This is a genomic window from Cohnella lubricantis (assembly GCF_014212015.1).
Lineage (GTDB): Bacteria > Bacillota > Bacilli > Paenibacillales > Paenibacillaceae > Cohnella > Cohnella lubricantis.
Genome location: NZ_JACJVN010000055.1, coordinates 1 through 57,671, shown reverse-complemented (window position 1 = coordinate 57,671; position 57,671 = coordinate 1). Strand labels below are relative to the sequence as shown.

The following is a 57,671-nucleotide window of genomic DNA, read 5'->3' as shown; positions in this document are numbered from 1 at the left end:
TCATTCGAGGCTGGTGCGCTACAAGGCGAAATGCTACTATATGAGATAGATAGGTTCGTTATGCTGAAGAAGGAAGAGATGCTCATGAATTCGCGAGGACTTGACCCGAAGTCGCCTATACCGCTTTATCACCAGCTCAAAGAGATTCTCCTTCAGAAGATTAACGATGGCGAGTGGGAGACAGGGGACATTATTCCAACGGAGAATGATCTGATCCGTCAGTATAACGTCAGCCGCACGACCGTAAGGGAAGCCGTTAACACTCTTGTCGGCGAAGGCCGTTTGGAGAAGAAGCAGGGCAGAGGAACGACCGTCAGCAAGCCGAAGATCGAGCAGGTGCTCGGTCGATTAACCGGCTTCTCCGAGCGAATCTCAGGACTGGGCTTCCAGCCGGGCGCGGGACTTCTGGAAGCCGCCTTCGTGCCAACGCCGGAGCCTATCCGCGAGAAGATGAATGGGACGGATCAGCTGTTCTTCGTCAAGCGGATTCGGCTTGCCGACGGGGAGCCGATCGCGATCGAGGAGACTTATTGGCCGCTGGACGTAGCCCGACTGTTCCAGGACAACGATCTGAATACGATCTCGTTCTATCCGGTTCTGGAGAGCAACGGCATTCGACTAAGCCATGCGGAAGAGTCCATTACCGCTGTCGTGGCCGGCAAGGATCAGGCCAAGCATCTTCAGATCAAGGCCGGCGCGCCTCTTCTCAGCATTCACCGGGTCGCTTATGACGCTGGAGGAACGCCGGTTCAATATTGCTCCAACTATTACCGCTCGGACCGCTATTCCTACAAGGTGCGACTAGAGAGATAACTCGCCAGAACTGCTCGATGTTCAATCTATCGCCGGAGAGATGCAGCGCTTTGATGTTCGCTCTCGAGCAAGATCCCTGCAATCGATTGCAGGGAGAAGGGTTGTTCGGACGGACAAATGCTATATTGCTAAGTTTGAGCGGAGGAACCGATGGACAAGCACACGATCTACCATATAGCCGAGCGTGTAGGGGTCTCTCCTTCCACCGTATCGCGGGCACTGTCGGGAAGAGGCTACTGCGGCGAAGCGACCAAAGCCAAGATCTTGAGAGCGGCGCAGGAGATGAACTACGCGCCGGACAACGCTGCCAAAATGCTGAAAATGCGGCAGACCCGAAAAATCATTTTCGCCGTCCCCGATATTTGCAATCCGTTCTACTTCGATATGATCAACGGCATCAATCAGGTGCTGGAAGAGCACGGCTACCTCATGATCCTGTTCTATACGAAGCACAGCCTCGCGGAAGAATTGAAAGCGATTCAAAATCTCCGGGAGAATGTGGCCGACGGCATGATCATGGTCAGCTTCAACTTCTGCGAAGAGAACATCCGGGCCATCAACGCGCTTCAGGCGCCGGTCGTGCTGACCAACCAGTACGTCTCTCCGGACGGCCAAGACAAGTTCGATTACGTGTACGTGGATACGTATGAAGGCATAAGGCTCGGGACTGAGCATCTGATCGGCCAAGGCATCCGCCATCTTGCGTACGTCGGCGGAAGCTTGAACGAGCAGACGGGCTATCAGCGCTTCTGCGGGTACAAGGAAGCGATGCAGGACGCTGGGCTGCCGCTGGACGACCGCTTCGTCGCCGAGTCCGATTACACGGAGAACGGCGGTTATTTGGCGGCCCTCAACTGGCTGAATCAGCCGGACCGTCCCGAAGGGATCGTAGCGGCCAACGACCTGATGGCGATCGGCGTCATGAAGGCTTGCGAGGAAGCGGGACTGCGCGTTCCGGAAGACGTTGCCATCGTCGGCATGGATAATCTGGACCTCGCTTCGCGCGTCTATCCGAAGCTGACCTCCGTCGCCCTCTTGCAAGAAGAGATCGGCAGGCAGGCCGCGCTTATGCTGATGAAGCGTTTGGAGGGCCGGCATTCGGCAGGGAAGGGCGCGCTGAAGCTGCGGCCGCGGCTCGTGGTGAGGAATTCGAGCGTGCGGGATCGGCAAGCATGAACGGCTTCAAGCTCGGCAAGTGGACGCTGCAGCGGAAGATGACGCTGCTGCTCGTACTGTTTATTTTCATCCCGCTCGCCTTATTCGGTTATTCGTTCAACGAGAGCTCCAATCGGTTCGTGGCCAAACGGACCGATCAGCAGACGAGTCAGGTGCTCAGCCTGGTCCGCCAGAACGTGGATCAGATGCTGAAGGAGTACGAGGCGCAACTGAAGACCATATACGACAATGAAGACGTCATCGCCGAGCTAAGCCGCTCCGAAGAGGAAGGCTTGCAGCAGAATGCAGGCAATTCGGAGACGATTAACCGCTTCCTGCGGAACTTTCTGCGGGGGAAGGAAGATTTGGATTCCATCTATCTCTATACGACGGACGAACAGATGCATTTCGCCGACTTCAAGGGATCGAACTTCTTCCTCTCCCAATTCGTGCAGCATCCAGAGTGGCAGCAACTGGCGGAGAAGGCCGACGGCAGGGCGGTGTGGCTTCCGACGTATGAATTGCCCGAGAACCGATATTTGCCCCAGGCGACGCATTATTTTCTCATTGGCATGCAGGTGAAGAATGTAGCGGATGAGATGCAGACGCTCGGCACGATCTATATGAATGTGAAGATATCGGCGCTGGATCGGTTGATTAAGGAAGTGGACGTCAGTCCGCATGGGACGCTGCTGATCGCGGACGGAGACGGCCACCTGCAGTGGAGCCGCAATCCCGAAGCTTATGGCGTTCAACTAGCGGACATTCCGTTCTTCAAGGACGCGCTCGTGCATCCGGAGACGTTCTCGAAGCAGGAGCTGAATGGCGAGCTCTACCGGGTCGGCTTCGTCCGGTCGGATTACAATGATTGGTACTATCTGGCGCTTATTCCTCAATTGGATCTGACCGAGCAGTCCCGCGAATTGCAGCAATTTCTGCTCGTGACGCTGATCGCCTTCGGAGGCTCCTTCCTGCTGCTGGCCTGGCTGATGTCGCGCTACATTACGAGGCCGATTCGGCAGATGGCGCTGGCGATGAAGCAGGTACACAGGGACAATCTTCAGTTCCGCCTGCCGATGACGTCGGCCGACGAGATCGGGCTGCTGCAGTCGGCTTACAATAGCATGAGCGGACGCATCACGGATCTCATCCAGGAGGTTCGCGTCATCTCGGCCAAGGAGAAGGAAGCGGAGATTCGGGCGCTGCAGGCGCAGATCAATCCTCACTTCGTCTACAATTCGCTCGACACGATTAATTGGATGGCGATCGATCGGGAGCAGCAGGACATCAGCGCGATGATTACCGCTCTGAGCGATATTATGAGATACGCGATCCAATCCGGCGAACCGTGGGTTGCGATGGAGGAGGAGCTGAAGTGGGCTTCCAATTATGCGTATCTTCAGAAAATGAGATTTGAAGACCGCTTTGAAATTACGTTTGAAGCTGACCCGGCTCTGCTAAGCTGCCAAGTTCCGCGGCTGTTCCTGCAGCCGTATTTGGAGAACGCCATCCTGCACGGCATGGAGAATGTCGAAGAGGGCGGCCGGATTGCCGTTGCCATCTTCGAGGACGAAGCAACCGGAGGCATAGGCGTGAGGATCGAGGACAACGGAAGCGGCATCTCGAATGAAGAACTGCAGGAGATTGTGCTTCGCAGGGGCAAAGGCATCGGGATCTACAATTTGGATGACCGTCTGAAGCTGGAATTCGGGAGCGAATACGGCGTCGAGATCCGCTCCTCGCGTGAAGAAGGAACGCAAGTCAAGATCGTGCTGCCCCGGGTATCCACGAAGATCGGCAACTAGACAGGAGGTAGACATATGTATCGTGCGATCGTCGTCGATGACGAGCCCATCGTCCGCAGAGGCCTCATCTCCCTGATCCCTAAGCTGGATCCCGAATGGATCGTCGCCGGCGAAGCCAAGAACGGTCTGGAGGCTCTCGAGCTCGTCAAACGGGAGACGCCGGACCTGGTTATTACCGATATCCGCATGCCTCGCATGAACGGTCTTGATCTGCTTAGCGCGCTGAAGGAGTATCCGGTTCACGTCGTCATCCTCTCCGGTTACGGATTCTTTGAATACGCGCAGACCGCGATCAAATTCGGCGCGTTCGACTATCTGCTCAAGCCGGTGAAGCCGCCGGAGATCTTGAACCTGCTGCAGAGGCTGAAGGAGCGGCGGCAGCATCATGCCGCGGCCGCGGAGACCGCGCGATATCCGCTTAATTTCTCCAAGTGGTGGAAGGATTGGCTGATGGAGGCCGAAGAGGCTCAGGGCTACACGCATAAGCTCAAAGAACTGCTGCCGACCGAAGCGGGGGAGCTGCAGATCGTAGCCGTCGAGATCGACCGCTTCGATGAGCTGATCGGAGAGGATCAATGGGGAGACAAGCAGTTGGTCGCCTTCGCGGTTCGGAATGTGATCCAAGACATTATGGCCGACAGGCCGGAGACGCACCTGATCCCGCTGTTCGCGAACGGCTCGCGGATTCTATATCTGTTCGCCGGGCAGTCATGCGGTCCGGATGCCGCAGAACGGTTGATTCGCGAAGTCGGCAGATGGGTCAAGATCTCCATCTCGATCGGATTGAGCGACAAGACAAGCGAGTTCGAGCAGCTGCCGGCCTTGTACCGGCAAGCCGCCGAAGCGCTGCGGGACAAGTGGATTCGCGGAGACGGCATCGTCTGTCGGTATGCAGAAGCTGCCGCCTTCGCCGGAGAAGCGGCAGGCTACCCAGTGGAACTGGACGAAGCGATCTGCCGTGACGTTCGTGCCGGGGATCGGGGGCGGGCGCTGAGCGGACTGGAGGCGTTCTTGCATCAAGTGAAGCAGGAGACTCTGTCGTATGCGCTGTTCCAACGATTCGCGCTTCAACTGCTCTCCTCCGTCTACCGGATCGTCTATGAGAACCGGATCGACGATTGGGTGCAGAAGGAGATGGGCGAGCCTCAAGAGTTGTTCCGGCGGGAGTTCACGTGGGAAGAGTACCGGCGGTTCATGACGGAATGGATCGGCGCGATCGTCGATTCGCTGGAATGGAGACGCAAGCAGAAGAACAACCGGACGATCGAGAAGGCAATCGAATATATCCGCAGCCATTATGCCGAAGATATCTCGCTGGAGGATCTTGCCCGGCACGTCGGCATGAGCGGAAGCTACTTCAGTTCTTTCTTCAAGCAGGAGACCGGCGACAACTTCGTGGAGTATTTGACCCGGCTGCGCATCGACAAGGCGAAGACGCTGATGATGGATGCGGATCTGCGGCTGTACGAGATCAGCCAACTGGTCGGGTATCAAGACGTCAAATATTTCTCCCGGCTGTTCAAACGGCATGTCGGGGCGACGCCGGCGGAATACCGGCAGTTCTTCTACCGCAAGGAGGATTGAAGCCCAGTGAGATTCGCTAGACGGACGATTGGAATCCTCCTCGCCGGGATGCTGCTGCTAACGGCGGGCTGCTCGAATTCTGCAACCAAGTCCGCGGGCCCGGACGTCGCCAAGCTGCTGAAGGCGCCGAACTTAAGCTCCAGCGACGGCAAGGTCGTCCTGCGGCTCTGGTCGTTCCATCAATCGATGGAGTACAACTTCTGGACCTGGCTGGCGCAAGAATATGAGAAGGAGCACCCGAATATCGAGATTCGGGTCGAATATGTGTCCAGCGACGATTATTTCTCGAGCACGCGCTTGTTATCTTCGTTCGCATCCGGACAAGGGCCGGATCTCTTCTTCGTGTCCCAGGCCACGTTTAAACGGTTCTCGGAAGCGAACTTCCTGTATCCGCTAACGCGCTTATTCACGCCGGACATCCGCGAGGACTTCTTGCCGTCCGCGTTAGATTCGGTGACGGCAGGCGACGATATCTATGCCGTTCCGTTCGAGATGGAGCTGTTGGGCCTCTTCTACAACAAGCAGATGTTCAGCGAGCATCATTTGGAGCCGCCGACGACTTGGGAAGAGATGATGCGCGACGCGCAGCAGTTGAAGACCGCGGATGTCAGCGGACTGACGATCGAGACCTACGACGGAGCTTATAAAAATTTCTCCTGGCTCCCCTTCCTATGGCAGACAGGCGCCAATCTATTGACGGACGACGGCATGCAGCCGGCGTTGTCCAATTCGAATGTGGTCCAGATGTATCAATACTTCCGCGATATGGTCGATCAAGGGTTGCTTAACCTTCGTCCGTCGCGGCCGGCGACCGATATCGGCATCCTGGCGAACGGCGAGACGGCGATGCAGGTGAGCGGGACGTGGAACATCCGCATGCTCGAGACGGAATTCGCCGATCAGCCGATTGGCGTCGTGCCGCTTCCCGTACCCGAAGGCGGGACGCCGATGACGATTGCCGGCGGTTGGAAGATGGCGGTCAACCGACAGAGCGCCCAGGCCGAGGAGGCCGCGAAGTTCGTCATGTGGGCGTTCGCCGGCGATCCGGCCATTCCGCTCAAGTGGGTGAATGACGTCAAGTTCGCCTATTCGCCGCGCAAGTCGGTCATGGAGGCAGGGATGCAATCTTATCGCAAAGGTCTGCGGGCTGTATTCACCGATCGGATCTTCGGAACGGAGCGGGAAGAGCCGCAGCTTCCGGAGGAGATGAATCGCATCTTCTCCGATTCGCTTCAAGATATGCTGTTCGGCGAGGACTCGCCGGAGGCCATTGTCGGCAAGGCCGAACAAGAGATTGCGGCAGCGCTTGCCCATTCTTAAAATACTCCACCTATCGTAAATATTTCCCGTTATGGAGATCGGCCCGAGTGGATTACACTTGGGTCGATCTCATTTGAAAGGGGATACAAACGATGAAGAAAGCATGGAGGGGTCTTGGTTTTGCGGCAATTGCGTTAACGCTTGTGCTCCAGATGGCGTGCGGCAGCTCGAACTCGAATGGCGGGGGCAACGCAGCCGGCGAATCTGCACAGGCAAGCTCAGAGAACGGCGGCAAGAAAGTGAAGCTGAAGTTCTGGGACTTCCATACGGAGAAGGAAGAGCAATTCTTCAGAGATCTCGTCGACGAGTACAACAAGAGCCAGAACGAAGTCGAGATCGAATATTCGACTTATGACCAAACGAACTATACGTCGACGAAGCTGCCGACCGGATTTGCCTCCGGCGACGGTCCGGACATTTACATGATCAGCCCGGGCGACTTTATGAAGTTCGCCAACTCCGGCTTGATGGCGGATTTGACGCCATACTTCCCGGAAGGCGCCAAGGAGGACTTCCTCCCGGCTTCACTGGACGCCGTAACGGTTGACGGCAAGATCCTGGCGCTGCCTTACGAACTGGAGCTGCTGGGCCTGTATTACAACGAGGATATGCTGAAGAATGCAGGCGTTGAAGTGCCGAAGACGTGGGACGAACTTTATGACGCAGCCAAGAAGCTGACGACCAATAAAGTTGCCGGATTGGTGCTCCCTCCCGACAAGGGCGCTTACTTCAACTTCGTCTGGTATCCGTTCTTGTGGCAGCAAGGCGGCAATGTGCTGAGCGAGGACGGGACGAAGTCGACCTTCAACACGCCGGAAGCCGCCAAGGCGCTTGACTTCTGGGGCAGCTTCTTCCGGGACGGCTTGTCTCCGACGAAGCTGCAGCAAGGCCCCACGGAGATCGACAACCTGGGCAGCCAAGGCGCTGCGATGCAGGTTGCCGGCACATGGGCGATCACCCGCGCTGAAGAAGTGTTCGGCGACGTGCCGATCAACGTCGCTCCGCTGCCGATTCCCGAAGGCGGCAAGGCGGCGACGGACGCAGGCGGCTGGAAGTTCGCGGTGAACGGCAAGAGCGAGCACGTAGAAGAAGCAGCCAAGTTCGTCATGTGGGCGTTCGCGGATGACCCGGCCCGCGCGTTGAAGTGGTGCACCGAGATCAAATTCGCTTATTCTCCGCGCCAATCCGTTGTCGAGCAAGGCGAGGCCATCTACAACAAGGGCATGCGCAAAGTGTTCACGGAAGAGATCTACGACTCGGCGATTCCGGAACCTCGTTACCCGTCCGAAGTGCTTGACGTCGTAGGCGAAGCGATCCAGAACGTTATGTTCGGCAAGTATGACGGAGCTCAGGCGGTCCAAGAAGCGGACGGCAAGATCAACGAAGCCCTTCAAGCGGCAAGCAACTAAAGAGAGAACGATCGGGAGAATGGGGGATGGCGATCCGTCCATCCCCTTCCCGTTTAGAGGGAGGGAGTACTGTGGCTCCGAGACGCATCAGCGCCAGAACCAGGAATGAATGGTTTACGGCTTATGGCTTTTTGCTGCCTAATATCATTGGGTTATTCGTGTTTGTCTTCCTGCCGATCTTATATGCGTTCTATGCCAGCCTTCATGATTGGAATGCGCTGAGTCCGAAAGTATTCGCAGGACTGGATAATTACCGGAAGCTTCTGCATGACGACGAGTGGTGGAGCTCGCTCAAGATTACCCTGCTGTTCAGTGTAGTCTACGTTCCGTTATTGTACTTCTTGTCCTTATTGTCGGCTTTGTTAATGAATGCGCTGAGAGGGTGGACGACAGGGCTGACGCGCACCTTATTCCTGCTTCCGTTCGCCATCACCTCGGTTATCTCCGCGATCATCGGCATGTTCATGCTCGATCCGCGCAACGGCATCATCAACTCTTTGCTCGGTTTGGCGGGGATCGGCCCGCAGCAATTTCTAGGGTCGACGTCGCAAGCGATGTACAGCGTCATCGGGGTCATCCTCTGGATTAATGTCGGCTATAACATGATCATCTTCCTGTCCGCAATCAAGGAGATTCCGCGCGATTATTACGAAGCGGCGTCGATGGACGGAGCGACGGGATGGAAGTCGTTCAGGTATCTGACGCTGCCGCTCCTCAGCGAGACGAGCACCTTCATCTTGATCGTAACGACAATCGGCTCTTTCCAAGCGCTGGATCAGATTCTCGTAATGACGCAGGGCGGACCCGCGAATTCGACGGAAGTGAGCGTTCTGTATATATACAAACAAGGCTTTCAATTCTTGAATATGGGCTACGCGTCATCGCTGGCCATCGCTTTGTTCGTGATTATCTTCTGCCTGTCGCTGTTCCAATTGAAGCTGTTCTCCAGGAAGCAGGGGTGAGACCAACCGTGAGAACTTCCAATCGCATCGTGTTGCCAACTGTCGGTCTTATTCTCGGCGTCTGCATGGTTTTTCCGATTTATATGATGATTATTAGCTCCCTAAGGTCGGAGACGACTGTATTCGATTTCCAGCTGCTGCCCATCGAATTCCATTTCTCCAATTTCCAAGAGGCGTGGTCGGGATCGGGACTGCCTCGCTCCATCGTGAACTCGCTGTTCATCTCCGTAACGGTTACCGTTGTCGCGATGATCTTCCACGCCATGTCCGGTTACGCGCTTGCAAGACTTCATTTTCCGGGCCGGAAGCTGATCTTCGCTTGGATGCTCAGCACGCTGATGGTCCCATTCTCGATTATCATGCTTCCGCTGTATCTCATTACGAAGGATCTCGGCATGGCGAATTCGTATTGGGGATTGATCGTGCCTTCGATCTTCAACGCGTACGGCATCTTCCTGTTCCGCCAATTCTACCGGGACTTCCCGAAGGAGCTGGAGGAGGCCGCCTACATGGAAGGATTAAGCCTTGCGGGCACGTTCTTCCGCATCGCGTTCCCGCTGTCCGTTCCGATCATCGTGCCGCTGACGATCGGCTTCTTCTTGGCCAACTGGAACTCGTACTTGTGGCCGCTGATTATAACCCAAGACGAGAAGCTGTGGGTCATTCAGCTGGCGCTCGCGCACTTGGTCGGCGGAGGCTATTATACTCCTTGGAATGTCGTTCTGGCCGCCGCGGTCATCGCCGCGATTCCGACGTTCATTCTCTTCTTCCTCGCGCAGCGGTATTTGGTTGAGGGCATCAAGATGAGCGGCATCAAATAAATAAGCGATAGCAAATAAGAACACGATAAACGTCAGGGATTCTCGAATCCTTGGCGTTTCTTGTCATGATATCCGATTAGAAGATGCTGTACGTTTGGAAGATTTGTGTTAAAGTTACGTTGGTTAAATATCTGCGGATCGGTGGGCGAATGGGAGATGGCCAAGCTGCGCGAGATCAATACGCTGCGTAATCAAATATTCGCCGGTTTCACGATTACGATGATTGTTGTTCTTGCTTTTGCAGGCGTTTTCATATACGACAGAGTATCGGATTTGCTAAGGAACAGCGCGGAGAAGCACATTCAGCAAACTGCGGTACAGGCGAACGGACGGCTCGACGCCTTGCTCGATCAGATCGATTCGCTGACCACACAGGTCGCGACGGACGCGAATGTGCAGAAGCTGCTGCTTAAGGAAGCCAGCGGCGAACCGTCTAATTTCAACGAGCGCCAATCGCTGCTCCAGATTGTCAACAGCTATATGGCCTACACATCCGGCATTCAATCGATCGAGCTCTATACGATGGAAGACCGTTTGTTCCCCCTTGACGACATCAGCTTGCAGAGCCGCGTGCCGGAGAGTTGGATCCGAGAGGCGGACCGGCTGAAAGGGCGGCTAATCTGGGTCGGTCTGGACCCGCGGCAATCGGATAACGTGCTGGCGATTCGCCAGATACGGCTGATCGACCGCTCCTATTCTGCAGGCGGTTATTTGACGGTGCATATGAACCGCGATTACTTCTATATGAATGAGCAAGCTTCAGGCGGAGGAGAAAGGTCGAGCAGCGAGTTCATGCTGCTCGCTGACAGCGAGAATCACGCGATTGCGTCGGACATGCCGGCGGAGGAGGCGCGCGCAGTGCTGGAGCAGACGGGAAGCACCGTATCGATCAGAGGCGAGCAGTTTCTCACCGTAAGGCTGCAATCCGAGAAGACGGGCTGGTCGCTCGTGCTTCTCACGCCGATTCAGGCCGCGACGGAGGGCATCTCTGTGCTGCGAACGGCGATTCTGGTCTCCATCGGCATCAGTGCGATTGCCTTCTTAATGCTGACGCTGCTCTTGTCCACGATGATCACGAGGCCGATTCTCAAGCTGATGAAGACGATGCGTGACGCCCGGTTCGGAGGACTGAAGCCGATTCCGGCGGCTGAGCGAAGCTTGGCTTCGATCGAGATTCGAGAGCTCAATCATACGTACAACAAGATGGTGTCGCACCTGAACGAGTTGATCCAGGTAGTCTACGAGAAGGAGATTACGCAGAGCCGCACCGAGCTGAAGGCGTTGCAGGCGCAGATCAATCCGCATTTTCTCTTCAATACCTTGGAAGCATTCTATTGGTCTCTGGACGACAAAGGCGAAGAAGAGCTCGCTCGAATCGTCGTGGCGATGTCAGGCTTATTCCGTTATGTCATCGGCAATGCCGGCGGCACTGACGAATGGGTGACCGTGAATGACGAGCTGGAGCATGCGAAGCGGTACTTGCAGATTATGAAGATGCGGCTGGGCGATCGGCTCGCTTGGCGCATCGAGGCGGATCCGGAATTGACGAAGAAGCCGATTCCGAAGCTGCTGATCCAGCCGCTTGTTGAGAATGCGATTCTTCACGGCGTGGAGGGCAAGCTAGGCACAGGAACCGTCATCATTCGCGTCGCGCCTTCGGCTAGTCCAGGCATTGCGACCATTACGATTCAAGACGATGGTCCGGGCATGGATGAAGAGACGCTGGCTAAGCTGAAGCGAAGCATTGAAGGGACGCAAGCCGCAGCTTCATCCAAAGGCGCAGGAATCGCATTATCTAATGTGCAGCGCAGGTTGAAACTATATTATCCCGACGCGGCGAACAGCGCCGAACGCTTGGAAGGGCTTCGCTTCGCCAGCATTCCAGGCGAAGGTACATCGGTCAGCTTTGACATTACGATTCCTCATGGGGGGGGACGGTACAATGACGACGATCTTAATCGTTGATGATGAGCATCGCACTAGGCAAGGGATTCAACGAACGCTGGAGGCATGGTCGGCCGGCCGTTATCGCATCGAGACGGCGGCGAGCGGCATTGAAGCTCTGGAGTGGCTCAAGACCGACTCGGCACAGCTAATTATTAGCGATGTTCGGATGCCGGAGCTCGGCGGCCTGCAGCTGTTGGAGCAGCTTGCAGCTCGTACGCCGAAGCCGGTCTTCATTCTGATCTCCGGCTATGCTGAATTCGAATATGCGCAGCAGGCGATTCGCCTTGGCGTTGTCGAATACTTGCTTAAACCGTTGGACAAGATAGACCTGATTCGCGCGGTAGAGAAGGCCTTGGAGCATGAGCAGGAACGCCAGCGGCAAGAGGTGATGGAGAAGCTGGTCGATCCGAAGCTGCTGGATTCCGGCCGGGAGGAAGCGAAGTACGGCAGAACTGTGAAGGACGCCATCGCTTATGTCGACAGCTGTTTGCACGAGCCGATCGGGATGAAGCAGGTAGCCGATCACCTGCATTTGAATGCGAGTTATTTCAGCGTCCTGTTCAAGGAGCAGACCGGCATGACATTCAGCGATTATCTAACCCGCAGGCGCTTGCAGCGAGCGAAGGAGCTTCTCGCGACGACGGGAATGCCGATATGGGAGGTTGCCGAGAAGGTAGGCTATCAGTCGGCTAAATACTTTATTAAAGTGTTCAAAGGCAGCGAATCCATCAGTCCGAGCCACTATCGGCAGCTTGTTGCGGACAGTTCGAACACAATCCAATAAAAGTGGAATTTCTCCCAATGTCCATTACTTATGCGCTTACATCAGGAGAACTATAATGATGACAGCGGTTACAACATAACTGCGACATAAAAGGGGAGGAATAGACATGAAACGTACTTTTGCCGGTATTACCGCAGTACTCATGATGTCTTCCGTTCTTGCTGCTTGCGGCGGCGGAAACTCGGACAATGCTTCCAATAGCAGCGCTACGCCTGCGACGGGCAGCAGCAATTCGGGAGAGAAAGTCACAATTAATCTCTGGAGCTTCACCGACGAGATTCCCAACATGACGACTAAGTATCTGGAGACGCACCCCGACGCGAATGTCGAGTTCAAGACGACGGTTATCGCGACGACGGACGGCGCTTACCAGCCGGCTCTTGACCAAGCGCTCGCTGCCGGCGGCAAAGACGCTCCGGACATCTACGCTGCAGAAGCTGCGTTCGTCCTCAAGTACTCGCAAGGCGACGCATCTACTTATGCTGCGAATTATGCTGATCTCGGCCTTACCGATCAGATGGTGAAGGACGCAGGCATCGCGCAATACTCCGTCGATATCGGCAGCAAAGACGGTCAATTGAAAGCGCTCGGCTACCAAGCAACTGGCGGCGCCTTCATCTATCGCCGCTCGATTGCCCAAGACGTATTCGGTACGGATGATCCGGCTACGATCAAGAACGAGATCGGACCGGGCTGGGATAAGTTCTTCGCCGCAGCTGCGAAGCTGAAGGAGAAGGGCTACGGCATCGTATCCGGCGACGGCGATATCTGGCACGCGATCGAGAACAGCTCCGACACGGGCTGGATCGTCGACGGCAAGCTGCACATCGATCCGAAGCGCGAAGCGTTCCTCGACTACTCCAAGCAACTGAAGGACAATGGCTATCATAACGATACGCAAGACTGGCAAGAAGGCTGGTTCGCGGATATGTCCGGCACTGGGCCTCAACCGATCTTCGGCTTCTTCGGTCCTGCATGGCTTATCAACTACACGATGAAAGACAACGTCAAAGATACGGCCGGCGACTGGGCAGTTACAGAGCCGACGACGGGCTTCTTCTGGGGCGGCACTTGGCTTCTCGCCAACAAAGACGTTACCAAGGACGAAGCGAAGAAGAAGGCAGTCGCCGACTTCATCAACTGGGTAACGCTTGACACTTCCGAGACGGGCCTGCAGTACTACTGGGCTAACGGCACGATGAAGGAAGGCGAAGCAGGCACGAAGGACAGCGTTGCATCCTCCGTTGTCATGGCGAAGTCCAACGGCGAAGTCGATCTGCTCGGCGGACAGAATATGTTCGACGTATTCGTTCCTGCCAACGCTAACGCTACGGGCAAGAACCTGACTCAATATGATGAGACGATCAACAGCCTCTGGCGCGGTCAAGTACGCGAGTACACCGCAGGTAACAAGAACCGCGACCAGGCGATCGCCGACTTCAAGCAACAAGTGAAAGACCAGCTCGACATCGATAGCGAGTAATAAGGCGCCATAGGGGCGGGTGAAAGTTCCCGCCCCTTATATGAATTAATGGGGTGAGAACATGCGCCGAAAAACAGTTAACTACTCAAAATACGGCTATATCTTTAGTCTTCCGTTTATTCTTGCGTTCTTGATCTTCTCGCTGTATCCCATTCTTTATACCGCAGTGATTGGGTTTACAGATATGAAGGGGATCATACCGAAGCCGGTTCACATTTTGGATAACCCGTTCGAGAATTTCAGGGAACTGATCGTGAACAACGTATCGTTCCGCCAATCGCTAAGCAATACGTTCTTGATCTGGATTCTTAACTTTATCCCCCAGATCGCACTAGCGCTTCTGCTTACCGCTTGGTTCACCAACCAGCGGCTGAAGGTTCGGGGACAAGGCGCATTCAAGGTTCTGCTCTATATGCCGAACATCATCACGGCTAGTACGATCGCCGTGCTCTTCAACGCTTTATTCTCTTACCCGGTAGGGCCAATGAACAGCATTCTGCATGAACTGGGCTTTATTGACAATCCGGTTAATTTCCTTCAGGACAAGACGACTGCGAGAGGAATCGTGGCGTTCATTCAGTTCTGGATGTGGTACGGCAACACGATGATCGTTCTTATTGCCGGCGTTCTAGGCATCAATCCGGCGCTCTTTGAAGCTGCGTCCATTGACGGAGCGAACGGATACCAGACTTTCTTCCGAATTACACTGCCGAGTCTCAGACCTATCTTGCTATTCTCTCTGACGACTTCTTTGATCGGCGGTCTCCAAATGTTCGACATTCCGCAGTTGTTCCTTGGCGGCGGGCCTGACAACGGCACGCTAACGACTTCCGTATTTATTTACGGTCAAGCCTTCAAGGGCAGCTATCTGTATAATCGTGCTGCAGCCGCAAGCATGATCTTGTTCGTAATCGCGGCAGTGCTGTCCGCTGTGCTGTTCTACATTATGCGCGATCGCGACGCGGCCAAGCTCAAGAAGGAAGAGAAAAGAATCAAAAAAGCTGCGAAATTGGCATCAAAGGGGGCTTAATCGATGGAACATATACAGAAAAGCCAAAGAGCTTCCATTCGAATTAACAAGACGATTATCTACATCGTCTGTATCCTCCTGACACTGCTGAGCATACTGCCGTTCTGGATCATGTTCGTGAACGCGACGCGTTCGACGCCGGAAATCCAAAGCGGCCTGTCGCTACTCCCGTCGGTGCACCTGGGTTCTAACTGGGAGGTATTGAATAGCAAAAGCTTCGATGCCTTTCAAGGGTTTCTGAACTCGCTTATTATCTCGGGATGCGCAACGATCTGTACGGTCTATTTCTCGTCTCTGACTGCTTACGGACTTGTAGCATACAACTGGAAATTGCGCCAGCCGTTCTTCACGTTCATCATGTGCGTGATGATGGTTCCGTCGCAGGCTAGCGCCATTGGCTTCTACCAGTTCATGTATAAGCTGCATTGGACCAATAGCTTCCTGCCCCTTATTCTGCCTGCTATTGCAGCGCCAGCCGTTGTCTTCTTCATGCGGCAGTACTTGCTCGGTACGCTGTCGCTCGAGATTGTGGAGTCTTCGCGTATTGACGGAGCGGGCGAGTTTAAGACCTTCAACCGAATCATCATGCCGATCATGATGCCGGCGATGGCGACACAAGCGATCTTTGCCTTCGTAGGCAACTGGAACAACTTGTTCATGCCATTGATTCTGTTGACGGATAAGACGAAGTACACGCTGCCAATCATGGTAAGCTTGCTGAAGGGCGATATTTACAAGACAGAGTATGGCTCCATCTACTTGGGGCTTGCGCTAACTGTTCTTCCGCTATTTGTGATATACTTCCTGCTGTCCCGGTATATTATTGCAGGTGTGGCGCTCGGCGGCGTGAAAGAGTAATTCCGCTGATCGGCCTGCCTCGCTATAAGCAGAGATGGTTGTAGGGGGGAAGTAGACGTGTACAGAAAGATCGGAGCACCGACGGCACTTGCCGTCTTCCTTGTTCTCATCGTATCCGGTTGCGGCTACCTCTTAAACGACGATCATCCTGTTCCGGGCGAGGAGTCCGTTGAGAAGGTGACGATCAATATGATGCACTTGTGGCCGGAAGGCAGTTCCGCCCAACAGTACAAGATCGTTAACCAAATCATTCGGGAATATCAGAACGATCATCCGAACGTCACGATCAAGCAGGAAGTGCTTGAGAACGAACAATATAAGAGCAAGATGAAGGTGCTGTCCGCGTCCAACCAGCTGCCTGACGTCGGCATGACGTGGGCGGCCGGATACTTGGAGCCGTTCGTTGAAGGCGATCTGTTCACGCCGCTGGACGATCTGCTCGCAGGCGATCTGAAGGATCAATTCGTTGCCGGGACGACGGAGGCATACGCTATCGGCGGCAAGACGTACGCGTTGCCGCTGGAGTTCAATATTGCGCCTATCTACTACAATAAGAAGATTTTTGAGAAATACGATCTGCAGGTGCCGGTAACGTACGACGACTTCCTGAATGTGATACAGACGTTGAACGAGGCTGGCATTGAACCGATCGCGCTCGGCAACAAAGACCGGTGGACGGGATCCCTCTGGTATATGTACTTGGCGGATCGCATCGCGGGCACTCGGCTGGCGGACGCCATCGGCGGGAACGCTTCGTTCACCGATCCGGGCCTCGTGCTCGCGGCGAAGGACATTCAGGATCTCGTCGATATGAACGCCTTCACGAGAGGGTTTAACGGCATGTCCAATGACGAGAGCAAGGCCAAGTTCGTCAGCGGCCAAGCGGCGATGTTCCTGGCTGGAACCTGGGAGCTGCCGAATTACACGACCAATCCCGACGTTCCGCAGGAATTCCGCGACAGCATAGGCTTCTTCAAATTCCCGCAGGTAACCGGCGGCAAGGGCAGCAGCGACAGCTGGGTTGGCGGTCCCGGCGTTGGGCTGTTCGTGGCTCAGGATTCGACGGTCAAAGCGGAAGCCAAGGACTTCGTCGAATACTTCGTGAAGCGATGGGGCGAGCAGTCCGTTACCGATGCGGGCGTCATTCCGGCGACGAAGGTTGATACCTCCGCCTTGCAGCTGCCGCAGCTGTACATCGATCTGCTGAGCGAGATGAACGAAGCGACGAACATTACGCTGTTCGCCGACGTTCAGATGAAGCCGAGCGCCGCCGAGGTTCATCTGAACCAAATTCAAGCGCTCTTCGGCAAGGCTGTAACGCCGGAGCAGTTCGCGAATGCGCACGATCAAGCAATAGAGGCAGGACAATAAACGGCGGTTCTCATCCCAAAGGGTTAAAGGGGCTGTCGGAGAAGTCATTGAAGAATGACTTCTCCGACAGCCTTTTTTTTGCACGGAGCCAAGCAATCGACAGAGCTGATATGAATAGGCTGGTAGGAGCGGATTGCTCACCGACTCCTGAGAGGAGGGGCTGGCTATAGACATCGCAGGACAGAAGGCGGTCGTTATTTTCCACAACCTGACGGTGAACAACATTGAGAGCTCTTCGGGGATCTTCATCGGCACGAACCATGCGCTAGGATGGAGCTCCTACGCCAAGCAGAATCAAGGCTTCGGCACCTTGACCGACTCGACCCTAACCCATTCGCTGGGCATCGTCAACGACCCTGACATCGTCGATGCAGGCGTGCGCGACATCCGCAGCATTCATCTGGAGGAGACGCCGAACCAAGCGCAGCAGAGCGTCGTCAACTTCGGATCCATTCAGGCCAATGCGCTAAATAACGGTTCGGCAATCGATCTAGGCGACAACAAGCAGCTCGGCTGGCGAACCTCGCGCAAGAATAATTACGGCTCGAGCAAGGTGCTTGGCCGCAGCGCTATGAGACAGGTGGCTGGCTTCGCTGTGGACAACGACACCGTCGACGCGCCGGTGATCTCGCTCGGCACGGCAGGAGATACGTCGACCGTCATCAAAAATATTTTGATCTCTCAAAACACCGATAAGCCCAAGGCAGAATAAATTATCGACATGGGCTCTTATCGGGGGTGATCAGCTTGGCCGTCTTCATATCGTTGGCCGCGGGCGCCATCAATGTGAACGCCATGAACAGAGGAAGCGCGATCGGGATCGGAGAGAACTCCCAGCCAGGCTGGACTCAGAACGGCAAGACCAACTTCGGCAACGGTCAGCAGTTTGGAAGCAACCTGCAATCCGGCTTCGTTACGACCGTCTTCGATAACGATATCGTCGATAATCCGCTCGGCGAAGTTCAACCCTCTGCTTCCCTGCAGAATCAAACGGCATAACGAGTTTGGGAGTGTTAAATTATGGGAGATAAACCGCAGCTGTATCCTTGCATTCGATGCGGGAGAATGCCTGACGAGAACGATAAATATTGCATCGATTGCGGCGTACCGGTTCATAACCGCTGCTCGGACGAACCCGGCATTCTGAAGAAGGGGTGCTCGTTCGTGAATCCGCCGACGGCGGCTTATTGCGCCAAGTGCGGAGAACCGACTGTCTATCAACTGCACGGTCTGATTCAGCCGCTGTATCCAGGGGGCAACAGGCCTGCATTTCTCAACTTCAAATAAGGACGGCGGACTATGACAGCTTCGAGAAGACAGAGCAGCCGCGGAGGCCGCAGAGCAGCCCTATATCGGGGCAACGACTTCGTCCGCTTGTTCCGCAGAGCCCGCAGGGGCGTCGTCTTCATCCGGACGCTGAAGGAGAATGAGCCGGATGAGCCGGAGCCGTTCTTCCCGTTCTTCCTGCCCGGCGAGCCGGAGCCGAAGGAAGTGATCGTCGGCATTGGCACGGGCATCGTGCTGAGCAAAGACGGGCTGGTGCTGACCAGCGAACATGTCGTCAACCGGCCGCGGAAGATACTTGTGAAGCTGAACAAGGGGACCGTATGCGAAGGCAAAGTGCTCTGGGCAGATCCGGAGCAGGACATTGCGCTCCTGCGCATAGATAAGCGGGCGGCAGCGTCGCTCTCGCCGCTCCCGCTCGGATCTTCCCGGAAGAGCAAGGTAGGGGAGATTGTCCTATCAATCGGCAATCCGCTCGGACTTGAGAACTCCATCACATCGGGCATCATTAGCGGCAAGCATCGATCCGTCGCAATGCAAGATAGGCGGCTATCGGATATTATTCAGACGGATTGCGCGATCAATCCGGGCAGCAGCGGCGGGCCGCTCATCAATGCCCGCGGGCAAGTGATCGGCATGAACGCCTTCATGGCCAAGAACAAGAACGGCCTCGGATTCGCGCTCGGCATAGACGGCATCAAAGAGCGCATTCGGCGTTATTTTCCCGGATAGTGTTGACAGATGGCCGAAATTTCGATAGAAGTTCAACATGGGCATGAACCCTTTGTAGAAAAAAATGAACGGATATCGAAGGCTATCGCCAACCGTCCGCTGGAAGGAAATGACGATGAAGGAAATGATGACGGATAACAGACAGGCCGGTCTCTCCAAAGGTCTGCTGTTGTTCATCGCGATATCGTCCGGTCTGACTGTCGCCAATCTTTATTACAACCAGCCGCTGCTCGCCGATATTTGCCGTTCGTTCGGAGCGGATCCGGACGAGGCTGGCGCGATCTCGACCTGTACGCAGGTCGGATATGCGCTTGGCATGTTCCTGTTCGTGCCGCTAGGCGATATCAAGGAACGGCGCGGATTCATCTCTATGCTGCTCGCTATGGTCGCCTTGTCGCTCATCGGTGTCGCGGCTTCGCAAAGTTTGACTTGGATGTATATCGCCAGCTTCGCCGTCGGCTTGACGACGATCGTGCCGCAGGTGATGATTCCGATGGCCGCTACGCTGGCAGCTCCCGGCGAGCAGGGCAAGGCGGTCGGCATGGTGACGAGCGGTCTGCTGCTTGGGATTCTGTTGAGCCGAACGATATCGGGCCTGATCGGCGGCACATGGGGCTGGCGCGTGATGTATTGGATCGCGGCCGCTGCCATGCTGATCCTGCTTCTGCTGGTGCGAACGAAGCTGCCGAAGAGCCGTCCAACCGCTGCGATCCGCTATGGGAGCCTGCTCGCCTCGATGGGCAGTCTCGTCAGGAAGCATGCGACGCTGCGCGAGTCCGCGCTGATCGGAGCGGCTAACTTCGCGGCGTTCAGCATCTTCTGGACGGCGCTGTCCTTCTATCTCGAGGGCGAGCCCTATAACTACAGCAGCCAGATCGCCGGACTATTCGGCCTGATCGGAGCGGCTGGGGCTCTGGGAGCACCGCTGGTCGGCCGGCTGGCGGACCGGATTCGTCCCTCGCTCATCATCGGCGCTCTGATCGTGCTGAACTTGCTCTCCTACATACTGTTCGGCACGCTTGGCGGGTATCAGGCGGCCTTGATCACCGGCGTCATCTTGATGGATCTGGGCGTGCAAGGCACGCAGGTGGCGAACCAGACACGGATCTATGCGCTTGATCCGCCTGCGAGAAGCCGTCTCAATACGGTGCAGATGGTAACGACGTTCCTCGGCGGAGCAGCCGGTTCATGGCTCGGCAGCTATGCGTGGCATCGCTGGGGCTGGAGCGGGGTGAGCTTGGCCGGCGGAGGCGCCGTGCTGTTCGGCTTCGTCGTATGGGCATCGCACCGCTTGTCTCCGCGGAGATAATCCTGTTATGATGAGAATCGAAGGGAGAGCTGCGGAATGACGGATTCGAATAAGTCGCAGGAGATGCTGACCATGATGGCTCGAAGCGGTTGGAGAATTACCGACCAGCGGCGGGCGCTTGCGCATATTTTCGCGTCGACGGATAGTTATCTGTCTCCCAAGGACGTCTATGATCAGCTGACCGCCAAGTATCCGAGCGTCAGCTTCGATACGGTATACCGCAATTTGCGGATGCTCAGCGAGATGGGCGTTTTGGAGCAATTTTATTTTATGGAGGGCGGGTTGAAGTTCAAGGCTTCCTGTCTGGACCATCACCACCATCATCTGATCTGCCTCAACTGCGAGAAGACGCTGACGTTCGACTACTGTCCGATGGAGGAGTCGCTTCATCTTCCGGGCCATTATAAAATTATGAACCACCGCTTCGAGATTTACGGCATCTGCGAAGAGTGCCAACACGAAGCGGCTTCGGTAACGAGTGAGTGAGCCTGTCAAGCTTCTGATGGACTGGCTTCACCGAATAAATAAAATACACGCTTCGCATCCCGTTCGTTGCGGCCCCGGCCGGCGTGAACGGGTTTTCTTATGTCCTGCGGAAAAAAACGGTTGACGGAGCGGCATTCCGCTGTTATTATCCTAAATGTAAATATTACTATTAAATGAAATCGAGGCGAATGGAACTTCGATGGCCGAAGGGCAGAGGGTTACGCCTCTATTTTATGTTTATTAATCGTAATAATTACATACAAGGGCGGAGGGGAACAGCTTGCGATTGGCTTATATGCGGGAGGTGGAATTCGGGTTTGATGACGCTCCTTGCTTGGTCGACGTGAACTTCGAACTGTCGCAAGGGGAATTTACGGCAGTGACAGGCCCTAACGGCGCGGCCAAAACGACGCTGCTCAAGCTCCTTCTCGGACTGCTTGAGCCCTGGAGAGGGGAGGCGGTTTGGCTGAGCGGCGGGGATCGGATGCGAAGGCGGAGCATGGGGTACGTGCCGCAGCAGATCGCCTCTTTCAACGCAGGCTTCCCCAGCACCGTGTTGGAGCTTGCGGGTTCGGGCCGGTATGCGGAGAGCGGCTCTTGGCTGCGAAGAGCGCGCGCGGAGGACAGGGAACGAACGGAGCTGGCATTAAGGCAGGTAGGCTTGTGGGAGCTTCGCGGCAGGCGGATCGGAGAGTTGTCGGGCGGCCAGAAGCAGCGGGCCTGCCTGGCCCGGGCGCTCGCCATGGAACCCGAAGTTCTCGTGCTGGACGAACCGACGACCGGCATGGACGAAGAGAGCCGCTTCGGCTTCTATGAGCTGATGAACGAGCAGGTTCGTCAGGAAGGACGGACGGTCGTGATGGTGACCCATCATCTGTCGGAGGCTCTTCCCTATTTGGATCGTGTCATCGAGCTGCAGCGGAAGGAGGATGTTGAATGGAGATGCTGCACTACGACTTCATGCAAAGGGCATTTCTCGCCGGCGCATTGATTGCGCTGACGGCACCCGCGCTGGGCGTATATTTGCTGCTTCGGCGCCAGGCGCTTATGGCCGACATGCTGTCGCACGTGTCGCTGGCGGGGATCGCGGCCGGCGCGCTGCTGCATGCGGCGCCGTCGGCGGCAGGCTTCGCGGTAGCCGTCGCCGGAGCGGTAGCCGTCGAATACGTGCGCCGATTCTACAAGACATACGGCGAGATCTCGGTCGCGATCATTATGATCGGGGGCTTGTCGACGGCGGTAATTCTAATGAGCCTGAATAAGGGGCTGAACCAGAACTTAACGTCCTATTTGTTCGGTTCGGTCGTGGCAGTCACTCGATCCGAATTGATACTGCTCTCAGTAGTCGCCGCCGTCAGCTTGACGTTCTTCGCGCTGCTCCGGCGTCCGTTGTATCAGTTGACGTTCGACGAGGAGACGGCGAGGACGAACGGGGTGCCGGTGAAGGGGCTGTCGCTTGCCTTCAGCATTCTGACGGGCATGGTCGTCGCTTCGGCGATCCCGATCGTAGGCGTGCTGCTCGTCTCCGCGCTGATCGTGCTGCCGGCATCGCTGGCGATCCGGGTAGCCCCGGGCTTCGCCGCGGCGGTCTGGCTGTCCTCGGCCATCGGGCTGGTTGGCGTCTTCGCCGGTTTAGCCGCGTCCTATGAGATCAGCACACCGCCGGGAGGAACGATCGCGTTGACGCTGCTCGTCATGTTGGCGGCAGGCGTATCGCTTAAGACAGCCTGGGCGAAGCTCGCTCCGAGACGCAGCCGGGCGGAAGCCCGGCAGGAGCAGACGGCGGTTGGCCCCGTTCCGCGAGTGTCCGGAGACTCGTTATATCATTAATCAAGGAGGAATTGGCAAGATGAGAACAGCATTGACAACGATGAAGGGATTGATTCTGGCGGGAACGGCAGCCGCGCTGCTGGCGGGCTGCGGCTCGAACGGGGGAGAAGGTGCGGGCGGCGGAGCCGCGTCGCCGAATTCGTCAACGGGGGAAGGCTCCAAGCTTCAAGTCGTGGCGACCTTCTATCCGATGTACGAATTCAGCCGCCAGGTCGGCGGAGAACTCGCGGACGTGACCGGATTGATCCCGGCCGGCGCGGAGCCGCACGACTGGGAGCCGAGCGCGAAGGATATGGCGCTCATCAGCGAAGCGGATGTGTTCGTCTACAATGGGCTCGTAGAGACATGGGCCGACAAGGCGCTGGCCAGCGCCGCGAACGATAAGCGAGTGGCGGTGCAAGCAAGCGAAGGGATTACGTTGCAGGAGGGCGTCGCGGAGGAGGAAGAAGAGGACGGCCATGATCATGGAACTGCCGCCGAAGGGACGTCGGATGAGGAGGGAGGCAAGGTGCTGGATCCGCATGTATGGCTCGATCCCGTGCTTGCTCAGAAGGAAGTCGCGAATATCGCCGCGGCATTCGCTAAGGCGGATCCGGCTCACCAGGACAAGTACAAGGCGAACGCAGACGCTTATATCGCCAAGCTGCAGATGCTTGATCAGGCGTATAGGGACGGGCTTAAGACCGTCAAGCGCCACGACTTCGTCACCCAACACGCCGCATTCGGCTACTTGGCTAAGGAGTACGGTCTGGTGCAAATTCCGATTGCCGGGCTGTCCCCTGAGCAGGAGCCGTCTCCTGAACAGATGGCCGGCGTCGTCCAGCAAGCGAAAGAGCGGGATATCCAGACGATATTCTTCGAGACGCTGGTTGATCCCAAGATAGCGGAGACGATCGCGAAGGAGATCGGCGCCAAGACGGACGTGCTGAATCCGATCGAAGGGCTGACCGAAGACGATAAGCAGCAGGGCTTGGATTATATCGGCATTATGGAGAACAACTTGGCTGCGCTGCAGAAGGCTTTAAACGAATAGGATCAAATCGTAATAATTACATCAGAAAGGGGTTGAAAAGATTGATTGAACGACGCAAGATTCCGGTGACGGTTCTGAGCGGCTATCTAGGCGCGGGCAAAACAACACTGCTCAATCACGTGCTGCGGAACCGCAACGGTTTAAAGGTTGCGGTAATCGTCAACGACCTGAGCGACGTGAACGTCGACGCGGATCTCGTTCGCGGCGGCGGCGGACTGTCCCGCACGGAAGAGAAGCTGGTCGAGATGTCGAACGGCTGTATCTGCTGCACGCTGCGCGAGGATCTGCTTCGGGAAGTGGAGCGATTGGCGCTCGAAGGGCGGTTCGACTATATCCTGATCGAATCGACCGGCATCGGCGAGCCGGTTCCAGTCGCGCAGACGTTCAGTTACATCGACGAAGAGCTCGGCATAGATCTGACCCGGTTCTGCCGGCTCGACGCGATGGTGACCGTCGTGGACGCGTATCGCTTCTGGCACGATTATTCCTCTGGCGAGACCTTGCTCGACCGAGGCGAGGCGGCCACGGAAGACGATACCCGGGAGGTGGTCGACCTGCTGATCGACCAAATCGAATTCTGCGATGTCCTCGTGCTGAATAAGTGCGATATGGTGAAGCCGGAGGAATTGGCCCAATTGGAGAGCGTGCTGCGGGCGCTGCAGCCGAGGGCGCGGTTCATCCGCGCCGTCCGGGGGCAAGTCGAGCCTTCTGCGATCTTGAACACAGGCTTGTTCGACTTCGAGGCGGCGAGCCGCTCGGCTGGCTGGATTCTAGAGTTGGAGAAGCCGCAGCATACGCCGGAGACCGAGGAGTATGGCATCGGCTCGTTCGTCTATGAGAGGGCTCTCCCTTTCCATCCAGTACGGCTGATGAACTGGATGTCGGAATGGCCGGCCGAAGTCGTGCGGGCCAAAGGAATACTTTGGCTGGCAACGCGGAACCGCCAGGCTCAAAGCTTCAGTCAAGCCGGACCGTCCATTCAGATGGGACCTGCCGGCCTGTGGCTTGCAGCGCTGCCCGAATGCGAGCGCATGGCGCTGCTGCGTGAGGAACCGGAGCCGTTCACCTCTTGGCATCCCGAATACGGAGACCGGATCAACCGATTCGTGCTGATCGGCATCGGGCTGAACCGCTCTAAGCTGGAGGCGGAGCTGGACACGTGCCTGTTAACCGAGGAGGAATTGAAGTCGGATTGGAGCTGCTTTGAAGATCCGTTCCCGCAAGCTTTCGAAGAAGAAGCTGTGGGGATATGACGGAACGCGGGTAAGCGAACAAGGACTGTCCCCAGAATGCACAAGAAAGGACCTCGATATCCACAACAAAGTGGAGAACGAGGTCCTTTCGCTGGAACGATACCAATTCTGATTGTCGCATCATCAACCATTATTTTGCGAGAGATTAGCGCAGCAGATTCGGATCGAACGGCGGCACGAGCTTCTCTGCGGCCGCGCGGGTGAGCAGCGCTTCGATCGCCGCGAAGCCGTCGTCACCCAGGTTGGCTGTGAAGTCGTTGACGTACAGGTCGATGTGCTGCTGCGTCACCTCAGGCGAGAGCTCCTGCGAGTGGCCGAGCACGTATTCGCGCGAAGCCTCCGGATGCGCCCAAGCGTACTCGACCGATGCGCGTGCCCACTGCTCGATCGCCTTCACGTCCAGATCGCGGCGGGCGATAATGGCGCCCAGCGGTATCGGCAGGCCGGTATCGGCTTCCCACCAACTGCCCATATCCGCCATTTTCGACAAGCCGTAATCTTGGTAGGTGAAGCGGGCTTCGTGGATGACGAGCCCGGCATCGATCTTGCCGTCGCGAACGGCGGGCATAATCTCGTGGAACGGCATGATCACGATCTCGCCGACGCCGCCTGGCACGTTCTGTGCCGCCCACAGCCGGAACAGCAGATAGGCGGTCGAGCGTTCGCTCGGCACCGCGACGCGCTTGCCGGAGAGGGCAGCCGGATCCTGCATGTCCGCGAGCGTCAGCACGAGCGGACCGCAGCCGCGGCCAAGCGCTCCGCCGCAAGGGATAAGCGCGTAGTCCTCCAGCACCCAGGGAAGGGCGGCGTACGATATTTTCAGCACCTCGGGGCCTGTCCGATCCGCCGCCCAATGATTCGTGATATCGATGTCGGCGTACGTGACGTTCAATTCCGGAGCGCCGGGGATCAGGCCGTGAACCCAGGCGTGGAACACGAAGGTATCATTAGGACAAGGGGAAAAAGCGATATTCATCTCGGTAGAACCTCCTTCAATATAGCCATGCCATCTGCCAACGCGAGCAGCGCGTCGGGAATGCGCCAAGCGGCGCGGTCGCGCGGGCCGACCGCGTTCGAGACCGCGCGGAGCTCGAGCGCGGGAACGCCGAATTGCCGGGCGGCGACGGCCACGCCGTAGCCTTCCATGCCTTCGGCGGCGGCGCCGGGCACCCGCTCGGCGAGAAGGGCCGCGGTCTGGGCCGTTCCTGTGGCGGTCGAGACCGTCAAGATCGGCCCGCAGGCCGCCCGCAGGCCAGCCGCCTCCAACGCCTGCACGAGCTGCTGTGCAAGCGCTTCGTCCGGCTGCGCCTCGGCAGAGCCGAAGCCGAGCGCATCGACGCTCGCGAAGCCGTCCGGCGTCTCGGCGCCGAGGTCGGCGGCGACGATCCGGCTCGATACGACGAGCGAGCCGATCTCCGCCCTGCTCGGGAAGCCGCCTGCGATACCGGCCGATACGACCAGGCCGCAGCTCCCGCCTGCAGCGGCAAGCGCCGCCGCGGTGCTCGCCGCTGCAAACGCTGGACCGACGCCGGCGAGCCGCACGTCAAAGCGTTCATCGCCGTCCAGTCCGCGCAGCACCGCCTCGCGCTCGGCTTCTACAGCAGTCATAATCAAGATGCGCCGTCCAACATATTTTGCCAAACTCATCTGCTTCACCTTCACTCTCTTCCTCTATATCCTATCAAATTAGACGGCAATATCCCAATTATTAATGCTTTGCTTAAAGGTGCAGAATCAGTTACAATCAGTTTAGAATAATTCTAAATAAGGGAAAGGGAGGGCGGTGATTGCGTGACCATTACCGAGCAGGTCGACAAGATCAACCGGCAGCTTATTAGCAGAGGCTACAAGCTGACTCCCCAACGAGAAGCGACGCTTCGGGTGCTGCTGGAGAATGAACAGGATCATCTAACGGCGGAAGACGTTTATTTGCTGGTTAAGAATACTTATCCGAATATCGGTCTCGCGACCGTCTATCGTTCCTTAGAGCTGCTCAGCGAGCTTCATATCGTCGAGAAGGTCAACTTCGGCGACGGCGGAGCCAGATTCGATCTGCGTAACGAAGATCAGCCGCATATGCATCATCACTTGATCTGCACCCGATGCGGCAAGGTCGAAGAGATCAAGGACGATTGGCTGCTGCCAATGGAGCATCGCATTATGCGGGAATACGGCTTCACGGTGACGGATCACCGCCTTGATTTTCACGGGACTTGCCAAGCATGTGCGGTTGAAGAGAAGGACGCTTCGCGCAAAGCCGTGTCTTAAGCATCGATATCGGAACACGGACAACAGGGCAGCCTTCGGCAGAGGCTGCCTTGCGTACATCAGGGACTTACTTCGACCTAACGAGAGTGTGCCGTCTTCGATATCTTCTTGTCGAATCCCTTGCAGTTTAGTACGATAGATTCTTGGTTACCATCGACATCAGGAGGGACATACCAACCATGAAGATATCGTACAAAAATCTGCTGATCCTCGCCGCGGCCGCACTGGCGCTGACGGCTTGCTCGAACGAGAAGACCGCCGGGACGAACGGCGGGAAGCCGCCGGCTGCCGCATCGGCAAGCGCATCGCCATCCGCAACCGTAGAGGCTTCCGCCTCCGCTGCGCCGGAAGCTGCGCAATATACGATCGATGTGCCAGCGGCGAGCTTCGAACGAGCGCCGGAAGGCACGAGCCTGGAGCCGGTTAGTGAGGACAGCGCTATCTACATACCGTCGGACAGCAACGACGCGAAGGTTCACTTGGCGCTTAACCTGAACCAGAAAGGCGATTTTACGGTAGCCGAGGGCTCAGGCACGCTTACCATTGGCGGCAGCAGCGTTCCATTTAAGATCAACCAAGTATCCGTCATGCACAGGGATACGCTGAGCACCGGGCAAACTCTGTTCTATGGCGGTCTGCAGGTCGACACACAGACGCAGCCTTCAACCTTCGCCTTCGGCTTCCGGTTCATCGCAGAGACGCAGGATTTGCAGCTGAGGCTGTCCAACGGAGAAGGTCTCGTCGTATTCGGCGGCGGCGGAGCTATCGCGAAGAACGAGGCAGAGATCGAGAATTTCGAAGCGGATCATCGGCCTAAGAACTGAAGGCGGCCGGAAGAGGCTTCCAATCTTGACGGTGCAAGAAACGAACGAGTATAATGAATGGAATTTCCGAGTCGGAGAATCGGATATTGCTGGCGAGGAAGAAAAGGAAGGCGGTCTATATGGCGAAAATCGTCATTTTAGTAGGAAGTCCAATGGAGAAAACACGGCTTAACGGCATCGTTGAATACGTGCGTTCCAAGGTAGCCGAAGCCGGCATCAAGCCTTCGCTTATTGCCGTCCGCGATCTGCCCGCTGAAGACTTGCTCCACGCCCGCTTCGACAGCGAGGCGATTCAAGCCGCGAACCGAGAAGTGGAACAGGCGGACGCCGTCATCGTCGCGACGCCGGTGTTCAAGGCTTCTTTCCCTGGGGTGCTCAAAGCCTATATCGATCTTCTCCCCCAGAAGGGCTTCCAGAACAAGGTCGTTCTCCCGATCGCCATTGGCGGGACGATCGCGCACTTGCTGTCCATCGACTTCGCAATGAAGCCAGTGCTGTCCACGATGGGGCCGCGCAACCTGCTGGCAGGAGTGTTCGTTCAAGACGCTCAAGTCGTGTGGAACGACGACGGCACTGCCGATATAGCCGAAGAGGCCGCCTCGCGTCTGGACGAATCGGTGCGACTGCTGTTGCAGGAGACGGCTTTGCAGTCCTCGAATGTTAAAGCGTAATCCAATGCGGGAATAGTCTTTCTGAACTTAATACAAAGGAGCCAGCTCTATGACCGAACAACGTAAATTTAGCCATTGCCAAATCGTAGACTGCACGATTCGCGACGGCGGCCTCGTTAATAACTGGGACTTCAGCGTGGAATTCGTTCAGGATTTATACGAATCGTTAAATGAAGCTGGTGTCGAGTACATGGAAGTCGGCTACAAGAATTCGCCCAAGCTGCTTAAGGGGGCGGAGAATGCGGGACCATGGCGGTTCCTGAACGACGACTTCCTTCGCAAAGTCATTCCGGAGAAGAAGAAGACGAAGCTGTCCGCGCTCGTCGATGTCGGCCGCGTTGACGAGAACGATATTCTGCCGCGCAGCGAATCGCCGCTCGACTTGATTCGCGTAGCCTGCTATGCGCGCGATACGGCCAAGGCGATCGAGCTGGCCACATTGTTCAACGAGCGAGGCTACGAGACGACGATCAACATTATGGCGCTGTCCAATGTCATGGACAATGAGCTGTCGGAGGCGCTGGCGATGATCAGCGAGAGCCCGATCGACGTCGTCTACATCGTAGACTCCTATGGCAGCCTGGACCCGGAGGATATCCGTTATCTCGTCGAGAAATTCCGCCGCGGCCTCAAGAACAAGCGGCTAGGCGTACATACACACAACAACATGCAGCTGGCTCTGGCGAACACGCTGACGGCTGCCGAGATGGGCGTCGAGTTGCTGGACGCTTCCGTCTACGGCATGGGCCGGGCGGCGGGCAACTGCCATACGGAGCTTCTGCTGGCTAAGCTGTCCAAATCCAAATATAATCTGCGTCCGGTGCTGGGCATGATCGAGAGGTACATGGTCGGACTGCGCGAGCGCGAAGAGTGGGGCTACCTCATTCCTTACATGATCACCGGTGTGCTTGACGAGCATCCGCGTTCAGCCATGGCTTGGAGAGCTTCGCCCGAGCGCGACGAATACTTGAACTTCTACGACAGACTGACGACGCCGGAGACGTTCCCCAAATCATAATGCGATGTCAGAGACCTTCCAACTGGAGGGTCTTTTTGTTTTTAGAAGTCATCTCTCGACAAATCTTGCAGGATGGGATATTGTGGGAGGAAAGGATTTAGTGCAAGCTAATGCTTTATTGCTGTGACGCGGAACAGTATATCATGGCTTACGCCGGCTGCCGGTCGGCCGCCGGCAGTAAGGAAGGGGACTTGGTATGAACAGGGAAGCGAAGAAGAAGCTGACGAGGTTCCGAATAGTCGAAGCTTCAATGGAGTTGTTCGAGAATCAAGGCTACGAGTCGACAACGGTGCAGCAGATCGCGACCCGCGCGGACGTAGCGAAAGGAACGTTCTTTAACTATTTCTCCTCCAAGGAAGACTTGATACTCGAGCTTCAAGGCTCATTGATCCGGAGGGAGATTGAGAATCAAAGCGGTCTTCAGGGACCGATTATGCCTCAGCTTCTGAATGGTTTACTCATTCATGCGCGACAGTATCCCCTTACGCAAGCCGTTACGCGGGCCGTTCTGCAAGGTGTGTACGGCAGCGAGAGAATCGGCTCGGCCCAATCGGAGAGAAGCGGCGAATTCGCTCGCTTCCTGGCTATGATTATCCGGAAAGGACAAGAACGGGGAGAGATCCGAACAGACCTGTCCGCCGAGAAGATCGCGGGGATGGCTGTACAGTGCTACTATGGCGTGCTGATGAGTTGGGTGCTCCAATCGACGGAAGAGACGCTCGAGGACTTGATGCGCTGCCAATTCGAGATCTTCACCGGCGGGATTCGGCCGGAAGCTGCCGGAATGGGCGAACGCTTAAGCTACGGCTGACGCAGCAAGCCGGGGCTGTAGCCGTCCAGTTCGCCGACTCCGCGAATGGCGGCGGCGCTGTGCAGCGTGTTCGGATGGAAGTAGCCTGCGCCGGTAAGCTTCCTGCCGCCGATCGTAACGGCTTCGAGCGAGACCGCAATCTCTTCGGATATGGCGAACCGGTTCAGCACATCGGCGTTCGCAACGCCTTCGGCATCGATGAACCAGGATAGCGTTCCGTGATCGTGGACAACCATCAGCTTGGCGCGTTCGAAGGTTAACGTCCAGCTCTCTTCAACTTGCGATATGGTTAACGATGCCAGCTCGTAATTCTCCATCGTCTCATCTCCCCGTTATATAGGCGGGCGCAGTCCCGCCAAGCATGACCAAATTGTAGCTGGTATTGGCCGCCGATTGCAAACAGGCAAGCGCAGCATCAACTTTTTTCGACAATATTCGGATGTGTTGCAGGAAAAAGCGACCAGATTGTTGAATCAAATAAGGCAAAATGTTCTCCATAATGAGCAAACCGGTTATAGGCAGGGGGGCAAGTCGTGAATTGGACGCTTAAGCGCATGGCGGATTTGCCGATCAATCGCGCCGAGAAGCGAACGCTGCGAACTGCCGTGCTGGCATTCGCGGCCTTCCTGGTGCTTGAACGACTGAATATCATAGAGCACATTCGTTTGACGGATCTGAACGCTCTGGTAATGCGCATAATGCTCGATTCGATCTCCTTCGGGCTTTGCTCGGCGCTATTCGTCATGGGATGGATGGTGTTCGAACAGACGCTCTGTCGGCGCCGGCTGTTCACGGCGATCGTCTTCGCCTTTATCGGCCTGCTCGATCTGCTGCATGGCTTTAGCTTGTCGGGAATGCCCTTGCACAGTTTGGCGAACGGAGATGGAGCGGCTCTTCTGCTGCAATGGACTTCTCAGTTGCTCGGAGCCGCTGCCTTGGCTGTCATCTTCTCGATTCCGAACGGCCCGGTTCGGCCTGGGGCGAGAATCTATGCTGCCGGAGCCGCTATCATCGCGCTTGCTGTGACGCTCGGGCTTGTCTTCGGTTCCGGCCTGACAGCCGACGATTTGAATCCATACCGCGATATTCAAGCCGCCTTGGTGATGGCTCTCTATGCCGCCGCTGCAGCGGTCATTCTGTATCGCAACCGCAAAGAGCGGCCGCAAGCGATTCTGACTATCGTAAGGGCGCTTATCTGGCTGTTCGCTTCCAGGCTGGAAATCTCGATCGGCGAGGTGCTCGGCGATCCGATCGGGCTTCTAGGAGAGGTCTTCCGGATTGTTGGTTATTTCTTCCTGCTAAGAGGCATTTACTTCGTGACGATTGATGAGCCGTACCGGAGGCATCAGAAGGCGGAAGCGCGGGTTCATTATCTGGCTTATTACGACGAATTGACAGGATTGCCGAACCGCCGCCTGCTGACCGAGAATATCGTTGCCAAGACATGGGACGATAAGGCTGCCGAACAGTTCGCAGTGCTGTGGCTGGATGTCGATCGGTTCAAGACGATCAATGATTCCATGGGCCATTCCTTCGGAGACCGGGTGCTGGTGGAAGTCGCGGAGCGCCTAAGGCAATTCAAGAAGGATTCGGAAGATGTGTTCCGGCTAGGCGGAGACGAATTCACGGTGCTGCTCAACGGCGCCGGCCCCCAAGAAGCCGAACGGCGAGCGCAGCAGCTGGTCGATCAATTCGATACGCCGATTCTCATCTCGGACACCTCCTATCATTTGACCGTGAGCGTCGGCCTTGTTCTGTATCCAGGCGACGGAGAGACGCTGGAGCATCTGCTGCAGAACGCGGATACCGCGATGTACGGCGCCAAGGAAGTGCGCAATGCGTGGCTCAGATATGACCCGGAGATGAATCGCAAGGCTAGGGATCGGCTTGCGCTGGAGAACGAGCTGCGCCAAGCGCTGGAATCCGGGCAGTTCCGTCTGGAATACCAACCGTTAGTCGATCTGGAGCTCGGCCAATTGGTCGGAGCCGAAGCGCTGGTGCGTTGGCACCATCCGGAGAAAGGCGTTATTCCTCCCGGAGAATTCATCCCGCTATGCGAAGAGACCGGCTTCATTATCCCGCTGGGCGAATGGGTGCTTCGCACGGCATGCCGGCAGGCGGTGGAGTGGCAGGCTGCGGGTCACCGGAAGCTGGTCATGTCCGTGAACTTGTCGATCCGCCAGTTCCGGCAGATCGATCTGAGCGAGCGGATCCGGGCTGTGCTGACCGAGACGGGACTTGCGCCGAGATGGCTCGATCTGGAGATCACCGAGAGCATTATGGCGGATCCGGAATATGCGGCCGATACGTTCGAGAAGCTGAAGGAGATTGGCGTACATATAAGCATCGACGACTTCGGTACCGGCTACAGCTCGCTGCACTACTTGAAGCGGTTCCCGATCGACACGCTTAAGATCGACCGTTCGTTCGTGGGCGACGTGCTGTTCAACCGCCACGACGCTGCGATCGTCTCGGGAATCTCCGCGATCGCAAGGAACCTGAATATGCGCGTAACCGCCGAAGGCGTGGAGAATGAGCAGCAGGTTGACTTCCTGAGGCGGATGAATTGCAAGCAGGCGCAGGGCTACTTCTTCTCCCGGCCGCTGCAGCCGGAGCGATTCGAGCAATTGTTCGGCAAGAATATCGACCAAATCCACGAGGCTTCGTCTGCGGGATGAGGTACATTAAGGGTGAACGGTCAGGCGAATGCCTCCGTTCGCCCTTCACTTTTTGGCGGAGGGGAAAGTTGAACTCGCATATCATTCGGGGTACGATGGAGAAGCCGTTGCGGAAGCAGCATGCTGAGCGCGGTGTGTGCACGACGCCACCGGCTGGCGAAGCGAAGCCGGATCGAGGAGGTTCGTTATACATGCTGATGCTATTCACAACCAAGAGACGACACGCCGCACGAGGATGGCTTAGTCGCTGCTGCGCGCTGCTGTTCGCGGCACTGCTGATATCGGCCGTCTTCCCCCCGGGAAGAGCCGGCGCTCACGCGATATTGGAGCAAGCCACGCCTGCGCAAGACGAACAGCTGCAGAACAGTCCGCCTTATGTGGAGCTTCTGTTCAACGAGCGGCTTGATTCGTCGGCTGAACATAAAGTCATTGTCCTGGACAGTTCATCGCGTTCCGTCACGAACGCGAAGCCGGAACGAACGGAGCAGGGCAAGGGCCTTAAGCTTGCGCTGCCGGCTCTGAAGGACGACCATTATACGGTCTCATATAATATTATCTCAGCCGACGGGCATCCCGTATCGGGCGCTTACGTCTTCACCGTAGGCAACCCGCCGCCCCTGCCGGACTCGAGCAGCCTAGATCCGCACGCACAGATAGGGCATGAAGGCCATGTGTCCGATACGAACAAGCTGACGACGATGTCCTTCCTGTTCTATGCTGCGCGCATAGCCTATTACGCTGGGCTGCTGATCATTGCCGGCTTGCTCTTCTGGGGCTTGCAGCGCGGCGCCGCCCAGACCGTCCGCGATGCGAGGGAAGCGGCGATCGGCTTCATGGGCAAGTTCATCGTCTGCGCGACGCTCGCCTATGTCGTGTTGAACCTATACAATTTGACGCAAGGCGAGCCTTTGTCGGAATGGGTACGGGTTCTGACGCAGACGACGGTCGGCAAGCTGTATGCGGCCAATCTGCTGCTTGCCTTCGCCGCGCTGCTGCTAGGCGGGCTGTCAGCGCCGGCGCGTCTGTTCTGGGCGGCGGTGGCGTTGTTCGTGGAGGCCTGGAACGGACACGCTGCGGTATACGACCCGATCTCTTATTCGGTTGCGCTTGATTTCGTCCACTTGGCTGCCGCTTCGGTATGGGCTGGCGGATTGCTGCTGTTGCTGCTGATCTGGCGCAAAGAAAGGCCTGAAGCCGGACGCTTCGCGATCGTCTTCTCCAGGTGGGCGCTGTTCGCCTTCCTGGCGTTATGGTTGACCGGCATTCTAAGCGTGCTGCTGTTCCTGCCGTCGCTTGAGTACTTGTTCTACACCGCTTGGGGCAAATGGCTGCTTGCCAAAGTCGCTCTGTCCGTCCTGGTCATGGCGGCCGCGTTCTTCATCCGGCTGCGTCTGCGCAAGGGGAGCCTTCCTCCGGGCGGACTGCTTCGGGCCGACTTCGGCCTCATGGCCGGCATCGTGCTGATCGTCGGCGTGCTCACCTATCAGAACCCGCTGCCGGCCAATCAGCCGCTGTACTATCATGAGATGGGCACCGATATGCACGTTACGCTCCAAATCTCGCCGAACGCGCCGGGCAACAATTCGATTCTGGTTAAAGTATGGCTGCCGGAATCGATCGGACAGCCGAAGAGCACGGTGCTTCGGCTTCAACCGACGGAGCGCGGCGATGTCGGGGTCATCGATGTGCCTCTCGAGTCGTTTAAGGATAGCGAGATCTATGCTTTCGAGGGCTATGTCGAAGCCGCTTATAAAGCGAACGGGCCTTACTTGCCGTTCGCGGGCGAATGGCAAGCCCAAGTCCGCGTGACCGACGCGGACGGCAACGAGCTTGTCAGGAAGACGACGTTCCGCATCTATTAATATCCGGCGGGATTCGGCGGGCCGTTAACGGAGGAACAATCGAGATTATGCGCAAGAACGACCGTACCATCAAATGGCTGATTCTGCTGACGCCGACGATAACGATTGGCTTGTGGGAATATATCCGGCACGCGTTCCTGCTTCCGTATATGTCGATGGAATTAGGCAACTTCCTCGCGCCATTCATCGTGCTTGCCGTTACGCTTACGCTCGTGCTCGGTCTGTTCCGCCGATTGGAGGAGTCGCAGGGCGAGCTTCAGGCCGAGAAGACGACGACCGCCTCCCTCGAAGAGAGGGAGCGGCTGGCTCGGGAGCTTCACGACGGCATCGCCCAGTCGCTCTTCCTGCTGGCTGTTAAGCTGGATCAACTGGACCGGGCAACTGCGGACGAGACGGTGCGCAGACTGGCGGGCCAGCTTCGCGAGACGGTGCGGGACGTGAACGACGACGTCCGGCAAGCGATCGCGAACCTGCGCCAGCCGCCATCTGCGGCGGAGGCTGCCTGGGTCGTCCCTCTGCGGGAGCTGCTTGGCGAGACCGCGGGCATCATCGAGGCGCAAGCGGACTTCCGCTGGGGGATACCGGACGGATCGCTGACCAATAAGGAGAAGGTAGAGCTGCACGCCTGCCTGCGGGAGGCGCTCCTTAATGTTCGCAAGCATGCCAGGGCGAAGCGCGTCATTGTCATCGGAGAGCTGGACGACGAAGGCGGGTTCCGCTGCGCAGTCGAAGACGACGGCGCGGGATTCGCTGGCGATCCGCTCGCGGCGGAGGGGCGGTTCGGTCTGCGCATGGTTCGAGACCGCGCCCAACGGATGGGTTGGTCGTTCCGGGCGGAGCGCCGGGACGGCTGGACGATAATCGAGCTGAGGCAGAGAGGAAGGCGTGAGGCATGAAGCAGCCGCTGCGCGTCATGCTGGTCGACGATCACAAGCATGCCCGGCAAGGGATGCGGGAGATCGTCTCCGAAGACGAAGACTTTGCCGTCGTGGCGGAAGCGTCCAGCGGAGAAGAGGCTCTTGCGCTCATGGAGAGCGCATCCCCTGAGCTGGTGCTGATGGATATATCCATGCCCGGCATGGGCGGACTGGAAGCGGCGAAGACGATCAAGGCCGGTTACCCCGACGTTAAGATCGTAATCGTGACCGTATCCGACGAGCCGGCGCATCTGTTCGAAGCGCTCAAGAAAGGCGCGCAGGGCTATCTGCTCAAGAACCTCAATCCGTCGGCATGGCGGGAATACTTGCGGGCGATCGCTTATGACGAAGCGCCGCTCAATCCCGACTTGGCTCTGTCCATTCTGAAGGAGTTCGCCGCTCGGCCGCGATCAGCCGCTCCGGAGCAGGCTTCGGGCGAGCAGACCGGAGTTCGGAAGGAGGACGGCGGCTTCCGCGAGGAATTGACGCCGCGCGAGAAGGAGATTCTTCTAGAGGTCGCGAGAGGCCGCACCAATCGCGATATCGCGCAGGAGCTGGGGTTGTCGGAGCACACCGTGAAGAACCATCTCAAAAATATTTTGCACAAGCTCCATCTGGCCAATCGCGTGCAATTGACAAGGTATGCTTACGAGCGAGGCTTGGTCGGTCCGACGGATTAGCGGATGTTCGCCAATTTGTCACAGAAGATTCGTTGCGGCTAGCCCTTTCTAGTCATGCGAAGCGACGCAGGCAGCGGCTATACTTATTACATCCCAACATGAGACAGAGAGGTTGCTGCATTCCATGAAAAAAAGTGTTGCTCTACTGCTTGCGCTATTCTTGGCGCTAGGCTTCGCGGGTGTTGCCAGCGCGCACGTAACGGTTCAGCCAAGTTCGGTTCCGGCCGGCTCCTATCAAGTGTTCACGCTGCGCGTGCCGTCTGAAGAACAGTCGGTGAAGACGACGCAGGTGAAGGTTGACGTTCCCGCAGAGGTCGATGTGTCCCGCTTCGAGCCGAAGCCGGGCTGGACCTATACGACGGAGACCGATGCGGATGGCAAGATCACGTCCTTCACCTGGAAGGCGGAAGGCGAAGGATTGAGTCCGACGGAGTTCATCCAATTCAACTTCCAAGGCAAGGTTGCGCCTGATGCCGCAGAGCTCGTATGGAAAGCCCGCCAGACGTATTCGGACGGTACCGTCGTCGATTGGTCCGGCGGCGCGGATGCCGACACGCCGGCATCGGTGACGACTGTTACGCCGGCAGCCGCTGACGAGCATGGCCATGGCGGTTCGACCGAAGCTTCTGCCAATGAACGCGACCCGCTGACGTTCGGCTTTGCCATCGCAGGCTTGGCAGCAGGCATAATCGCGCTCGCGATCTCGCTGGTTCGCCGCCGCCGCGCATAAGCGGACGCGACTTGATTACAGCTGCGCATTCCCCTATAATACGATATAATAGTTTCCACATGCGTTGATGGAGACGAGTAAGCAGTGCCTTCCTCTCAGGGAGGGAACGCCGAGGACTGGAAGCGTTCCTAGGAAATCAGGCTGCCGAAATTCACTCCGGAGCATTCCCTTGAACCCGGCCGCCTGACAACAGGCGAAGGAAGTAGAGGGCAACGGCAGCGGCCCGTTATGCCGCGAAGAGCGGGAACTCCGGCAAGCGAACCGGCGACGCCCATGCACGCGCGGAAGCGGCGGCATGACGCGGACGGCGGCGAGCGGCGAGGATGTTCCAACAAGGGTGGTACCACGGTCCTATCGTCCCTTTTCGGAGGGAGATAGGGCTTTTTTATTTTTCCGGATAAGGAGAGACATTGGCCCATGAGAGAGAAGTTGGAAGAGCTTCGGCGCGAAGCGCTTGAGAGGCTGCAAGGCGTGGCCGACCCCGCGTCGCTGAACGATCTGCGGGTGCAATACCTTGGCAAGAAGGGGCAATTAACCGAAGTGCTGAGAGGCATGGGAGCTCTAAGCGCGGAGGAGCGTCCGGTCATCGGCCAGGCTGCGAATGATGTTCGCGCGGCGATCGAAGCTGTGATCGCGGAGAAGCAGGAGGCGTTCGACCGCGCCGAGACGGCCCGCCGTCTGCAGGCGGAGACGATCGATGTGACGCTGCCGGGCAAGCGGCCGGCTTCCGGCACGGTTCATCCGCTGACGAAGGTCACGCAGGAGATCGAGGACATTTTCCTCGGGATGGGATATACGATCGCGGAAGGCCCCGAGGTGGAGGAGGACTTCTACAACTTCGAAGCGCTGAATCTGCCGAAGAACCATCCGGCGCGCGACATGCAGGATTCATTCTATCTGACCGACGACATTCTGCTGCGCACGCACACGTCTCCGGTGCAGATTCGCGCGATGCGCGCTGCGAAGGGCAAGACCCCGCTCAAGATTATTTGCCCGGGCAAAGTGTATCGCCGCGACGACGATGACGCGACGCATTCGTTCATGTTCCATCAGATCGAGGCGCTGGTCGTCGGCCCGAACATTCGAATGAGCGACCTGAAGGGGACGCTCCTCCAATTCGTGCAGGCGCTGTACGGCCCGCAGACGCAAATCCGGCTGCGCCCGAGCTTCTTCCCATTCACCGAGCCAAGCGCCGAAGTCGACGTCACCTGCGCGCAATGCGGCGGCCACGGCTGCCGGATGTGCAAGCACACCGGCTGGATCGAGATTCTCGGCTGCGGCATGGTGCATCCGAAGGTGCTCGAATACGGCGGCTACGATCCGAAGGAAGTGTCCGGCTTCGCCATTGGCATGGGCGTCGAGCGGATCGCGCTGCTGAAGTACGATATCGACGACATCCGTCATTTCTATAACAACGATCTGCGGTTCCTCGGGCAATTCGCCCGAATGTAGGAAGGGAGGCTTCTATCCATGAACGTATCTTACCGTTGGCTAAAAGAATATATCGATCTGAGCGGCATCGAGCCGAAGGAGCTCGCCGCCCTCATGACGCGAGGCGGCATCGAGATCGATTCGGTGCCGTCCCGCAATCAAGGCGTCAGCGGCGTCGTCGCGGGTCTGGTGCTGACGCGCGAGAAGCATCCGGACGCGGACAAGCTAAGCGTCTGCACGGTGGACGCCGGCACAGGCGAGACGCTGCAGATCGTCTGCGGCGCGCCGAACGTAGCTGCCGGCCGGAAGGTGCCGGTCGCGCTTGTAGGGGCGAAGCTGCCCGGCGGCCTGACCATCAAGCGCGCCAAGCTGCGCGGCGTCGAATCGCAGGGCATGCTCTGCTCCGCGCGCGAGCTCGGCATCAACGACAAGCTGCTGCCGAAGGAAGTGCAGGAAGGGCTTTATCTTCTGCCGGAGGAGACAGAGATCGGCCGCGACATTCTCGAGGTGCTGGCGCTGGACGATTCGATCCTCGAGCTCGATCTGACGCCGAATCGCTCTGACTGCCTGAGCATGATCGGCGTCGCGTACGAAGCGTCGGCGCTGACGGGGCGGAAGGTGAAGCTGCCGGATCCGTCGCAGGAGCTGAATGCTTCGACGGACAAGGCGTCTGACCACGTGCGCGTCTCGATTACCGCCAAAGAGCACTGCTCGCACTATTCGGCGCGTTACATCAAGAACGTCAAGATCGGGCCGTCCCCGCTGTGGATGCAGAACCGGCTTATCGCCGCGGGCGTGCGTCCGATCAGCAACGTCGTCGATATTACGAACTATGTCATGCTCGAATACGGCCAGCCGCTGCACGCGTTCGATGCGGCGAAGGTAGCCGGCGGCCGAATCGACGTTCGCCTTGCCCGCGAAGGCGAGACGTTGGTCACGCTGGACGGCCAAGAGCGCAAGCTGGAGCCGCACATGCTGCTCATTACGGATGCCGAGAAGCCGATCGGACTCGCTGGCGTCATGGGCGGACTCAACTCCGAAGTGACGAACGACACGACAGCGATTATTCTCGAATCCGCACGATTCGACGGCGGCACGATTCGCCGTACTTCGCGCCAGCTCGGCCTTCGCTCCGAAGCTTCTGCGAGGTTCGAGAAGGAAGTCGATCCGGGTCGCGTGCGCGATGCGCTTGACCGCGCGGCAAGCTTGATGGTGAAGTATGCCAGCGGCTTGGCGGCGGAAGGCGCAGCGGAGGCGGTCGTCTCGGAAGCGGCGCCAGCCGTCGTCACGGTAACGCTGGATCGGATCAACCGGTTCCTTGGCACCTCTCTCTCTTCGCTGGAAGTAAGCACGATCTGGTCGCGGCTTGGCTTCCACGCGAAGGGAACGACGGACGAAGAATGGCAGGTGACGGTGCCGACGCGGCGCGGCGATATTACGCGCGATGTGGATCTGATCGAGGAAGTCGCCCGTCTTCACGGCTATGACGAGATCCCGACGACGCCGATCGAAGGGCCGACGACGACCGGCGCATTGACGAAGCCGCAAGCGATCCGCCGCGAGCTTCGCGCGCTGCTGGCGGGGAACGGCTTGAACGAAGCCGTCTGCTACAGCGTGACGTCCGCCGGGCGGGCGGCTTTGTTCCCGGCGCTGAACGGCGCTGCGGAAGGCAGCTTAGCGGTGCCGCTGGCCATGCCGATGAGCGAGGAGCGCAGCCTGCTTCGCACGGCGGTGCTGCCGAGCCTGCTGGAGGCGGCGGCCTACAATATCGCGCGCAAGAACAGCGACATCGCGATGTTCGAGATTGCGAGCGTATTCCGCACCAAGGAAGCGGCGCTGACCAAGCTTCCGGAAGAGAAGCCGCGGCTGGCGTTCGTCCTGCACGGCAACCGGACAGCTTCCGCATGGAACCGCGCAGCGGAGAAAGCAGACTTCTACGACGCTAAGGGCGTGCTGGAAGCGGTCTTTGAACGTTTCGGACTGAGCGGTTCAGTCACGTACGAAGCGGCGCAGCCGGAGCACTTCCATCCGGGACGGACGGCTGCGGTGAAGCTGCGGATGGGCGGCGGATCGGTGACGATCGGCTATGTTGGACAGCTGCATCCCGACCTGCAGCGCGAGCTGGATCTCGGCGATACGTTCGCCGCGGAGCTTGAACTGGCGCCGCTCTATGAGCTGGCTGACAGCTCGATCGTCTATCAGGCGCTGCCTCGCTATCCGGCGGTGGAGCGGGATCTGGCCGTAGTCGTCGGACGCGAAGTCGCAGGCGAAGCGCTGCTTGGCGCGATCCGTTCGACGGCGGGCGAGCTGCTGGAATCGTCGCGCGTATTCGACATCTATACGGGCGAGCGGCTCGGAGCGGACAAGAAGAGTGTGGCGATAGCGCTAGTCTATCGCCATCCGGAGCGTACGTTGACCGATGAAGAAGTGACGGAGGCCCATGGAAGGGTATTGGCAGAACTGGAACAATCTTTCGGAGCCGAGCTGAGAAAGTAGGCAGGAAACGGCAAGACGCGCAGCGAATACATCAGGACGCAAGCGAAAGGCGGACCGGATTTGAGGTTGAATCGGGCCGCGGTTCAGCCTGCCTCCGGTGGATTCGCTGCGATTTTTCTATGGGATTGGGAGGAACAAACCGTGAATGCTGATGATCGGACACGCGTAACGGTTGACATATACGGAACACAATATACGTTGACGGGGCACTCCAGCTCGGATCATATGAAGAAGGTCGCCTTCTTGGTGAACGAGCAGATGCACAAAATAGCGAATGGTTCTCCGCGTCTTGATCTATCGAAGCTGGGCGTATTGGCGTCTGTCAACTTGGCGGATGAGCTGCTGCGGCTTAGACGGGAGAATGAGCGTCTGCTGAACGAAGAGAGCGAGCGCAAACGGCTGGCTAAGGAGCTGGAGCAAGCGCTCGGGCAATTGGAGCAGGCGAACGGCTCGTTGGAAGCGATTCAGCGCCAGGCGGAAGAGGAACTGACGGAGACGAACCGCAAGCACGCCGAGCAGTTGGAGGCTGTCGTCTCCAGCTACGAAGAGCAAGTCGAGAGCCTGCGGCAGGAGATGGAGGATAGACTTGCGGCATCGCATCAGGCGTACGAAGAGAATATGAACCTCGCGCGCCAAGCGCTGGAGGAGAGAGAAGCGGCTGCTCGTTCCGATCTCGAGCGGAAGCTGCAGGAGCAGGCAGAGGAGCTGGGCGGCCAGTTGGCGGCGCGCGAAGCGGAGTTGTCAAGCCTGCGTACGAAGCTGGAGACGGCGAAGTCGACGTTAGCCGCTTCGGAATCGAGAAGAGTAGCGGAATTGGAGGAACTTCGGGCAGCGTCGGAGAAGGAGATCAGCTCGCTGCAATCCATGCACGAGAAGGAGATCGCTGCGCTGCTATCCGCGCACGAGAAGGAAGTCAGCGCGCTGCAATCCGAGCACGAAGGATTCTTGCAGCTGCTCAAGACGTCCCATGCCGAAGAGATCGAAGCGGGCATTGCGTCCTACGAGAAGAAGCTGGCGGATGCAGCGGCGGAGCACGAAGCGAGACTGGAAGAGGAACGGACAATTATGGCTTCACGCTCGGAAGCGCTGCTGACCGAGTATGCGTCCCTCTTGGAGAAGACGCGTGCAGAGCATGAAGCGGAGCTGGCCTCGCTTCGAGCCGACAATGAGGCGAAGCTCGCATCGCTCCAGGCGGAGCATGACGCGCTTCTGAATGAATTGTTGTCTGAGCACGATATGGCGCTCCGTTCACTCCAAGCGTCGCATCAAGCCGAGCTCGAGGAGCTTGGCGCGGATACGGCACGGTGGAGCGCCGAGCGAAGCGAATGGCAGGCGAAGGAGAGAGGTCTGCGTTCGATGCTGAGCGAGCTGGAAGAGGAGAAGGCGAGACTGGCGCGCGACGCGGAAGAAGCGCTGCAGATCGCCGAAGCCGCCCAGAATGCGGAGTCGGAAGTCCGCAAGGCGGCTGAGGCGGCTGCTAAGGCGGCGCGCGAAGCAGCGGAGCGGGCTTCGGCACTGGAACGGCGATTGGTTGAGCTTGAACGCGAGATGGAGCAGCGGAAGCTGGCCGCAGAGACGGCGGAGCGAGAGCTGGAGACAGCCAGATCGCAGGCTGCGGCGATGGTATCGCTTGAAGCGGAGCGGGCGGCGCAGCTGGAGCGGCTGCAGGAGGAGCACGCCGCAGAGCTTGATGCGCTGCGAAGCGAGCTGGCTTCACGCAGCGAAGGCAGCTCTACTGAAGCGGCTGAACAGGCGGAGCGTGCCGAGCGTCTCGAGACGGAGCTGCTGTCGGTTCGCAGGGAGCTTGACGCGCTGCAGGAAGAATACGCGAAGCTTCAAAGCGAGTATAACGAATGGATCGACATGCTCGAAGAAGAGGTTTGATCGTTAAATAGGGCGAACTTTGCTAGATACTGTTCAATAAGAGACTAAAAGTCGAATTCGCGCGAAGCGGAAACGGCGGATAGTCTCTTTTTTTGGGCCAATACTCCCAAAAATAATGGAATAAATAACATTCAGAGTGAGTTGTAAGGGCTATCATTCGATATTACACTAATTATATTTCCGAATATTTGGGGTCAACGCGGTGACACTTGCTAATATGAACCCGTTTCGCAAGGGATTTAGTGTAGGAAGCAAGCTATTTATTACCTTTTTTGTCGGAATCGTCGTTTTTGTCGTGCTTGTCGGAACGCTGTCCTACCGAATTTCGGAAGGCATCATTACTAAGCAAGCTGAGAACTCGTTTGACCAAACGATCGATAAGACGGCCGACAATGTCAACATGACTCTCGCCAACATTGAAAGCGCATCCAAAAAGCTGGCTGTTGACGCGTCCTTCACGCAAAATGCCAAGCAGTTGATCGACTTGACGGACAAGTCCAAACGAACGCAATTGCTGAACGCCGTGAATGAATCGTTCCGTTCGGCCAAAGCGGACTCGGACAAGATCGCTTCGGTCACCGTGCTGTACGACGGCGGCGGCTTTTCCAGCGAGGGAGAAACCATTACCAGCGACGCCTTCCAAGCGGATTGGGTTCCAACGGTAATGGAAGCGGGCGGACAGCCGATATGGCTGGCTCCTCCAGGCAACGGCGAAGACTTCATCAAAGCAAAAGATGACTATACGCCGGAGCCGATGCTGATGATCGCTCGTCTTCTCCGGAATGTGAAGACAGGCGAGGATATAGGCATTCTGGCGGTTGAAGTGAAGGTGGAATCGCTCCAAAGCAGCTTCGATGGCATCGAAGGGGATGTCTTCATTCAAGACGCGACCGGCAAGTATGTCTATCATTCGGATGCCTCGAAGCTGGGGCAGCCGACGGAATATGCTGACTTGCAGGAGGGCGCCGAAGAGATCAGCACCTCATCCGGCCAACAGCTTGTTGCCTCGCAAGGGCTTGAAGGTACCGAGTGGCTGCTTGTCGGCTCGATACCGTTAAGCTTACTAACCAAGGATACGGTGCAGATCGCTCAGGTCACGATCTATACAGCGATCGCCGCCGCGGTCTTCGCTGCGTTGGTCGGATGGGGCGTTGTTCGGATCATAGCCCGTCCAATTACATCGATAGCGAATTTGATGGAGAGAGCCGCAAGCGGCGATCTGACCGGACGAGCTCCCGCAACCCGACGGAAGGATGAGATCGGCAAGCTGAGCAGCCATTTCAACGAGATGATGTCCAATACAGGCGAACTGATCCGGGAAACGATTGATTCGGCCGCCGCGGTGTTCGAGACGGCCGCCTCCGTCGAACAAGCCTCCCGCAGCACCGAAGCGTCGGCCAGCCGCATCGCGGAATCGACCCGAGACATCGCCGAAGGCTCGGCGTCCCTCTCCTCGGATGCTGAGAGCGGCGTTGTGCTGGCGGAGCAGATCATGGTCGGCGTCGGCCGCGTCATCGATTCGAACGCGGATATGGAGAGCAAGGCGGGGCAGGTTCGACGCGTAGGCGAAGAGGGTCAGGAGCATCTCCGCTCGCTGTCCGAGACGACCGGCCAAGTCGAGCAGGCGAACCGCGCCATCAATTTGCGGATGGAAGCGTTAAGCGAGCAGACCGCTTCCGTTACCGGTTTGCTAGATCAATTGAACCGCCTTGCCCGGCAGATCAATATCTTGTCTCTTAACGCTGCGATTGAGGCCAATCGGGTCGGAGCCGCCGGCAAGGGATTCCAGGTTATTGCCCAGGAAATGGGCGGTTTGGCGAAGGAGTCGGAGACGCATCTCGGCCGCGTCGCCTCCTGGATGCAATCAATGGTATCGGATATCACGCTGACCACCGACGAGATGAATAAGGCGCGTCCGTTGTTCGAACAGCAATTCGGCGCGATCAAGCAGGCGGAGCAGCTGTTCGGCGATATCGGCGAGCGTATGAACCAATTCACCGAGAGCTTGAACGATGGCAGTGACAAGGTTCGGCAGATGGAAGCGGCGCAGCGAACCTTGCAGGAGACGATCATGAACGTCGGAGCAGTCTCCGAGCAATCGACGGCTTCGGTTCAGGAAGTGGCGGCGATGACCGGCGAGCAGGCTGAGATCAGCGCGAAGCTTGTTGACCATGCGAAGCAGCTGGCCACACTGTCGGAGCGGCTGAAGGAACTGCTGGTGCGATTCCGCGTTTAACAATCAGCAATCAGTAAGCTGCATGCAAACAGGCGAACAGGCGAACAGGCGATGTCAACGCCAACATACAGAGAGAAAGTCCGGACGGGAGCGACACTCCTGCCCGGACTTTCCTTGTTGTGGCTTATTGCACGATCAGCTTCGAGGTCATCGTCAGGTGACCCGTGCCGCAGACGGTCGCGCATTTGATCTCGTAGGTGCCGGCAGCCAGCTTCACGACCTTGGACCATTTGCCGCCGTGCAGCTTGACGTTCGCGCCTTCGATGAGCAAGCCGTGCGCGCCTTGCTCATTCACCAGCTTGATCTCGACCGGCGTATCCTTCGGAATCGTATATTCGGGCTGGTCGAACTGCCAATTGGATGCCTTGATCACAAGCTGCTGCGATGGCGTCATCGATTCCTCGGGAGCAGTCGAATCATTGTTCCCGCCGCCGCATGCGGACAACGCTGCAGCCAGTGCTAATACGATCAGCGCGGATGCCGCTATTCTACTTATAATACGCATGAATGATCTCCTTCCGGCGCTTCTTCTCCAGGCCAATACCGATGGTATAGCCCTGAATATCATATCATACCGGATAGAGGAACTCATTGCGCATACAAGCGAATAGCGACTGTACGCCAAGAACGAGGAAGCCCTGGGGCAGATTGCCAAGCGGCGATGTTAGTCCCGGCTCTTGGCGGCGTTGAACGGGCTGGCGACCGGAATGAACAGGTCGATGATCCCGATGACGAGAGCGGCGAGCAGGGCTCCAAGGATCGTGGCATGGACGTTGCCTACCACGAATTGCGCGATCCAGATAACGGCTGCGCTCGCCAAGAAGCCGACAATTCCCCGCCCGAATGGCGATACTCGCTTGCCGAAGATGCCTTCGATGATCCAGCCGAGAACTGCGATGACCAAGGCAAGCAGCAGCGCGCTCCAGAAGCCTCCCACCGAGAAGTTCGGGACGATGTAGCCGACGATCCAGATCACGATCGCGGAGACGATGAAGCGTACGACATGACCGAGGAAATGCATGATAGTTGCCTCCTCCATTGTTGAGAAAGTTCCGGCTGAGACCGGTATTGGCGTTAGCTTATCCTGCTTTCCTCAGAGTATAACTGGAAGGTTTCGCAAGATGCGGCGGCTGCGCTATAATGGAGCGTGAGAGGAGTTGGACCTTTAGCGTGAACGATAAAGCGCTCGCAACTTTGGAATACAACAAGATCATCCTTCGCTTGCAGGATGCCGCCGAGACTTCCCTTGGCAAGGAAGAGGCGACCAAGCTGATGCCTTCTACGGACGCCCTCGAGGTGAACCGCCGTCTGGCAGCCACCGACGAAGCGGTACGGGCTGCGCAGCTCAAGGGTTATCCGCCCTTCGGAGGCGTGACGGATGTTCGCCCATCGCTTGGCAGGGCGCGCATTGGAGGCGTGCTGGGTCCGCTTGAGCTGATGGATATCGCGGGGCTCATCATGGGCTCCCGGCGAATTCGCAAATATACGGCAACGGTAGCGGATGAGATCGAGATCCCGATCCTGGCGGATCTGTGCGAACCGTTGATCGACGCCAAATCAATCGAGGACGAGATCCGCCGCTGCATCGACGAGCAGGGCGATGTGATGGATTCGGCCAGTTCCGAGCTCGGCTCGGTCCGGCGCGACATTCGCATTCACGAAGGCCGCGCTCGGGAGAAGCTGGATAGCATGATCCGTTCGTCGTCCGTTCAGAAAATGCTGCAGGACGTCCTCGTCACTGTGCGCAACGACCGTTACGTCATCCCGGTGAAGGCGGAGTACCGTTCTCACTTTGGAGGCATCGTCCACGATACGTCCGGCAGCGGAGCGACGTTGTTCATCGAGCCGGAAGCCGTCGTGCAGATGAACAACAAGCTGCGCGAGCTGAAGGTGCGGGAACAGAAGGAGATCGAACGCATTCTGCGCCGCCTCAGCGAGCTGGTCGGCGAGAAGGCGGAGCTGCTGTCCTCCGATGCGGAATCGCTCGGCTATATCGACTTTATCTTCGCCAAAGCGAAGCTGGCGGATGCGATGTTCGGAACGCTGCCGGCGATTAACGATCAAGGCATGGTGCGGCTGAAGCGCGCCCGCCATCCGCTCATTGATGCCAAGCAGGTCGTGCCGATTGACCTTGATCTCGGAGAGGATTACTCCGCGATCATCGTCACCGGGCCGAATACCGGGGGGAAGACGGTGTCGCTGAAGACGGTCGGGCTGCTCAGCCTGATGGCGATGTCCGGCTTGTTTATCCCCGCGGATGACGGCAGCAAGCTGTGCATCTTCGACGGCATCTTCGCGGATATCGGAGACGAGCAGAGCATTGAGCAGAATCTGAGCACCTTCTCGAGCCATATGACGAATCTGATCTCCATGCTCGGCGAAGTGACGCCGCGCAGCCTCGTGTTGCTCGACGAACTGGGGGCCGGCACCGACCCGGCGGAAGGCTCCGCGCTGGCGATCGCCATGCTGGAGCATCTGCACCGCGTCGGCTGCCGGATCGTGGCGACTACGCACTATAGCGAACTGAAGGCTTATGCTTATAATCGCGAGGGCATCATTAACGCCAGCATGGAATTCGACGTGGCCACGCTGCGGCCGACGTATCGGCTGCTTGTCGGCGTACCGGGTCGAAGCAACGCATTCGCGATTGCCGAACGGCTCGGGTTGCCGAAGACGATCATCGAGCATGCCCGCGGCCAAGTGAGCGAGGAAGAGCTGAAGGTGGACACGATGATCGCCTCGCTCGAGCGGGACCGCATTCTCGCCGAATCCGAACGGCAGACGGCCGAGCGGCTGCGAGCGGAAGTTGAATCGCTGCGCCAGAAGATCGAGGAGGAGCGGTTCAAATTCCAGGAGCAGAAGGCGAAGCTGCTGGAGGAAGCCCGCGAGGAGGCGCGCAAGTCGGTCGTCAAAGCCCGGCGCGAAGCGGAGGAGATTATTGCCGACCTGCGCAAGCTGGCGATGGAGGAAGGCGCTTCGGTCAAAGAGCACAAGCTGATCGAAGCCCGCAAGCGGCTGGAGGATTCGGTTCCGGAGCCGGTCGAGAAGCCGCGGCGCCAACAGGGCAAAGCGGCCAAGATCGAGCCCGGCGACGAGGTGAAGGTGCACAGCCTTGCCGGACAGAAGGGACATGTCGTGGAGCTGTCGTCCGGCGGGGAAGCATTGGTCCAGTTGGGCATCTTGAAGATGAAGGTGGCTCTGGACGATCTGGAGCCTGTGCGGCAGCAGGCGGCATCACCTGTCAAAGCCAAAGGCTCCGCGAACGTCACAACGGTTCAGCGCTCCAGGGATGAGGACATCCGAACGGAGCTTGATCTGCGCGGCGCGACGCTTGACGAGGCGCTCATCGAGACGGACCGCTTCTTGGATGAAGCGTTCCTCGCGAACCTCGGCTCGGTGTATATCATCCACGGCAAAGGAACCGGCGCTTTGCGCACGGGGATCCAAGAATTTTTGCGCAAGCATAAGCATGTCAAGAGTTACCGTCTGGGCAATTACGGCGAAGGCGGCGCAGGTGTCACCGTAGCCGAATTGAAATAAGATAGCGGGAGGTGTGCGCCGTGCAGAATACCGAGGCAGTCGATGCGTTAATGGCCCATCCGCTGCTTGCGATTCTGGCTTATTTCTCGGTCGGCGTTCTGCTGCTGATCGTCTGCCTCGCTTGCTTCGAATGGGTAACCAAGTACAATTGCTGGGAAGAGATTCGCAAAGGCAACTTGGCGGTAGCGCTGGCGACCGGCGGCAAAATATTCGGCATGTGCAACATCTTCCGGTTCTCGATCGAAGCGCAGGATTCGATATATGAGAGCCTGCTATGGGCCGCTATCGGATTCCTGCTGTTATTGATCGGCTATTTCATGTTCGAATTCCTGACCCCGGTTCTTCGTGTTGATGAGGAGATCGGCAAGGACAACCGGGCGGTCGGGTTCATTGCGTTTGTATTATCGGCGGCGCTGTCGTACATCATCGGCGGAGCGGTGACATACGGCTAATGCGCAGACGGAGGATGGACGGATGAAGTATTTGTGGGGATCGCTGCTGGCGTTTGCCATCTTGTTCTTTGCGATCGGGATCGTGTACATGGTGATGGAGGGATAACCAAATATGGCAGTAATTGTATGTCCGTGGTGCCAGAGCGAATTGCCGGTAGAGGAAGGCCAAGAGCCGGAGCGCTACTGTCCGATTTGCGACAATGAGATTGGCGGCTATCGATCGCTTCAGATCGGGCTGGACCGGAATGAAGAACTGGAAGAGGATGCGGAAGCTAGGGCTGAACTGGACGAGGACGAGGTCGAAGACCTGAGCGGCTTAGCAGATTGGGACGAGGACAAGGATTTGCGTGAGAAAAGCGAGAGCTTGCTCGTCTACGAAGAAGCGGTAGAGAAGCTTCTGGACGAGCAGGAGACCGTTCCCGAATGTCCGCACTGCCGCGAATATATGCTGGAAGCGGGCAATCGGGTTGTCGATGCGGACAGCTTCCTCTCTCGCGAGTCGGACATGCTGGGCGGGCCGGTGCTGAAGGCCCCGTTCGCGATGACGATGTATATCTGTCCGTCTTGCTTCAGCATGCAATATACGCTGGCTGAAGAGAATCGGACTGAATTTGCGCAGCGTCTAAGCGGAGCGGGCGCAGAGCAGAAGAAGGGCCGCTAGGCGATGGTTCGAATCGTTCAATCGGTAACGGAGCTGATCGGCGATACACCGGCGGTGAGGCTGAATCGTCTCGTGACGGACCAAGACGCGGAAGTGCTCGTGAAGCTGGAGAAAATGAACCCAAGCGGCAGCGTCAAGGACCGCGCCGCGTTCGGCCTGCTAGCGGACGCCGAAGCTCGCGGCTTGATCGCCCCGGGCTCCGTCATTATCGAGCCGACGAGCGGCAATACCGGCATCGGCCTCGCGATGAATGCCGCCGCCAAAGGGTACAAGCTTATTCTTGTCATGCCGGATAACATGACGAAGGAGCGCATCGCTCTGCTTCGCGGCTATGGCGCCGAAGTCGTGCTGACGCCGGCGGCTCAGCGCATGCCGGGCGCCATCGCGAAGGCGCGGGAACTGCTGGCGGAGCATCCTGGCAGCTTCATGCCGAACCAGTTCGAGAATGCCGCCAATCCGGACATTCACCGAACGACGACCGCTCTCGAGATTCTCGAGCAGACGGAAGGGCGGCTTGACGCCTTCGTCGCCACGGCGGGAACGGGCGGCACGATCACCGGAACCGGGGAGACGCTTCGCGAGAAGCTGCCGGGCCTATTCATCGCCGTCGTCGAACCCGACGGCTCTCCCGTGCTGAGCGGCGGCCAGCCCGGGCCGCACAAGCTGGTCGGCACGAGCCCAGGGTTCGTGCCGAAGAATTTGAACACGAACGTCTACGACGAGATCGTTCGTGTCAAGGACGAGGACGCGCTGGAGACGACGCGCCTGCTCGCTCGCAAGGAAGGGCTGCTCGTCGGCCCGTCGTCCGGCGCCTCCGTCTGGGCCGCGCTGCAGATCGCGCGCAGGCTAGGTCCGGGCAAGCGGGTGCTCTGCATCGCGCCGGACACCGGCGAGCGCTACTTGAGCATGGGGATTTTCTGAAGCTGAGGACTGTGGTAGAATGGCGGTAACTTGTGCGGAACGCTATCCCTGTCGCTCAGACGGGCTGGTGAACAATGCTGCATGGAGCTTGCATAGCGTTGCAACCAAATGATCAGGTAAGAGCCGCAACGAAATGATCAACTTTGCCGCAACCCAATGTTTAGCTGAGCGAAGCAATCGAATGATCAGCTAGGTGCCGCAACCCATATGATCAGGCGAGCGCCGTATTCAAAGCATCAGCTAAGCACTGCATTCAACAGCTCAGCGCGCATTCAAATAACCAACGTCGCAAAGCATGCGCCGTTCTTTCGAACTATGGTTCGAAAGGGCGGCGTTTCTTGTTTCTCCGAAGGTGAACGTCTATTCGTCATTCGAGGCGTGGCACAGCTATGCGCGTTGGATCCCATTCTAATTGAAGGAGTGCAGAACCAAATGATGGCGAATCGTCAAAGTACCGTAACCAATGTCAACTTCGAGTTGGAGCATCGCGTCTGGCTGGACGAGCACATGAGACGCAGCAAGGGGGAACGAAAGAGGCGACTGGAGAACGGCGCACATGGGCATGGGGAGAGAGAGGCGCTGCGAACGGTCTGGGTTCCGGCTTTCGGACACTTGGAGCATTTGCATCCGGAGTATGAAGTGATTGATTTTCAAGGAGGGACTCGGTATATTGATTTGGCTTATCTTCGCCCGCCTTATCGGATCGCTATTGAGATCGACGGCTATGGCAAACATCAGCGGGATATCACGAAGAGGGAATTCTGCGACGATCGCGTGAGGAGCGCTTTCCTTATTAATGATGGTTGGTTAGTGATACATATCGGGTACGACGATCTGAAGGAGCGCCCGCGACTGTGGCAGATGATCCTGCAGCAGCTCATAGGCAAGCTGTACGGGCATGAGGACAAGATAGAGAACAAATTATACAGTCAGGAACGCGAGATTGTCCGATTGGCAAGCGAGTTGGGGCGGCCTGTTCTATTAGGGGATGTGAAGCGCTTCTTGCAGTGCGGTTATGTGAATGCGCGCAAGGCGGTTAGACAATTGGAGGATAAACAAATTCTCGTCAGAGTTGGCGGAGGGAAGAAGCGAGCGTATGGTTGGGTGTTATGTGAGGAGGACATGAAGGATTGAACGCAAATTTCCGCTAGTAAGCGGCCGCGTGGAAGGGCGGAGTTAGTTCGCGAACAAACTAAATCGGCGCACGCATGGCAGGGAAGGGCGGAATTAGTTCGCGAACAAACTAAATCGGCGCACGCATGGCAGGGAAGGGCGGAGTTAGTTCGCGAACAAACTAAATCAGCGCACGCATGGCGTGGAAGGGCGGAGTTAGTTCGCGAACAAACTAAATCGGCGCACGCACGGCGTGGAAGGGCGGAATTAGTTCGCGAACAAACTAAATCGGCGCACGCATGGCGTGGAAGGGCGGAATTAGTTCGCGAACAAACTAAATCGGCGCACGCACGGCGGGGAAGGGCGGAATTAGTTCGCGAAAGGTGTGCTGAAGGTGCAAGCCGGTATTAGCGAGAGCACAGGGACCTTGCATAGCCTTGCATCCGAGGTGGCATAATACGGCTTGGCGTTCAAGTTGGAAAAAGGAGGAACGGCTCAATTGAATATGCAACCGCTGACCGCGAAAGAGCTGGAATATATCGCGGACTCCATGTCGAACGAGGATCTGCTGATCAAGCAATGCACCGCCGCGGCGCTCTCCTGCACGAATCTGCAGATTCAGCAGGTGCTGATGCACCAGTCGCAAGTCCACATGCAGCAATACCAGACGCTGCTGAATTGCCTGCAGCAGCATCAAGGGATCGCACCGACCCAGCCGTCATCCTAACCGCTAACCAACATTCCAACATTAAAGAGGAGGGTATCCGAGCAAATGCAGCAGCAACAGCAGCAGTTCCTTCCGGACGGAGACCTGGCTTACACGGTACTCGCCGACCTGAAGCGGGTGACCCGCGAGTACGCCACCGCCGCTACCGAATCATCCTGCCCCGTCGTCCGGCAGCAATTCACGCAATTGCTGAACACGTCGCTGGCGATGCAGGGCGAGCTGTTCACGGCGATGAGCCAGCAGCAGATGTACAATACGGCTTCACCTGTCATCCGGCAGGAGATTGACAAGCAGATGAAGCAATACCAACAGACGCAGCAGAAGACGAACCAATTCGTCCAGCAGCGCAAGAGCACAGCGAATCCGCCGTCGCCGCAATCGTATGGAGGCTGGGCCTACCAGCCGGCGCCGCAATGGCAGCAACAGAATAACCCCCAGCAGCCGCACAGCTATATGTGAGCGGCCACCCCTCGCGGCGAGCCGGCCGCTGCGCATACGTGAAGGCATTCCCGAAGGCGTCCGTCTGCCTGAAGGGGAATGCCTTTTTGCCGTCATGGGCGATTTGTTCCCTTTCCATCCAGCCTGTATTTGATGTAATATGAGAGGTATTCAGGAGGAGGGATCCCAGTGAACGAATTACAAACCAAAATATTGGATCTGCTGAAGGAAGATGCCCGTCTATCCTCCGCAACCATAGCGACGATGCTAGGCGCAGAAGAGGCCGAAGTCTCCTCCGCCATCGAAGAGATGGAGCGGGATCACGTCATCGTGAAGTACGCGGCGGTCGTGAACTGGAGCAAAGTCGACGAGGATAAAGTCACCGCCTTGATCGAGGTGGAATGCTCGCCGGAGCGCGGCCACGGCTTCGAGAGCATCGCGGAGCGCATCTACTTGTATCCCGAGGTCAAATCGGTGTACTTGATGTCCGGCGCTTACGATCTGTGCGTTGAGATCGACGGCAAGAACCTGAAGGAAGTCGCGTCGTTCGTCTCGAACAAATTGTCAACGATCGAATCGGTTATCTCGACCAAAACGTTCTTTATCCTCAAAAAATACAAACAGGACGGCATCATATTCGAAGAATTCGAAGACGATCACCGCCTCTTAATATCGCCGTAATCATCCGGGAGAAGGAAGGAACTGGAGTCTTATGATCAAAGACGTGGAACAACAGCAAGGCATTCGATCGCAACGCAGCGGCATGAACGATTATCTTGCCTCTGCCGCCCGTTCCATCCCTCCTTCGGGCATACGGCGTTTCTTTGACTTGGTTAGCGCCAGCAAGGACAGCAGCATCATCTCGCTCGGCGTCGGCGAACCGGACTTCGTTACGCCGTGGCGGTACCGCGACGCGGCGGTCTACTCGCTCGAGAAGGGCAAGACGCAGTACACGTCCAACGCGGGCATGCCCGAGCTGCGCGAAGCGATCGCACACTATTTGCACGACCGCTTCCAGCTGACCTACGATCCCGCGCACGAGATGCTCGTCACCGTCGGCGGCAGCGAAGCGATCGACCTGGCGCTCCGCGCGCTGGTCGAGCCGGGCGACGAGGTGCTCGTGCCTGAACCGACTTATCTGCCGTACAGCCCGATCTCGACGCTCAGCGGGGGCGTTCCCGTCGGTATCGAGACGTTCGCCAAGGATCAGTTCAAGTTGACCGCGGACAATCTGCGCGCCGCCATCACGCCGCGCTCGAAGGTGCTCATTCTATGCTACCCGAGCAACCCGACCGGCGCGATCATGACGTACGAGGATCTGCTGCCGATTGCGAAGGTAGTCGAGGAGAATGACTTGATCGTCATCTCCGACGAGATCTACGCCGAGCTCACTTACGAATCGAGGCACGTCAGCTTCGCCTCGCTGCCCGGCATGCGGGACCGTACAATCGTCGTCAGCGGCTTCTCCAAGGCGTTCGCGATGACCGGCTGGCGGATGGGCTACGCTTGCGGCCATCCTGACCTTATCGCGGCGATGCTCAAGATTCATCAGTACACGGTCATGTGCGCGCCGATTATGGGGCAGGTGGCGGCTCTCGAAGCGATGACGAACGGCATGGAAGATATGTACCGGATGATCGAATCGTACAACCAGCGCCGCCGTCTCGTCGTGCAGGGCTTCCGCGACATCGGCCTGCCGTGCCATGAACCGCAGGGCGCGTTCTATGCTTTTCCATGTATCGAATCCACCGGCTTGTCCTCGGAGGAATTCGCGTCGCGCCTGCTGCTGGAGTCCAAAGTCGCGGCCGTTCCCGGCTATGTCTTCGGCCGGGGCGGCGAAGGGTTCATCCGCTGCTCCTATGCCACCTCCGTCGCGCAATTGATGGAGGCTCTGGAGAGGATTGGAAACTTCTTGAACAAATTGCGATAATATTGCAATTTGCTCCAAACTAATAGGTTTTTTCCTCGCGTTCTGCTATAATAACCCTTGTTTTTCACCCGCTGGATGTTAGCCACGCGAAAGGGGAGAGAGCATGGAGTCGGCGGAACATCAATCTTTCCTGGAGCAGGATGCCGCGGTTCATTCCATCTCGTCCGCGGATGCAGAGATTCCGGCATGCGACGCCTCGAATCACAGGTTAGAAGAGGAAATAAACGAGTTAAGAAGAAGCATGACGGAAGCCTTCTTGAAGGAAGAGTCGTTCACTTCGGATTCCGTCATGGAGATAAGCCGCTTATTGGACACGAAAATCATCGAATATATGAAGCTTGTGTCTAACCATAGATAGAGCCCGTCATTCTCGTGACTGGGCTTTTTCTTTTGTGCTATAGTTAAATGCATGGAGGCTTGAAGGAGGGATTAGGCATGCTCTGGATCGTCACCGGTGGCGTTGGCAGCGGGAAGTCGGCATTCGCTGAAGCATTAGCCCGGACGCACGGCCGCGAGGCGATCAAGCTGGTCTGTCCCGCTTGGCCCGATTCGGAAATAACCGGCGTAGCGCCGGAATTGAACGATCCCGTAAGCAGGGATGAATCGAACGAGATGACCTTGCCGGCTGATCATACGTTGGCGGAAAGACTGAACCTGATTAATCTGCGTTCCAATCCGTTCCGTGCGAATCAGCGAATTATCGTCGTGGACAGCTTGTCCGGATGGCTGCGGCAAGAGATCGAGGAGATGCGCAAGCTGTTCCCTCCTCCGGAAGCGGCTGCCCTGCCAAGACGCGGGCGCCCGAGGAAGCCGGCGGAGACGAGTGAGGTGTTCCGCAAGCGGACGCGGAAGCTGGAAGCGTCGCTGCAGAGCGTCATCGCCGCCCTGCTGAGCTTCGAGGGCAAGCGGATTGTCGTGACGGAGGAGACGCCGGCAGGACTCGTACGCGATCCGTGGGAACGGTGGTATTTGCGCGAGTTGTCCAAGGCGAACCTACGGCTGGCTTCGGCATGCGACAAGTTGTACCGGTTGACAGCCGGATTCGCGGAGGAGCTCAAAGGCACCATGATGAAACGGGGGACTTATCACGATGAGAATCTATACCCGAACCGGAGATAAAGGCAGCACGTCTGTCATTGGAGGCCGGGTATCGAAGGATGACGTTCGGGTTGAAGCATACGGGACGATTGACGAACTGAACGCCTTCGTCGGCCAAGCCGCCGCAGCTGTGAGCTCACTTGAGCGCGATAGTTCCGCTGATTGGGAGGAGCTGGCTGAGGAGCTGGCCGTCATCCAGCAGGAGCTGTTCGATTGCGGCTCGGATCTGTCTTACGCGAACCCGGAGCCTGCGAAGCTTAAGGTGACAGCCGAGATGGCGGAGCGGCTGGAGGCATGGATCGACCGCCACGAAGCAGCGCTTCCGCCGATCGAGCGGTTCATTCTGCCAGGCGGCAGCGAGATCGCCGCGCTGCTGCACGTCTGCCGGACCGTGTGCCGGCGAGCGGAGCGGCGCATCGTGACGCTGGCCGCGTCCAGTCAGCCGTATCCGGAAGAGACGCTCCGCTACATCAACCGGCTGTCCGATTACTTCTTCACGGCTGCGCGCCGGGCGAACGTGCTGCTCGGCGTTCCGGATGTGGAATACGAGCGCGGAGCCCGCGTCTTCGGCGAGAACCGGAGGTCGCAGCCGGAATGAGCGAACGCTATTATGCGCCGGTCGTGCATGTCGCCGACGCCAAGGATGCCGGCCGCATGCTGCGCGATGTGATGCGGGACCGCCTGGGCGTCTCCAGGCGGCTGTTCGTCCGGCTGAAGCAGTCGGAGGAAGGGCTCACGATTAATGGAGAGCGGGCCTATCCGAGCTATCGGCTGGCGGAAGGGGATATCGTCGAATTCCGCATGGAGCAGGAGACGTCCGAGGACATCTATCCGCAGCCGATGGAGCTCGATATTGTTTTCGAAGATGAACATCTGCTCGTGCTGAACAAGCCGGCGGGGATTATCGTCCACCCGACGACAGGCCACTACATGAATACGCTGGCGAACGGCGTCGTTCACTACTGGCGGGAGAAGGGCGAGATGTGCCGCTTCCGCCCGGTGCACCGGCTGGATGA

The 57,671-nt window shown here is 57.6% G+C and carries 57 protein-coding genes; 52 read left to right on the top strand and 5 right to left on the bottom strand.

What is annotated here, in order from left to right; all coding sequences use genetic code 11:
• Window positions 1–84: 84 nt before the first annotated feature.
• The 24 genes from H4Q31_RS13905 to H4Q31_RS13790 all read left to right on the top strand — a co-directional run bounded on the left by H4Q31_RS13905 (window position 85) and on the right by H4Q31_RS13790 (window position 25,269).
• Window positions 85–813 (top strand): GntR family transcriptional regulator, encoded by a 729-nt coding sequence (locus H4Q31_RS13905; RefSeq protein WP_185179663.1) that lies wholly within the window; start codon window positions 85–87, stop codon window positions 811–813.
• Window positions 814–963: 150 nt separating this feature from the next.
• Entirely contained in the window at window positions 964–1,989 is a 1,026-nt protein-coding gene (locus H4Q31_RS13900) for a LacI family DNA-binding transcriptional regulator (protein ID WP_185179662.1), read from the top strand.
• Complete coding sequence (locus H4Q31_RS13895; RefSeq protein WP_185179661.1) at window positions 1,986–3,773, top strand: sensor histidine kinase; 1,788 nt, start codon at window positions 1,986–1,988, stop codon at window positions 3,771–3,773. The genes H4Q31_RS13900 and H4Q31_RS13895 overlap by 4 nt, the downstream gene beginning before the upstream one ends.
• Before the next feature lie 15 nt (window positions 3,774–3,788).
• Complete coding sequence (locus H4Q31_RS13890; protein ID WP_185179660.1) at window positions 3,789–5,357, top strand: response regulator transcription factor; 1,569 nt, start codon at window positions 3,789–3,791, stop codon at window positions 5,355–5,357.
• Between the two features lie 6 nt (window positions 5,358–5,363).
• Complete coding sequence (locus tag H4Q31_RS13885) at window positions 5,364–6,677, top strand: ABC transporter substrate-binding protein (RefSeq protein WP_185179659.1); 1,314 nt, start codon at window positions 5,364–5,366, stop codon at window positions 6,675–6,677.
• 92 nt (window positions 6,678–6,769) lie between these two features.
• The gene (locus H4Q31_RS13880; RefSeq protein WP_185179658.1) at window positions 6,770–8,086 is read left to right on the top strand and encodes an ABC transporter substrate-binding protein; all 1,317 of its coding nucleotides are present in this window, start codon (window positions 6,770–6,772) and stop codon (window positions 8,084–8,086) included.
• A 71-nt stretch (window positions 8,087–8,157) separates the two neighbouring features.
• Window positions 8,158–9,048 (top strand): carbohydrate ABC transporter permease, encoded by an 891-nt coding sequence (locus H4Q31_RS13875; protein ID WP_209703520.1) that lies wholly within the window; start codon window positions 8,158–8,160, stop codon window positions 9,046–9,048.
• Window positions 9,049–9,056: 8 nt separating this feature from the next.
• Window positions 9,057–9,869 carry a carbohydrate ABC transporter permease gene (locus tag H4Q31_RS13870; RefSeq protein ID WP_209703519.1) on the top strand — a complete coding sequence of 271 codons (813 nt, stop codon included), beginning with the start codon at window positions 9,057–9,059 and terminating at the stop codon, window positions 9,867–9,869.
• Between the two features lie 156 nt (window positions 9,870–10,025).
• Complete coding sequence (locus H4Q31_RS13865; protein WP_185179656.1) at window positions 10,026–11,834, top strand: cache domain-containing sensor histidine kinase; 1,809 nt, start codon at window positions 10,026–10,028, stop codon at window positions 11,832–11,834.
• Complete coding sequence (locus H4Q31_RS13860; RefSeq protein WP_185179655.1) at window positions 11,812–12,600, top strand: response regulator transcription factor; 789 nt, start codon at window positions 11,812–11,814, stop codon at window positions 12,598–12,600. The genes H4Q31_RS13865 and H4Q31_RS13860 overlap by 23 nt, the downstream gene beginning before the upstream one ends.
• 106 nt (window positions 12,601–12,706) lie before the next feature.
• A complete protein-coding gene (locus tag H4Q31_RS13855; RefSeq protein WP_185179654.1) occupies window positions 12,707–14,083 on the top strand; it encodes an ABC transporter substrate-binding protein in 1,377 nt (458 codons plus the stop codon).
• A gap of 184 nt (window positions 14,084–14,267) precedes the next feature.
• Entirely contained in the window at window positions 14,268–15,113 is an 846-nt protein-coding gene (locus tag H4Q31_RS13850; protein ID WP_245347156.1) for a carbohydrate ABC transporter permease, read from the top strand.
• Between the two features lie 3 nt (window positions 15,114–15,116).
• Window positions 15,117–15,971: a carbohydrate ABC transporter permease gene (locus H4Q31_RS13845; RefSeq protein WP_185179652.1), complete on the top strand. Its 855-nt coding sequence runs from the start codon at window positions 15,117–15,119 to the stop codon at window positions 15,969–15,971.
• 57 nt (window positions 15,972–16,028) lie between these two features.
• On the top strand, window positions 16,029–17,342 hold the full coding sequence (locus tag H4Q31_RS13840; RefSeq protein WP_311771734.1) for an extracellular solute-binding protein: 1,314 nt from the start codon (window positions 16,029–16,031) through the stop codon (window positions 17,340–17,342).
• Between the two features lie 214 nt (window positions 17,343–17,556).
• Window positions 17,557–18,054 carry a hypothetical protein gene (locus H4Q31_RS13835; protein ID WP_185179651.1) on the top strand — a complete coding sequence of 166 codons (498 nt, stop codon included), beginning with the start codon at window positions 17,557–17,559 and terminating at the stop codon, window positions 18,052–18,054.
• A gap of 26 nt (window positions 18,055–18,080) precedes the next feature.
• The gene (locus tag H4Q31_RS13830) at window positions 18,081–18,341 is read left to right on the top strand and encodes a hypothetical protein (protein WP_311771733.1); all 261 of its coding nucleotides are present in this window, start codon (window positions 18,081–18,083) and stop codon (window positions 18,339–18,341) included.
• A gap of 21 nt (window positions 18,342–18,362) precedes the next feature.
• Window positions 18,363–18,629: a zinc ribbon domain-containing protein gene (locus tag H4Q31_RS13825; protein ID WP_185179649.1), complete on the top strand. Its 267-nt coding sequence runs from the start codon at window positions 18,363–18,365 to the stop codon at window positions 18,627–18,629.
• A gap of 12 nt (window positions 18,630–18,641) precedes the next feature.
• Window positions 18,642–19,358: a S1C family serine protease gene (locus tag H4Q31_RS13820; protein WP_185179648.1), complete on the top strand. Its 717-nt coding sequence runs from the start codon at window positions 18,642–18,644 to the stop codon at window positions 19,356–19,358.
• 115 nt (window positions 19,359–19,473) lie between these two features.
• Window positions 19,474–20,667, top strand: a complete 1,194-nt coding sequence (locus H4Q31_RS13815) for an MFS transporter (protein ID WP_185179647.1) — start codon at window positions 19,474–19,476, stop codon at window positions 20,665–20,667.
• Between the two features lie 36 nt (window positions 20,668–20,703).
• The gene (locus H4Q31_RS13810) at window positions 20,704–21,153 is read left to right on the top strand and encodes a Fur family transcriptional regulator (protein WP_185179646.1); all 450 of its coding nucleotides are present in this window, start codon (window positions 20,704–20,706) and stop codon (window positions 21,151–21,153) included.
• Between the two features lie 280 nt (window positions 21,154–21,433).
• Complete coding sequence (locus tag H4Q31_RS13805) at window positions 21,434–22,144, top strand: metal ABC transporter ATP-binding protein (RefSeq protein ID WP_185179645.1); 711 nt, start codon at window positions 21,434–21,436, stop codon at window positions 22,142–22,144.
• On the top strand, window positions 22,090–22,983 hold the full coding sequence (locus H4Q31_RS13800) for a metal ABC transporter permease (protein ID WP_185179644.1): 894 nt from the start codon (window positions 22,090–22,092) through the stop codon (window positions 22,981–22,983). The genes H4Q31_RS13805 and H4Q31_RS13800 overlap by 55 nt, the downstream gene beginning before the upstream one ends.
• 19 nt (window positions 22,984–23,002) lie before the next feature.
• On the top strand, window positions 23,003–24,016 hold the full coding sequence (locus H4Q31_RS13795; RefSeq protein ID WP_185179643.1) for a metal ABC transporter substrate-binding protein: 1,014 nt from the start codon (window positions 23,003–23,005) through the stop codon (window positions 24,014–24,016).
• Window positions 24,017–24,048: 32 nt separating this feature from the next.
• Window positions 24,049–25,269: a GTP-binding protein gene (locus tag H4Q31_RS13790; protein ID WP_376698248.1), complete on the top strand. Its 1,221-nt coding sequence runs from the start codon at window positions 24,049–24,051 to the stop codon at window positions 25,267–25,269.
• A gap of 145 nt (window positions 25,270–25,414) precedes the next feature.
• On the opposite strand, the gene H4Q31_RS13785 is transcribed toward H4Q31_RS13790, so the two are convergent.
• Window positions 25,415–26,245, bottom strand: coding sequence for a 1,4-dihydroxy-6-naphtoate synthase (locus tag H4Q31_RS13785; protein WP_185179642.1), 831 nt, complete (start codon window positions 26,243–26,245; stop codon window positions 25,415–25,417).
• On the bottom strand, window positions 26,242–26,916 hold the full coding sequence (locus H4Q31_RS13780; protein ID WP_185179641.1) for a futalosine hydrolase: 675 nt from the start codon (window positions 26,914–26,916) through the stop codon (window positions 26,242–26,244). Before H4Q31_RS13780 ends, H4Q31_RS13785 begins: the two co-directional genes overlap by 4 nt.
• A 150-nt stretch (window positions 26,917–27,066) precedes the next feature.
• Here H4Q31_RS13780 and fur point away from each other — a divergent pair, with 150 nt between their 5' ends.
• The 6 genes from fur to H4Q31_RS13750 all read left to right on the top strand — a co-directional run bounded on the left by fur (window position 27,067) and on the right by H4Q31_RS13750 (window position 30,861).
• Window positions 27,067–27,537, top strand: a complete 471-nt coding sequence (gene fur, locus H4Q31_RS13775; RefSeq protein WP_185179730.1) for a ferric iron uptake transcriptional regulator — start codon at window positions 27,067–27,069, stop codon at window positions 27,535–27,537.
• A gap of 179 nt (window positions 27,538–27,716) precedes the next feature.
• A complete protein-coding gene (locus H4Q31_RS13770) occupies window positions 27,717–28,361 on the top strand; it encodes a hypothetical protein (RefSeq protein ID WP_185179640.1) in 645 nt (214 codons plus the stop codon).
• Between the two features lie 25 nt (window positions 28,362–28,386).
• The gene (locus H4Q31_RS13765; RefSeq protein WP_185179736.1) at window positions 28,387–28,533 is read left to right on the top strand and encodes a hypothetical protein; all 147 of its coding nucleotides are present in this window, start codon (window positions 28,387–28,389) and stop codon (window positions 28,531–28,533) included.
• Window positions 28,481–29,032 carry an NADPH-dependent FMN reductase gene (gene ssuE, locus H4Q31_RS13760; RefSeq protein WP_185179639.1) on the top strand — a complete coding sequence of 184 codons (552 nt, stop codon included), beginning with the start codon at window positions 28,481–28,483 and terminating at the stop codon, window positions 29,030–29,032. The genes H4Q31_RS13765 and ssuE overlap by 53 nt, the downstream gene beginning before the upstream one ends.
• 49 nt (window positions 29,033–29,081) lie before the next feature.
• Window positions 29,082–30,050: an aldolase catalytic domain-containing protein gene (locus tag H4Q31_RS13755; protein ID WP_185179638.1), complete on the top strand. Its 969-nt coding sequence runs from the start codon at window positions 29,082–29,084 to the stop codon at window positions 30,048–30,050.
• 196 nt (window positions 30,051–30,246) lie between these two features.
• The gene (locus H4Q31_RS13750; RefSeq protein WP_185179637.1) at window positions 30,247–30,861 is read left to right on the top strand and encodes a TetR family transcriptional regulator; all 615 of its coding nucleotides are present in this window, start codon (window positions 30,247–30,249) and stop codon (window positions 30,859–30,861) included.
• On the opposite strand, the gene H4Q31_RS13745 is transcribed toward H4Q31_RS13750, so the two are convergent.
• On the bottom strand, window positions 30,852–31,178 hold the full coding sequence (locus tag H4Q31_RS13745; protein ID WP_185179636.1) for a hypothetical protein: 327 nt from the start codon (window positions 31,176–31,178) through the stop codon (window positions 30,852–30,854). The genes H4Q31_RS13750 and H4Q31_RS13745 overlap by 10 nt on opposite strands.
• 216 nt (window positions 31,179–31,394) lie before the next feature.
• On the opposite strand from H4Q31_RS13745, the gene H4Q31_RS13740 reads away from it, so the two are divergent.
• From H4Q31_RS13740 to H4Q31_RS13700, 9 genes are all read left to right on the top strand, one after another.
• On the top strand, window positions 31,395–33,539 hold the full coding sequence (locus H4Q31_RS13740) for a putative bifunctional diguanylate cyclase/phosphodiesterase (RefSeq protein ID WP_185179635.1): 2,145 nt from the start codon (window positions 31,395–31,397) through the stop codon (window positions 33,537–33,539).
• A 191-nt stretch (window positions 33,540–33,730) separates the two neighbouring features.
• Window positions 33,731–35,401: a copper resistance CopC/CopD family protein gene (locus tag H4Q31_RS13735; RefSeq protein WP_185179634.1), complete on the top strand. Its 1,671-nt coding sequence runs from the start codon at window positions 33,731–33,733 to the stop codon at window positions 35,399–35,401.
• Between the two features lie 47 nt (window positions 35,402–35,448).
• On the top strand, window positions 35,449–36,297 hold the full coding sequence (locus H4Q31_RS13730; RefSeq protein ID WP_185179633.1) for a sensor histidine kinase: 849 nt from the start codon (window positions 35,449–35,451) through the stop codon (window positions 36,295–36,297).
• The gene (locus tag H4Q31_RS13725; RefSeq protein WP_185179632.1) at window positions 36,294–36,998 is read left to right on the top strand and encodes a response regulator; all 705 of its coding nucleotides are present in this window, start codon (window positions 36,294–36,296) and stop codon (window positions 36,996–36,998) included. Before H4Q31_RS13730 ends, H4Q31_RS13725 begins: the two co-directional genes overlap by 4 nt.
• Before the next feature lie 124 nt (window positions 36,999–37,122).
• On the top strand, window positions 37,123–37,728 hold the full coding sequence (locus tag H4Q31_RS13720) for a YcnI family protein (RefSeq protein ID WP_185179631.1): 606 nt from the start codon (window positions 37,123–37,125) through the stop codon (window positions 37,726–37,728).
• A 417-nt stretch (window positions 37,729–38,145) separates the two neighbouring features.
• Window positions 38,146–39,180, top strand: a complete 1,035-nt coding sequence (gene pheS, locus H4Q31_RS13715) for a phenylalanine--tRNA ligase subunit alpha (protein WP_185179630.1) — start codon at window positions 38,146–38,148, stop codon at window positions 39,178–39,180.
• Between the two features lie 18 nt (window positions 39,181–39,198).
• Window positions 39,199–41,655, top strand: a complete 2,457-nt coding sequence (pheT, locus tag H4Q31_RS13710) for a phenylalanine--tRNA ligase subunit beta (RefSeq protein ID WP_185179629.1) — start codon at window positions 39,199–39,201, stop codon at window positions 41,653–41,655.
• Between the two features lie 141 nt (window positions 41,656–41,796).
• Window positions 41,797–43,539, top strand: a complete 1,743-nt coding sequence (zapA, locus tag H4Q31_RS13705) for a cell division protein ZapA (RefSeq protein WP_185179628.1) — start codon at window positions 41,797–41,799, stop codon at window positions 43,537–43,539.
• Between the two features lie 217 nt (window positions 43,540–43,756).
• Entirely contained in the window at window positions 43,757–45,775 is a 2,019-nt protein-coding gene (locus H4Q31_RS13700) for a methyl-accepting chemotaxis protein (RefSeq protein WP_185179627.1), read from the top strand.
• A gap of 124 nt (window positions 45,776–45,899) precedes the next feature.
• On the opposite strand, the gene H4Q31_RS13695 is transcribed toward H4Q31_RS13700, so the two are convergent.
• Together H4Q31_RS13695 and H4Q31_RS13690 are read right to left on the bottom strand one after the other, a co-directional pair.
• Complete coding sequence (locus H4Q31_RS13695) at window positions 45,900–46,280, bottom strand: cupredoxin domain-containing protein (RefSeq protein ID WP_185179626.1); 381 nt, start codon at window positions 46,278–46,280, stop codon at window positions 45,900–45,902.
• A 159-nt stretch (window positions 46,281–46,439) separates the two neighbouring features.
• Window positions 46,440–46,796, bottom strand: coding sequence for a phage holin family protein (locus H4Q31_RS13690; protein ID WP_185179625.1), 357 nt, complete (start codon window positions 46,794–46,796; stop codon window positions 46,440–46,442).
• 149 nt (window positions 46,797–46,945) lie between these two features.
• Here H4Q31_RS13690 and H4Q31_RS13685 point away from each other — a divergent pair, with 149 nt between their 5' ends.
• The 13 genes from H4Q31_RS13685 to H4Q31_RS13625 form a co-directional block, all read left to right on the top strand.
• Window positions 46,946–49,315: an endonuclease MutS2 gene (locus H4Q31_RS13685; protein WP_185179624.1), complete on the top strand. Its 2,370-nt coding sequence runs from the start codon at window positions 46,946–46,948 to the stop codon at window positions 49,313–49,315.
• Window positions 49,316–49,365: 50 nt separating this feature from the next.
• Window positions 49,366–49,767 carry a DUF350 domain-containing protein gene (locus H4Q31_RS13680; RefSeq protein WP_185179729.1) on the top strand — a complete coding sequence of 134 codons (402 nt, stop codon included), beginning with the start codon at window positions 49,366–49,368 and terminating at the stop codon, window positions 49,765–49,767.
• A 112-nt stretch (window positions 49,768–49,879) separates the two neighbouring features.
• Window positions 49,880–50,428, top strand: coding sequence for a hypothetical protein (locus H4Q31_RS13675; protein WP_185179623.1), 549 nt, complete (start codon window positions 49,880–49,882; stop codon window positions 50,426–50,428).
• A gap of 3 nt (window positions 50,429–50,431) precedes the next feature.
• Complete coding sequence (gene cysK, locus H4Q31_RS13670) at window positions 50,432–51,349, top strand: cysteine synthase A (RefSeq protein WP_185179622.1); 918 nt, start codon at window positions 50,432–50,434, stop codon at window positions 51,347–51,349.
• Window positions 51,350–51,781: 432 nt separating this feature from the next.
• On the top strand, window positions 51,782–52,483 hold the full coding sequence (locus tag H4Q31_RS13665) for a putative endonuclease domain-containing protein (protein WP_185179621.1): 702 nt from the start codon (window positions 51,782–51,784) through the stop codon (window positions 52,481–52,483).
• A 484-nt stretch (window positions 52,484–52,967) separates the two neighbouring features.
• On the top strand, window positions 52,968–53,189 hold the full coding sequence (locus H4Q31_RS13660) for a hypothetical protein (RefSeq protein WP_185179728.1): 222 nt from the start codon (window positions 52,968–52,970) through the stop codon (window positions 53,187–53,189).
• 45 nt (window positions 53,190–53,234) lie between these two features.
• The gene (locus tag H4Q31_RS13655; protein WP_185179620.1) at window positions 53,235–53,648 is read left to right on the top strand and encodes a spore coat protein; all 414 of its coding nucleotides are present in this window, start codon (window positions 53,235–53,237) and stop codon (window positions 53,646–53,648) included.
• A 168-nt stretch (window positions 53,649–53,816) separates the two neighbouring features.
• Window positions 53,817–54,308 (top strand): Lrp/AsnC family transcriptional regulator, encoded by a 492-nt coding sequence (locus H4Q31_RS13650; RefSeq protein WP_185179619.1) that lies wholly within the window; start codon window positions 53,817–53,819, stop codon window positions 54,306–54,308.
• Window positions 54,309–54,339: 31 nt separating this feature from the next.
• On the top strand, window positions 54,340–55,557 hold the full coding sequence (locus tag H4Q31_RS13645; protein WP_185179618.1) for an aminotransferase class I/II-fold pyridoxal phosphate-dependent enzyme: 1,218 nt from the start codon (window positions 54,340–54,342) through the stop codon (window positions 55,555–55,557).
• A 103-nt stretch (window positions 55,558–55,660) separates the two neighbouring features.
• Window positions 55,661–55,915: an aspartyl-phosphate phosphatase Spo0E family protein gene (locus tag H4Q31_RS13640; RefSeq protein WP_185179617.1), complete on the top strand. Its 255-nt coding sequence runs from the start codon at window positions 55,661–55,663 to the stop codon at window positions 55,913–55,915.
• A 77-nt stretch (window positions 55,916–55,992) separates the two neighbouring features.
• Window positions 55,993–56,676 (top strand): bifunctional adenosylcobinamide kinase/adenosylcobinamide-phosphate guanylyltransferase, encoded by a 684-nt coding sequence (locus H4Q31_RS13635; protein WP_185179616.1) that lies wholly within the window; start codon window positions 55,993–55,995, stop codon window positions 56,674–56,676.
• A complete protein-coding gene (locus tag H4Q31_RS13630) occupies window positions 56,648–57,253 on the top strand; it encodes a cob(I)yrinic acid a,c-diamide adenosyltransferase (protein WP_185179615.1) in 606 nt (201 codons plus the stop codon). The genes H4Q31_RS13635 and H4Q31_RS13630 overlap by 29 nt, the downstream gene beginning before the upstream one ends.
• Window positions 57,250–57,671 (top strand): pseudouridine synthase (locus tag H4Q31_RS13625; RefSeq protein ID WP_376698246.1); only part of this gene is annotated, 422 nt, incomplete at its 3' end. The genes H4Q31_RS13630 and H4Q31_RS13625, both read left to right, overlap by 4 nt.

Coding starts and splice junctions, on each gene's coding strand:
- H4Q31_RS13815 (WP_185179647.1), top strand. CDS start 19,474: ATGAAGGAAATGATGACGGATAACAGACAGGCCGGTCTCTCCAAAGGT.
- H4Q31_RS13635 (WP_185179616.1), top strand. CDS start 55,993: ATGCTCTGGATCGTCACCGGTGGCGTTGGCAGCGGGAAGTCGGCATTC.
- H4Q31_RS13880 (WP_185179658.1), top strand. CDS start 6,770: ATGAAGAAAGCATGGAGGGGTCTTGGTTTTGCGGCAATTGCGTTAACG.
- H4Q31_RS13755 (WP_185179638.1), top strand. CDS start 29,082: ATGACCGAACAACGTAAATTTAGCCATTGCCAAATCGTAGACTGCACG.
- H4Q31_RS13810 (WP_185179646.1), top strand. CDS start 20,704: ATGACGGATTCGAATAAGTCGCAGGAGATGCTGACCATGATGGCTCGA.
- H4Q31_RS13690 (WP_185179625.1), bottom strand. CDS start 46,796: ATGCATTTCCTCGGTCATGTCGTACGCTTCATCGTCTCCGCGATCGTG.
- H4Q31_RS13800 (WP_185179644.1), top strand. CDS start 22,090: ATGGAGATGCTGCACTACGACTTCATGCAAAGGGCATTTCTCGCCGGC.
- H4Q31_RS13785 (WP_185179642.1), bottom strand. CDS start 26,245: ATGAATATCGCTTTTTCCCCTTGTCCTAATGATACCTTCGTGTTCCAC.
- H4Q31_RS13745 (WP_185179636.1), bottom strand. CDS start 31,178: ATGGAGAATTACGAGCTGGCATCGTTAACCATATCGCAAGTTGAAGAG.
- H4Q31_RS13675 (WP_185179623.1), top strand. CDS start 49,880: ATGGCAGTAATTGTATGTCCGTGGTGCCAGAGCGAATTGCCGGTAGAG.
- H4Q31_RS13700 (WP_185179627.1), top strand. CDS start 43,757: ATGAACCCGTTTCGCAAGGGATTTAGTGTAGGAAGCAAGCTATTTATT.
- H4Q31_RS13905 (WP_185179663.1), top strand. CDS start 85: ATGAATTCGCGAGGACTTGACCCGAAGTCGCCTATACCGCTTTATCAC.
- H4Q31_RS13680 (WP_185179729.1), top strand. CDS start 49,366: ATGGCCCATCCGCTGCTTGCGATTCTGGCTTATTTCTCGGTCGGCGTT.
- H4Q31_RS13725 (WP_185179632.1), top strand. CDS start 36,294: ATGAAGCAGCCGCTGCGCGTCATGCTGGTCGACGATCACAAGCATGCC.
- cysK (WP_185179622.1), top strand. CDS start 50,432: ATGGTTCGAATCGTTCAATCGGTAACGGAGCTGATCGGCGATACACCG.
- H4Q31_RS13750 (WP_185179637.1), top strand. CDS start 30,247: ATGAACAGGGAAGCGAAGAAGAAGCTGACGAGGTTCCGAATAGTCGAA.
- H4Q31_RS13820 (WP_185179648.1), top strand. CDS start 18,642: ATGACAGCTTCGAGAAGACAGAGCAGCCGCGGAGGCCGCAGAGCAGCC.
- ssuE (WP_185179639.1), top strand. CDS start 28,481: ATGGCGAAAATCGTCATTTTAGTAGGAAGTCCAATGGAGAAAACACGG.
- H4Q31_RS13735 (WP_185179634.1), top strand. CDS start 33,731: ATGCTGATGCTATTCACAACCAAGAGACGACACGCCGCACGAGGATGG.
- H4Q31_RS13900 (WP_185179662.1), top strand. CDS start 964: ATGGACAAGCACACGATCTACCATATAGCCGAGCGTGTAGGGGTCTCT.
- H4Q31_RS13695 (WP_185179626.1), bottom strand. CDS start 46,280: ATGCGTATTATAAGTAGAATAGCGGCATCCGCGCTGATCGTATTAGCA.
- H4Q31_RS13850 (WP_245347156.1), top strand. CDS start 14,268: ATGAAGGGGATCATACCGAAGCCGGTTCACATTTTGGATAACCCGTTC.
- H4Q31_RS13655 (WP_185179620.1), top strand. CDS start 53,235: ATGCAGCAGCAACAGCAGCAGTTCCTTCCGGACGGAGACCTGGCTTAC.
- H4Q31_RS13825 (WP_185179649.1), top strand. CDS start 18,363: ATGGGAGATAAACCGCAGCTGTATCCTTGCATTCGATGCGGGAGAATG.
- H4Q31_RS13865 (WP_185179656.1), top strand. CDS start 10,026: ATGGCCAAGCTGCGCGAGATCAATACGCTGCGTAATCAAATATTCGCC.
- H4Q31_RS13890 (WP_185179660.1), top strand. CDS start 3,789: ATGTATCGTGCGATCGTCGTCGATGACGAGCCCATCGTCCGCAGAGGC.
- H4Q31_RS13660 (WP_185179728.1), top strand. CDS start 52,968: ATGCAACCGCTGACCGCGAAAGAGCTGGAATATATCGCGGACTCCATG.
- H4Q31_RS13730 (WP_185179633.1), top strand. CDS start 35,449: ATGCGCAAGAACGACCGTACCATCAAATGGCTGATTCTGCTGACGCCG.
- H4Q31_RS13665 (WP_185179621.1), top strand. CDS start 51,782: ATGATGGCGAATCGTCAAAGTACCGTAACCAATGTCAACTTCGAGTTG.
- H4Q31_RS13895 (WP_185179661.1), top strand. CDS start 1,986: ATGAACGGCTTCAAGCTCGGCAAGTGGACGCTGCAGCGGAAGATGACG.
- H4Q31_RS13845 (WP_185179652.1), top strand. CDS start 15,117: ATGGAACATATACAGAAAAGCCAAAGAGCTTCCATTCGAATTAACAAG.
- H4Q31_RS13720 (WP_185179631.1), top strand. CDS start 37,123: ATGAAAAAAAGTGTTGCTCTACTGCTTGCGCTATTCTTGGCGCTAGGC.
- H4Q31_RS13770 (WP_185179640.1), top strand. CDS start 27,717: ATGAAGATATCGTACAAAAATCTGCTGATCCTCGCCGCGGCCGCACTG.
- H4Q31_RS13780 (WP_185179641.1), bottom strand. CDS start 26,916: ATGAGTTTGGCAAAATATGTTGGACGGCGCATCTTGATTATGACTGCT.
- H4Q31_RS13855 (WP_185179654.1), top strand. CDS start 12,707: ATGAAACGTACTTTTGCCGGTATTACCGCAGTACTCATGATGTCTTCC.
- H4Q31_RS13860 (WP_185179655.1), top strand. CDS start 11,812: ATGACGACGATCTTAATCGTTGATGATGAGCATCGCACTAGGCAAGGG.
- H4Q31_RS13645 (WP_185179618.1), top strand. CDS start 54,340: ATGATCAAAGACGTGGAACAACAGCAAGGCATTCGATCGCAACGCAGC.
- H4Q31_RS13795 (WP_185179643.1), top strand. CDS start 23,003: ATGAGAACAGCATTGACAACGATGAAGGGATTGATTCTGGCGGGAACG.
- pheT (WP_185179629.1), top strand. CDS start 39,199: ATGAACGTATCTTACCGTTGGCTAAAAGAATATATCGATCTGAGCGGC.
- pheS (WP_185179630.1), top strand. CDS start 38,146: ATGAGAGAGAAGTTGGAAGAGCTTCGGCGCGAAGCGCTTGAGAGGCTG.
- H4Q31_RS13640 (WP_185179617.1), top strand. CDS start 55,661: ATGGAGTCGGCGGAACATCAATCTTTCCTGGAGCAGGATGCCGCGGTT.
- H4Q31_RS13630 (WP_185179615.1), top strand. CDS start 56,648: ATGAGAATCTATACCCGAACCGGAGATAAAGGCAGCACGTCTGTCATT.